This window comes from Bacillus sp. AFS037270 (assembly GCF_002585305.1).
Map to the genome: position 1 here is coordinate 115,343 of NZ_NUNF01000002.1, position 57,671 is coordinate 173,013.

Annotated in this window: 54 protein-coding genes (2 of these 54 running past the window's edge); 9 read left to right on the forward strand and 45 right to left on the reverse strand. The window is 40.4% G+C overall.

Translation table 11 applies throughout. The features are described 5' to 3' along the window. The 4 genes in view from dltA to dltD are tightly spaced (at most 5 nt apart) and all read left to right on the forward strand, a layout consistent with a single transcriptional unit that may run on beyond the window. Window positions 1–64: the 3' end of a D-alanine--poly(phosphoribitol) ligase subunit DltA gene (gene dltA / locus COD92_RS00935; protein WP_098531157.1), read on the forward strand. 1,439 nt of this gene lie to the left of the window's left edge; the window shows 64 of its 1,503 coding nt (coding positions 1,440–1,503); its start codon lies off the left edge, out of view; it ends in the stop codon at window positions 62–64. Beyond that, window positions 61–1,227 (forward strand): D-alanyl-lipoteichoic acid biosynthesis protein DltB, encoded by a 1,167-nt coding sequence (gene dltB, locus COD92_RS00940; protein WP_098531158.1) that lies wholly within the window; start codon window positions 61–63, stop codon window positions 1,225–1,227. The genes dltA and dltB overlap by 4 nt, the downstream gene beginning before the upstream one ends. Before the next feature lie 5 nt (window positions 1,228–1,232). Then, window positions 1,233–1,469 (forward strand): D-alanine--poly(phosphoribitol) ligase subunit 2, encoded by a 237-nt coding sequence (gene dltC / locus COD92_RS00945; RefSeq protein ID WP_098531159.1) that lies wholly within the window; start codon window positions 1,233–1,235, stop codon window positions 1,467–1,469. After that, the gene (gene dltD / locus COD92_RS00950; protein ID WP_098531160.1) at window positions 1,466–2,665 is read left to right on the forward strand and encodes a D-alanyl-lipoteichoic acid biosynthesis protein DltD; all 1,200 of its coding nucleotides are present in this window, start codon (window positions 1,466–1,468) and stop codon (window positions 2,663–2,665) included. The genes dltC and dltD overlap by 4 nt, the downstream gene beginning before the upstream one ends. Before the next feature lie 81 nt (window positions 2,666–2,746). Here the strand turns inward: dltD and COD92_RS00955 are convergent, their stop codons facing one another. From COD92_RS00955 to garR, 4 genes are all read right to left on the reverse strand, one after another. Continuing rightward, window positions 2,747–3,190: a magnetosome magnetite crystal formation protein family gene (locus tag COD92_RS00955; protein WP_098531161.1), complete on the reverse strand. Its 444-nt coding sequence runs from the start codon at window positions 3,188–3,190 to the stop codon at window positions 2,747–2,749. Between the two features lie 379 nt (window positions 3,191–3,569). After that, window positions 3,570–4,892, reverse strand: a complete 1,323-nt coding sequence (locus COD92_RS00960; RefSeq protein ID WP_098531162.1) for a gluconate:H+ symporter — start codon at window positions 4,890–4,892, stop codon at window positions 3,570–3,572. A gap of 70 nt (window positions 4,893–4,962) precedes the next feature. Further along, complete coding sequence (locus tag COD92_RS00965) at window positions 4,963–6,399, reverse strand: four-carbon acid sugar kinase family protein (RefSeq protein ID WP_098531163.1); 1,437 nt, start codon at window positions 6,397–6,399, stop codon at window positions 4,963–4,965. A gap of 3 nt (window positions 6,400–6,402) precedes the next feature. Further along, complete coding sequence (gene garR, locus COD92_RS00970; protein WP_098531164.1) at window positions 6,403–7,296, reverse strand: 2-hydroxy-3-oxopropionate reductase; 894 nt, start codon at window positions 7,294–7,296, stop codon at window positions 6,403–6,405. Window positions 7,297–7,560: 264 nt separating this feature from the next. On the opposite strand from garR, the gene COD92_RS00975 reads away from it, so the two are divergent. Continuing rightward, complete coding sequence (locus COD92_RS00975; RefSeq protein WP_098531165.1) at window positions 7,561–8,181, forward strand: GntR family transcriptional regulator; 621 nt, start codon at window positions 7,561–7,563, stop codon at window positions 8,179–8,181. 127 nt (window positions 8,182–8,308) lie between these two features. On the opposite strand, the gene COD92_RS00980 is transcribed toward COD92_RS00975, so the two are convergent. From COD92_RS00980 to COD92_RS01065, 17 genes are all read right to left on the reverse strand, one after another. Continuing rightward, window positions 8,309–9,016, reverse strand: a complete 708-nt coding sequence (locus COD92_RS00980; RefSeq protein WP_098531166.1) for a M48 family metallopeptidase — start codon at window positions 9,014–9,016, stop codon at window positions 8,309–8,311. Window positions 9,017–9,034: 18 nt separating this feature from the next. Beyond that, complete coding sequence (locus COD92_RS00985) at window positions 9,035–9,529, reverse strand: YehS family protein (protein ID WP_098531167.1); 495 nt, start codon at window positions 9,527–9,529, stop codon at window positions 9,035–9,037. 429 nt (window positions 9,530–9,958) lie between these two features. Next, window positions 9,959–11,167 carry a macrolide family glycosyltransferase gene (locus COD92_RS00990; protein WP_098531168.1) on the reverse strand — a complete coding sequence of 403 codons (1,209 nt, stop codon included), beginning with the start codon at window positions 11,165–11,167 and terminating at the stop codon, window positions 9,959–9,961. A gap of 412 nt (window positions 11,168–11,579) precedes the next feature. After that, the gene (locus tag COD92_RS00995; protein WP_098530753.1) at window positions 11,580–12,146 is read right to left on the reverse strand and encodes a DUF4256 domain-containing protein; all 567 of its coding nucleotides are present in this window, start codon (window positions 12,144–12,146) and stop codon (window positions 11,580–11,582) included. A 141-nt stretch (window positions 12,147–12,287) separates the two neighbouring features. After that, window positions 12,288–13,250 carry a carbohydrate kinase family protein gene (locus tag COD92_RS01000; protein ID WP_098530754.1) on the reverse strand — a complete coding sequence of 321 codons (963 nt, stop codon included), beginning with the start codon at window positions 13,248–13,250 and terminating at the stop codon, window positions 12,288–12,290. A 76-nt stretch (window positions 13,251–13,326) separates the two neighbouring features. After that, window positions 13,327–14,304 carry an ABC transporter permease gene (locus COD92_RS01005; protein ID WP_098530755.1) on the reverse strand — a complete coding sequence of 326 codons (978 nt, stop codon included), beginning with the start codon at window positions 14,302–14,304 and terminating at the stop codon, window positions 13,327–13,329. Further along, window positions 14,301–15,863 (reverse strand): sugar ABC transporter ATP-binding protein, encoded by a 1,563-nt coding sequence (locus COD92_RS01010; protein WP_098530756.1) that lies wholly within the window; start codon window positions 15,861–15,863, stop codon window positions 14,301–14,303. Before COD92_RS01010 ends, COD92_RS01005 begins: the two co-directional genes overlap by 4 nt. A gap of 103 nt (window positions 15,864–15,966) precedes the next feature. After that, window positions 15,967–16,935: an ABC transporter substrate-binding protein gene (locus COD92_RS01015; protein ID WP_098530757.1), complete on the reverse strand. Its 969-nt coding sequence runs from the start codon at window positions 16,933–16,935 to the stop codon at window positions 15,967–15,969. A 389-nt stretch (window positions 16,936–17,324) separates the two neighbouring features. After that, window positions 17,325–18,086, reverse strand: a complete 762-nt coding sequence (locus tag COD92_RS01020; RefSeq protein WP_176550382.1) for a DeoR/GlpR family DNA-binding transcription regulator — start codon at window positions 18,084–18,086, stop codon at window positions 17,325–17,327. 419 nt (window positions 18,087–18,505) lie between these two features. Continuing rightward, window positions 18,506–19,894: a 23S rRNA (uracil(1939)-C(5))-methyltransferase RlmD gene (gene rlmD / locus COD92_RS01025; RefSeq protein WP_098530759.1), complete on the reverse strand. Its 1,389-nt coding sequence runs from the start codon at window positions 19,892–19,894 to the stop codon at window positions 18,506–18,508. Window positions 19,895–20,149: 255 nt separating this feature from the next. Then, the gene (locus COD92_RS01035; protein WP_098530761.1) at window positions 20,150–21,625 is read right to left on the reverse strand and encodes a nicotinate phosphoribosyltransferase; all 1,476 of its coding nucleotides are present in this window, start codon (window positions 21,623–21,625) and stop codon (window positions 20,150–20,152) included. A 63-nt stretch (window positions 21,626–21,688) separates the two neighbouring features. Continuing rightward, window positions 21,689–22,234: a cysteine hydrolase family protein gene (locus tag COD92_RS01040; protein ID WP_098995843.1), complete on the reverse strand. Its 546-nt coding sequence runs from the start codon at window positions 22,232–22,234 to the stop codon at window positions 21,689–21,691. Window positions 22,235–22,438: 204 nt separating this feature from the next. Next, on the reverse strand, window positions 22,439–23,380 hold the full coding sequence (locus COD92_RS01045) for a diacylglycerol kinase (protein ID WP_098530763.1): 942 nt from the start codon (window positions 23,378–23,380) through the stop codon (window positions 22,439–22,441). A 94-nt stretch (window positions 23,381–23,474) separates the two neighbouring features. Further along, window positions 23,475–24,392 carry a hypothetical protein gene (locus COD92_RS01050; protein ID WP_098995844.1) on the reverse strand — a complete coding sequence of 306 codons (918 nt, stop codon included), beginning with the start codon at window positions 24,390–24,392 and terminating at the stop codon, window positions 23,475–23,477. An 84-nt stretch (window positions 24,393–24,476) separates the two neighbouring features. After that, window positions 24,477–25,562: a hypothetical protein gene (locus COD92_RS01055; RefSeq protein WP_098995845.1), complete on the reverse strand. Its 1,086-nt coding sequence runs from the start codon at window positions 25,560–25,562 to the stop codon at window positions 24,477–24,479. Then, window positions 25,559–26,095: an anti-sigma factor family protein gene (locus tag COD92_RS01060; protein WP_098995846.1), complete on the reverse strand. Its 537-nt coding sequence runs from the start codon at window positions 26,093–26,095 to the stop codon at window positions 25,559–25,561. The genes COD92_RS01055 and COD92_RS01060 overlap by 4 nt, the downstream gene beginning before the upstream one ends. Next, window positions 26,092–26,637, reverse strand: coding sequence for an RNA polymerase sigma factor (locus COD92_RS01065; protein ID WP_098530767.1), 546 nt, complete (start codon window positions 26,635–26,637; stop codon window positions 26,092–26,094). Before COD92_RS01065 ends, COD92_RS01060 begins: the two co-directional genes overlap by 4 nt. A gap of 525 nt (window positions 26,638–27,162) precedes the next feature. On the opposite strand from COD92_RS01065, the gene plsY reads away from it, so the two are divergent. Further along, a complete protein-coding gene (gene plsY / locus COD92_RS01070) occupies window positions 27,163–27,792 on the forward strand; it encodes a glycerol-3-phosphate 1-O-acyltransferase PlsY (RefSeq protein WP_098530768.1) in 630 nt (209 codons plus the stop codon). A gap of 42 nt (window positions 27,793–27,834) precedes the next feature. On the opposite strand, the gene COD92_RS01075 is transcribed toward plsY, so the two are convergent. Next, entirely contained in the window at window positions 27,835–28,386 is a 552-nt protein-coding gene (locus tag COD92_RS01075) for a thioredoxin family protein (protein WP_098530769.1), read from the reverse strand. Window positions 28,387–28,404: 18 nt separating this feature from the next. Continuing rightward, window positions 28,405–28,941: a DUF1697 domain-containing protein gene (locus COD92_RS01080; protein WP_098530770.1), complete on the reverse strand. Its 537-nt coding sequence runs from the start codon at window positions 28,939–28,941 to the stop codon at window positions 28,405–28,407. Between the two features lie 208 nt (window positions 28,942–29,149). Between COD92_RS01080 and COD92_RS01085 the strand changes: the two genes are divergently transcribed. Beyond that, a complete protein-coding gene (locus COD92_RS01085; protein ID WP_098530771.1) occupies window positions 29,150–29,581 on the forward strand; it encodes a VOC family protein in 432 nt (143 codons plus the stop codon). A gap of 605 nt (window positions 29,582–30,186) precedes the next feature. Here COD92_RS01085 and COD92_RS01090 read toward each other — a convergent pair. The 4 genes from COD92_RS01090 to gatC form a co-directional block, all read right to left on the reverse strand. Further along, on the reverse strand, window positions 30,187–30,885 hold the full coding sequence (locus COD92_RS01090) for a VIT1/CCC1 transporter family protein (RefSeq protein WP_098995847.1): 699 nt from the start codon (window positions 30,883–30,885) through the stop codon (window positions 30,187–30,189). 431 nt (window positions 30,886–31,316) lie between these two features. Continuing rightward, a complete protein-coding gene (gatB, locus tag COD92_RS01095) occupies window positions 31,317–32,744 on the reverse strand; it encodes an Asp-tRNA(Asn)/Glu-tRNA(Gln) amidotransferase subunit GatB (protein ID WP_098530773.1) in 1,428 nt (475 codons plus the stop codon). A 12-nt stretch (window positions 32,745–32,756) separates the two neighbouring features. Then, the gene (gene gatA, locus COD92_RS01100) at window positions 32,757–34,214 is read right to left on the reverse strand and encodes an Asp-tRNA(Asn)/Glu-tRNA(Gln) amidotransferase subunit GatA (protein ID WP_098530810.1); all 1,458 of its coding nucleotides are present in this window, start codon (window positions 34,212–34,214) and stop codon (window positions 32,757–32,759) included. A gap of 12 nt (window positions 34,215–34,226) precedes the next feature. Then, window positions 34,227–34,520: an Asp-tRNA(Asn)/Glu-tRNA(Gln) amidotransferase subunit GatC gene (gene gatC / locus COD92_RS01105; protein WP_098530774.1), complete on the reverse strand. Its 294-nt coding sequence runs from the start codon at window positions 34,518–34,520 to the stop codon at window positions 34,227–34,229. Window positions 34,521–34,725: 205 nt separating this feature from the next. On the opposite strand from gatC, the gene COD92_RS01110 reads away from it, so the two are divergent. Next, window positions 34,726–35,385, forward strand: a complete 660-nt coding sequence (locus COD92_RS01110) for a lysozyme family protein (RefSeq protein WP_098995848.1) — start codon at window positions 34,726–34,728, stop codon at window positions 35,383–35,385. A gap of 7 nt (window positions 35,386–35,392) precedes the next feature. Here COD92_RS01110 and COD92_RS01115 read toward each other — a convergent pair whose 3' ends face one another. After that, window positions 35,393–35,878, reverse strand: coding sequence for a VanZ family protein (locus COD92_RS01115; protein ID WP_098995849.1), 486 nt, complete (start codon window positions 35,876–35,878; stop codon window positions 35,393–35,395). A 90-nt stretch (window positions 35,879–35,968) separates the two neighbouring features. Here COD92_RS01115 and COD92_RS01120 point away from each other — a divergent pair, with 90 nt between their 5' ends. Further along, entirely contained in the window at window positions 35,969–36,421 is a 453-nt protein-coding gene (locus COD92_RS01120) for an OsmC family protein (protein WP_098530777.1), read from the forward strand. A 27-nt stretch (window positions 36,422–36,448) separates the two neighbouring features. On the opposite strand, the gene fosM is transcribed toward COD92_RS01120, so the two are convergent. The 17 genes from fosM to COD92_RS01205 form a co-directional block, all read right to left on the reverse strand. Continuing rightward, window positions 36,449–36,868, reverse strand: coding sequence for a FosM family fosfomycin resistance protein (gene fosM / locus COD92_RS01125; RefSeq protein WP_098995850.1), 420 nt, complete (start codon window positions 36,866–36,868; stop codon window positions 36,449–36,451). A gap of 84 nt (window positions 36,869–36,952) precedes the next feature. After that, entirely contained in the window at window positions 36,953–37,384 is a 432-nt protein-coding gene (locus COD92_RS01130; RefSeq protein WP_255286664.1) for a YueI family protein, read from the reverse strand. Between the two features lie 472 nt (window positions 37,385–37,856). After that, the gene (gene aceA, locus COD92_RS01135; RefSeq protein WP_098530780.1) at window positions 37,857–39,140 is read right to left on the reverse strand and encodes an isocitrate lyase; all 1,284 of its coding nucleotides are present in this window, start codon (window positions 39,138–39,140) and stop codon (window positions 37,857–37,859) included. A 51-nt stretch (window positions 39,141–39,191) separates the two neighbouring features. Beyond that, entirely contained in the window at window positions 39,192–40,784 is a 1,593-nt protein-coding gene (gene aceB / locus COD92_RS01140; RefSeq protein WP_098530781.1) for a malate synthase A, read from the reverse strand. Window positions 40,785–41,025: 241 nt separating this feature from the next. Next, window positions 41,026–41,643 (reverse strand): precorrin-2 dehydrogenase/sirohydrochlorin ferrochelatase family protein, encoded by a 618-nt coding sequence (locus COD92_RS01145; protein ID WP_098530782.1) that lies wholly within the window; start codon window positions 41,641–41,643, stop codon window positions 41,026–41,028. Further along, window positions 41,640–43,094, reverse strand: a complete 1,455-nt coding sequence (gene cobA / locus COD92_RS01150) for a uroporphyrinogen-III C-methyltransferase (protein WP_098995851.1) — start codon at window positions 43,092–43,094, stop codon at window positions 41,640–41,642. The genes COD92_RS01145 and cobA overlap by 4 nt, the downstream gene beginning before the upstream one ends. A gap of 132 nt (window positions 43,095–43,226) precedes the next feature. Next, window positions 43,227–43,547, reverse strand: a complete 321-nt coding sequence (gene nirD, locus COD92_RS01155; protein WP_098995852.1) for a nitrite reductase small subunit NirD — start codon at window positions 43,545–43,547, stop codon at window positions 43,227–43,229. Next, on the reverse strand, window positions 43,544–45,967 hold the full coding sequence (gene nirB / locus COD92_RS01160) for a nitrite reductase large subunit NirB (protein WP_098995853.1): 2,424 nt from the start codon (window positions 45,965–45,967) through the stop codon (window positions 43,544–43,546). Before nirB ends, nirD begins: the two co-directional genes overlap by 4 nt. A gap of 237 nt (window positions 45,968–46,204) precedes the next feature. After that, window positions 46,205–47,230, reverse strand: coding sequence for a hypothetical protein (locus tag COD92_RS01165; RefSeq protein ID WP_098995854.1), 1,026 nt, complete (start codon window positions 47,228–47,230; stop codon window positions 46,205–46,207). A 53-nt stretch (window positions 47,231–47,283) separates the two neighbouring features. Beyond that, window positions 47,284–47,511: a hypothetical protein gene (locus tag COD92_RS01170; RefSeq protein ID WP_098995855.1), complete on the reverse strand. Its 228-nt coding sequence runs from the start codon at window positions 47,509–47,511 to the stop codon at window positions 47,284–47,286. Between the two features lie 321 nt (window positions 47,512–47,832). Continuing rightward, on the reverse strand, window positions 47,833–49,380 hold the full coding sequence (pruA, locus tag COD92_RS01175; protein ID WP_098995856.1) for an L-glutamate gamma-semialdehyde dehydrogenase: 1,548 nt from the start codon (window positions 49,378–49,380) through the stop codon (window positions 47,833–47,835). A gap of 303 nt (window positions 49,381–49,683) precedes the next feature. Continuing rightward, window positions 49,684–50,844 (reverse strand): CamS family sex pheromone protein, encoded by a 1,161-nt coding sequence (locus COD92_RS01180; protein WP_098995857.1) that lies wholly within the window; start codon window positions 50,842–50,844, stop codon window positions 49,684–49,686. A 13-nt stretch (window positions 50,845–50,857) separates the two neighbouring features. Then, window positions 50,858–52,864 carry an NAD-dependent DNA ligase LigA gene (gene ligA / locus COD92_RS01185; RefSeq protein WP_098530790.1) on the reverse strand — a complete coding sequence of 669 codons (2,007 nt, stop codon included), beginning with the start codon at window positions 52,862–52,864 and terminating at the stop codon, window positions 50,858–50,860. A 47-nt stretch (window positions 52,865–52,911) separates the two neighbouring features. Next, window positions 52,912–55,212 (reverse strand): DNA helicase PcrA, encoded by a 2,301-nt coding sequence (gene pcrA, locus COD92_RS01190; RefSeq protein ID WP_098995858.1) that lies wholly within the window; start codon window positions 55,210–55,212, stop codon window positions 52,912–52,914. Between the two features lie 71 nt (window positions 55,213–55,283). Then, window positions 55,284–55,967 carry a heptaprenylglyceryl phosphate synthase gene (pcrB, locus tag COD92_RS01195; protein ID WP_098995859.1) on the reverse strand — a complete coding sequence of 228 codons (684 nt, stop codon included), beginning with the start codon at window positions 55,965–55,967 and terminating at the stop codon, window positions 55,284–55,286. Between the two features lie 421 nt (window positions 55,968–56,388). After that, window positions 56,389–56,700: a YerC/YecD family TrpR-related protein gene (locus COD92_RS01200; protein ID WP_098530793.1), complete on the reverse strand. Its 312-nt coding sequence runs from the start codon at window positions 56,698–56,700 to the stop codon at window positions 56,389–56,391. A gap of 25 nt (window positions 56,701–56,725) precedes the next feature. Beyond that, a protein-coding gene (locus COD92_RS01205) for a DUF3048 domain-containing protein (protein ID WP_098995860.1) crosses the window boundary here: on the reverse strand, window positions 56,726–57,671 show its 3' portion. The gene runs 107 nt beyond the window's last position; the window shows 946 of its 1,053 coding nt (coding positions 108–1,053); its start codon lies beyond the right edge, outside the window — the gene reads right to left on this strand; it ends in the stop codon at window positions 56,726–56,728.

Here is a 57,671-nt window from a genome sequence, read left to right on the forward strand (position 1 = left end):
TTTGCCAATCACTCCGAATGGAAAAGTGGACCGAAAACAAATTCGAGATAAGGTATTGCTATGATTCCTTACAGTTCTTTTACCTTCTTTTTCATCCTAGTGATTCTTTTAGCACCAACCATAATCCTTGGTTTACAAGGGAAGAGATTTCAATCATATAACATGGTTGTAACGGTTATCGTTTTAGCCATTATTTTTTCATCTAAGCCAGCTAGTGCGCTTGCCCTAGTCCTTTTTACATCCTGGCAGGTTCTCTTAATTGAAGGCTATATAGCTTATCGAAAAAAAGCAAACAACGGCTGGATTTTTTCCTTTGCCGTAATTGCTTCAATTCTTCCATTAACGATTTATAAATTGCTTCCTTACTTTTCAGATACTAACTGGATGTCCTTTTTGGGGATTTCCTACTTAACTTTTAAAGGAACACAATTGATTATGGAAACAAGGGACGGGTTAATAAAACAGAGACTCCCCCTTGCTAGTTTGCTATATTTCATTTTATTCTTCCCGACTATTTCATCCGGCCCAATTGACCGGTACCGTCGGTTTGACAAAGATTTAAAAGCAGAGGTAACAGCTGAGCAGTATAAACAGCTTTTATATGATGGCATTAACAAAATATTCTTGGGCTTTTTATATAAATATATCATTGGCTATTCTATTAATCATTTTTTCATTCCAAACTTAAGATTTATTGCGACAAGTCATTTTCAAAGCCAGCTCTTTTATATGTATGGGTATAGTTTTTATTTATTTTTCGACTTTGCAGGTTACAGTGCATTTGCCATTGGCGTCAGCTATATTATGGGGATCAAATCGCCGGAAAACTTCAATCTGCCATTTATCAGCAGGAATATAAAAGATTTTTGGAATCGCTGGCATATGAGCCTTTCCTTCTGGTTTAGAGATTATGTTTACATGCGGTTTGTTTTTTGGATGACGAAAAAGAAGTGGATTAAAAACCGTAACATTACCTCTAACCTCGGATATATTTTGTTATTTCTGTTAATGGGTTTCTGGCATGGGCTTGAGATTCAATATATTCTCTATGGAGTCTATCATGCCTTATTGATGGTCGGATACAATACGTTCGAGCAGTTTAATAAAAAGCATAAATGGTGGCCGCAGACTAGATTCACTCGGGTCGTTAGTATTTTGATTACCTTCCACTTTATTTGCTTTGGATTTTATATATTTTCGGGACATTTTATTCAAAGAGGAGCATGATTTCGATGGAATTTAAAGAACAAGTAATTGAGTTAATAGCAGAAATTTGTCAAGACGAGGTAGTAAAGGAAAATCCGGATATTAATTTATTTGATTCCTCATTATTAGACTCATTCGGAACAGTGGAGTTACTAGTTTTAGTAGAAGAGCGCTTTGGCATTACTGTCCCAATTACTGAATTTGACCGGGATACTTGGAACACTCCGAATAATATCGCCAATCAGTTGGCTGATTTTAAATGAGAAAGCCTGTATTTATACCGCTTTTTCTAGCTTTCTTTGTTTTATCTATCCTTGTGATCATTCCAGATCGGTGGATTGAGAGCCTGATTCCGAAAAACCGAATCAGCCAAGCAGCAACTGAATTAAATCCTTTCATGTTTCAAGGGAAGTATATACAGCAAAAAATGCTTACGGATAGCCGATATTTGCCTATCTATGGTTCATCAGAACTGGCTAGGCTGGATCGTTTTCATCCGTCTAACTATTTTCAAGAGGTCCATGAAGACTTCACACCTTTCCTAGTAGGCCGTGGCGGAACCGAATCACTGATTCATTTTTTAAATTTTTCCGAACATATTAATCAGCTAAAGGATAAGAAAATCGTGTTTGTGTTGTCTCCACAATGGTTTAATCCACTAGGAGCAGATGAATCGCATTTTGTACCTAATTATTCTTCCCTGCAAGGATATGATTTTGCTTTTAATAACCAAATTGATTCAGAGGTGAAGAAAAAGGCCATTAAGCGCCTCTTAACCTATTCATCTGTTAAAAACGATCCTATTCTCTCTACTCTCTACAAAGCTGAGATCACGAATGATCCATGGACAAAGCGGGAAGCCAGTGTTCTTCGCCCTGTTGCTGTTGTCTATCGGCACTTGCTAGAGAAAAAAGATTTATATTACTCATTGGCCGGCGGTTTTTCTCGTCATCGGGACCTTACCCCGAAAGTCAGAAATAAATCGTGGAACGAGTTAGCGCAGGAAGCGGATCAATTTGGTGCCAAGCGGGCAACGAACAATCATTTTTATATCGTAAACTCACAATATAATAAAATTAAAGGTTTCTTGCCGTCTTTTAAAAATAAAGACATTAATCGTTCCTATGGAAAGTCGAAAGAATACGGAGACTTCCAGCTTGTCCTAGATGTATTAAAACAATCCGGAGCAAAGCCTCTGTTTATCTCTGTCCCGGTCAATGGGCATTATTATGATTATACTGGGTTTCCTAAACAAGGACGTACTGCTTATTATGAACGGATTAAACAGCAAATAGCGGCTGAAGGGTTCCAAGTTGCCGATTTCTCAGCCCACGAATATGATCCATATTTCATGAAGGATACTATTCACATTGGCTGGAAGGGCTGGGTTTACACAGACCAGGCCATTAAGCAATTTTATGAGGGGAACGAAAAAAAGGTTGTTATGGTGAATCTTTAAGGTATAACTGATAATTTAAAAGAAAGAAGGCAACTAGTGAGGGTTGCCTTCTTTCTTTTTTAAGGATGCTTCTAATTTCATTCATTTTAGTATTTTCATATTTCCGATTATAGGAAGCGGCTTTTTCTCGCCCTTACTCGCATTTACCATCCCAATAATCATAAAGACTACTAAAGCAATACCAAATGCAGTATTAATTAATGACATTAACCACCATAGTCTCCACAAAATTGCTGATAATATAGACAGGACAATTTCCCCGCCTATTCCTGCTAATAATAAGACGAGCCCTTGATTTGCATGGAAACGGCCGGTTTTCGAGTTAGGACAGACTAAAAGAGGCAAAAAACATAATATACCTAAATAGGAGAGAACAAAAATGATCTTATTATCTTGGTCCTCTTTAACGATTCCAGCGTCATCTACTGAAGAACGTTCTAAACCTTCTGAGGATATTGCGCTTCCACAACTGCCACAATATTTAGCGTTAACCGCCACCTGATTTCCACATTGTTTACAGATCATAAAAAGCACCTCTCTTTTTATTTTTAGGCTCTGTTATAATTGGCTGTTAATTTCCGCTCCAATCAACAGAATATAAAAAAACAACAATGTCGTTTTAACAGAGCCTATTTTAAAAAATAATAATGAGTCCATTTACTTAATTAGTCCGCGGCAGCTTTTTATATTTGCTCTCTCCTTTACTGATTTTTAAATCCCTTCATTATATAGTTCTAAGTATTTATTTATGCCAGTCCGCATCCAAACAGAAAATCTTTTTTTAGAACATTAGTCTTATAAAAAAGATGGGGCAGGTAGATAAAAAAAAGTAACCATTCCTTCCTCCTAAGGAGAAAGGTAATAGGTTACTCTTCAAGTTTTTTTTATGGATAATTTCAATTGATTACTTAATAAATAGATTGATGATTAACACCCCTGCCAGCCCGACAAGAGACGCAATCGTAACCATAACAGACCATGTTTTAATGGTTTTACCAATCGAAAGATTAAAGAATTCTTTGTAAATCCAAAAGCCAGCATCATTTACGTGGGAGAACGTCATACTTCCCGCACCAGTAGCTAAAACCATAAGCTCTGGACTTACATGTGTTGCTGCAACCAGTGGTGCCGCAATCCCAGCAGCAGTCATACCTGCGACAGTAGCAGAGCCTAAAACGACACGTAATATTGCGGCAATTAACCATGCTAGGATTAATGGAGAAATCGATGATCCTTCCATTAGATGGGCAACGTATTTATCTACATGGCTATCAATCAATACTTGTTTGAATGCACCGCCGCCGCCGATAATCAATAAAATTACTGCAATACTACTAATCGATGCTGTAAGTGAATTCATCAGTTCCGGCATTTTTCTACCGCGGTTAAGACCAAATGTGAAAATGGCAACGATTACAGAAATTAACAACGCAACACCAGGATTACCTAAAAATTGAGCAGCAGGTAAAAGACCTGATTTTGGTGCTACAATTTCTACAATAGCCTGGAAGGCAATAAGAATAACTGGAATAAGAGCAGTAAACATACTAATACCAAATCCAGGCATTTCCTCTTCTTTAAAGTGTTTAGGTGTAAAGAGACCTTTTGGAATCTCTACTTCTAAATCTTCCTTTTTAAATAACTTCGTATATAATGGTCCGCTAATAATAACAGCTGGAATAGCGATGATAATCCCATATAATAATGTCTTACCAAGGTTTGCTTGATAGATGCCCGCAACCGCTGTTGGCCCTGGATGCGGCGGCACAAAGCCGTGCATAGTAATTAACGCTGCGATAACCGGCATTCCAATGTATAGGATGGGAACACCCGCTTCTGCGGCAATCGTGAATACTAATGGGATTAAAACAACAACGCCTGTTTCAAAAAATAAAGCGATTCCAACAACAAATGCAGTAAGAACAGCTGCTAACTGCACTCGCTTCTTGCCAAATGCACGGATTAAAGTAACAGAGATTCGCTGGGCACCCCCGGAATCAGCCATCAGTTTCCCAATCATACCCCCAAATACAATTACTAAAGCTAGATTTCCCAAGGTGCCGCCCAAACCGGTTGTAATAGATGTCATCGCTTCGACTGGTGACATTCCTTCCATTATACCTACGAGCAATCCGACTACAATCAACGAGATGAATGCGTTTAACTTAAAGACCACCATCAATAATAGTAATAATGCTACCCCTATGCAGATATATACTATTGGCATTTTCTCCATCTTCTCCTTTGTTTAAGGGGATGCCAATCCTATGCTTATTGGCACCCTTTTAAAATAAAATCTATCGACCGCTTAATATTTCAGCAACCTCTTTTAAATCGGTTTTGGATCCTACGTTCCCTGGGAAAATGACATAAGCCATACCAGGATACTTGCTTTCAGCCCCTGTTCTCCACACCGGGATACCAGGGCGAATCTGACCAGCGACTGTTGCTCTCTTCACCTTCAAGCCTTTTGTCCCAACATCACTTGAGGTAATCCCGCCTTTTGCAATAAGAAAGTTCGGTCTAACTTGTAATCTAGTGACGATACTTGTGACCGCATCTGAAATCGAAACGGAGAGTTTTAATTCTTCTTCCTTTTTGCCTTCCCCAAGGTCAAGACGCTCTCTGCTAGTATAAACAGCAACGGTTTTACCGGAACTAATAAGAGCTTCAGTTGTTTCAATTACTCGGTCACATTCTTTCTGAAATGCTTCAGGCTGTAAAACTAAATGGCTATTAAACTCAATAAATTCAATGGCACTTAACTTTTTAAGCTCTTCTAGCTGTTCGGTCGTTTTTTTCACATGGGAACCAATAATAATTAATCCGCCATTCCCTGTTTCTTCTCCCACTAATTCTGCTCTAGTAAGCAGCGGTTTATTGCTCACTCCTCCGATAACCTTTGGAAGAGCGGCTGCACTCCTAAATAAGAAGTTCTTGCCGCCGTTGATAGCCTGTACTAAAGCAATGGTAAAGATTTTTACATCCGCCTCATCAACAGCATTAACTACTACTTTATTAAAATTGTCCACTTGAAGAAGCTGTTCAGTTATTTTTCCAATCTGCATAGTACGCAGCTCTTCAAGTGAAATATATAATGTATTTTCAGCAGTAAATTCTCCATTAGACTTCTCTTCAATCCATTCGCCTAAATCAGATTTTGTGTACCCAAAGGTGCGATCCTTGGCAAATTCTGTTTCGCCGGCAGGTACAAGCTCCTCACCGTACTGAACATAGTGAATGTTATTGATGGTAAGGCGCCCTCCCTCTTTGAAGAAAGGCAGGATTACTTCGCCATCAATTTTAAAATCAGAAGCAGTCTCAATCGTTTCCTTTAAAACGTTTGTTTCTAAAGGATAGTGGCCTCTTAAAGTTGAATCTCCACGGCTGATAATCATGAATTCCCGGTTTAATTTCGAAGCCGCCGTTAGAATATTTTCCGCCATTTCACGGTGGGCCTTCTCAGTTTCTTCTGCTGTAAACCCTCTTGAATTGGTCAAGATAAAGAACATGGACTGTTCTTCATTAAATCCCTGTTCAATGCTTTCTAGCGACCAATCTGTAAAAACCGAAATGTCATGGACTGTTTGTACACCTGTTGGGTCATCATCCAGGACAATAATTTTTTTATTCAAAGTCTTTAGTGCTTCCGCAAGCAAATGATCAACTTGCGCACGGTTTACTTCAGGAAGAGTTTCAAGAATTTCTACGGATACGCTCTTTGTCTCATTCATGTTTTAAACCCTCTTTACTTCAACATTTGCAAGTTTTTCATAATATCTAACAATGCTGCCATGATCGTCTTTTATTTTTCCATCCACCTTTAACGCATGGAAAATCTCTAATAATTGACTTGATAGCGGTAATGGAACACCGATTTCATGGGCTGTATCCATTACATTGGTTATGTCTTTCATATTAATAGCAATGCTTCCGCCTGCAACAAAGTTTCGGTCTAAAATCATTGGTACCTTTGCATCGAGCACTGCACTTCCAGCAAGTCCACTTCTGATGGCCTGGTACATTTTTTCAACATTAATACCTGCCTTTGCTGCTAACACAAGTGCCTCAGACATAGCTGCAATGTTAAGGTTTACAATAATCTGATTAGCAAGTTTTGCCGTTACACCACAGCCATTATCACCTACTAAGGTTACATCCTTTCCCATGCCGTAAAGAACAGATTGAACGCTTTCAAAAACATCTTCCTTACCGCCAACCATGATGGCTAACGTACCGTCAATGGCTTTTGGTTCCCCGCCGCTAACAGGTGCATCAAGCATTCCTACACCTTTTTTTGCCGCTTCATCTGCAAGTTCTCTTGATACTTCAGGAGTAATAGAACTCATATCAATGATGACGGAACCATCTTTTGCTCCTTCTAAAATGCCATTTTCACCTGTAACAACTTGTTTCACGTGTTGAGAAGCTGGCAGCATGGTAATAATGACATCACTTTTTTCTGCCACTTCTTTAGGTGATGCTGCTGCAGCCGCTCCAGCCTCTACTAAACTATTTACCGCCTCTTGATTAAGATCAAAAACAGTCAGTGTGTGCCCTGCCTTCATAAGGTTTAATGACATAGGTTTTCCCATGATTCCAAGTCCAATAAAGCCAACTTTTCGTTCCATCTTTATTCCTCCTTGATTTCTTTTCATTTAATATACAATAAGCTAATTGCGTCTCTCCGAACCATCGCAACCGCTTTCAATTAGTGATTACATTTGTCATTGTATACTAACTTTTTTATTTTGTATACAATTTTATTTATTTTTGTATACAAAATTTTATTTAGTGTATACTAGATTATGGATATAAGATGAATTTGGTATTTTTTTGTCTTTAAATTTGGTAAGATAATTTTAATTAGTGAAATCATATTTGAGGTGAAATCTTTGTTAGGAAGTGATCGTTCTCGTCCTGCTTTCCATCAATCCTATGAAATTATTCGTGATAAGATTTTAAATGGAGAGCTTCCCGGAGGGACCAAGATCGTTGAAGAAAAGGTTGCTGCTGAATTAGGTGTGAGCAGAACCCCTATACGTGAGTCCATTCGTAAATTAGAACAAGAAGGGCTTATTGTGAATAAGAGGGTGGTTAAGCCGACCGAAAAGGATTTGAGAAATATGTTTCAAGTCCGCATTCTATTGGAGGGCTTTTCAGCAAAATGTGCAGCATCCTATCTGAAGGAAGACGAACTGGAATCTCTATATAACTGTGTTGAGATTGGAAGGAAAGGTACAGTCGAAGAGATCATGCGTGCTAATGAACGCTTTCATGAAATTATTGTTAACGCCAGCAATAATCCAGTTATGATTGATATTATTGACCGGATGCAATCTACGATTTATCTTTTCCGTAAAACCGTTGTATTTTACAACCGTCCCCATCTCATTGATGAACACGAAGAAATCTATGAAGCCATTAAGGCAAGAGACGGTGAAAAAGCCGAAATGCTAATGAAAAGTCATTTACAGGCCGATTTAGACTTTTGTCTGCATCTTATTGGTAATTAGGTTGAAACAAATGACACATCTTTCTGGAATTTGGGGAGATGTGTTTTTATGTTAAAAAGCACCTGCATAATGCAGATGCTTTATTTGATATTGGAGTGCTGGTGAAAACTTAACAAGAAAATTACTTTTATACAGTCATTTTCCAATTTGATAATGCCAGCCAGTTTTCCTTTTCCTTATAATCGGGCATTATTTTTCCAACAAGCCGCCAAAAAGAGCGGTCGTGATTCAGATGGACCATATGGCACATTTCATGAACGACTACATAGTCAACGACTTCACGTGGTGCCATTGCCAGCCTCCAATTAAATGTTAACTGCTGTCTTGAATCACAGGTTCCCCATGTAGTTTTGCTATCCGTGATCCGTATAGAACGTGGTTTTGTTTTAAAGTGGCTTTGATAGGAGCTGATACTCTTCTCAACTAGTGCTTTACACTGCTGATAATAGAAGCGCTTTAGAGCTTGTTTTATGATCTCATCCTCTAGCTGCTTCACATAGATGTGTAACGTTTCTCCTTCAAACACCACATAGTCCTGCTTAATATTTTTGTTTTCACAAAATTGTATAGGATAAGTGTTTCCTAAATAGAGAAAACTCTCACCAGGCTCATAGTGCTTTTTCTGGGGTCCATGAAGCCTATCCTGCATCTCATTTAACTTTTGCTGAATATGCTCCCAGTTTTGCTCTAATAACTGAAGCACTCTCTCATCAGAAGTCCCTTTCGGAGCCTGGACTTCTAGATTTCCATAGCTATCGATTGTCATTCCTATGGAGGTCCGGTTTTTGTACTTTATTTCAAAACGAATAGTCTTACCTCTGTACGTATGTATCATCTTATCACCTTTGGTGCATTATCCCCTGTATTTAATCGCTAGCCCTTTTAAGAAATTACGAGCAAATTTATCTCCGCATTCTTTATAATTCTTATGCCCTTCTTTTCTTAACAAAGCACTGAGTTCTCCTTTTGATACCCTGATTCCAGCCAATTCGAATATTTCCAACATATCCTCGGTCGTTAATGATAGGGCAATTTTTACTTTCTTTAACAGGAGATTATTAACGTTAGCGCTTTTTGGTGAAACCGGCTCCGGTGTAGTAGACTGTCCCGGTTTTGGCTCTTGTATGCCTCTTTTAAAAATAATAAATCCATTTAAAAATGAATCGAACATACTGTTATTACACTTTATTTGATAGTCATCTTCATAATCGTCATCTGATTTTGTCAGGATTTGTATTACTTCCGGTACGGTTACTTCCACACCGCCAAGTTTAAAAATCTCTGCCATTTCTTTATTTTTTATTTCCAGCGCATATCGCAACCGAATTAATATATCATTATTGTCCATCGATGGACCTCCCAATTTTTCCTCATTTTTTTAATTCAAACTTTGCAACAGCCTCAAAATTGTGTGGGGTGTATGTGCAACACATGGGGGCTGGTGAGTTAGACTCGTTTTTATAAAGCTTTAGTACTTTCACGATATCTCATTCTAATATTAAAAAATTCACCTAACCCATAAAAAAACGAATGTCGTTAGGTTTAATAACATTATTTTGTATGATTTATTCCTTATAATACCTTGATAACTCTTAAATAAAAAGGATGATGCCTGTTAAGACATCACCAATTAGGAAATAGACCTAAATAACTAGAAAATCAAAATGGACATGTTCATTTAGTTTTTCATTCTGTATCATTAAATATCCAACTTAAATTAAAAAAGGAATTACCGTAACCACTAAGAAAAAGCCACCATTATAGCAGTTGTGAATTTTTATATTTGGATATCATATTTACTTTTAAATTCAAAAATCTCATCAATAGCATGGTGATATCCACCCGATTTTTGAAACGATTCCCTGATATTTGAAACAGCCTTATGAATAGATGGGCTGTTTAACACATGATCTGTGGCTTCACGTAGTTGATTTGCAGTCAAGCCTTGCATTTGTAATTTAATACCGGCACCCATATTGGCAACTTGCCCGGCAATGATCGGCTGATCTGCGCTTTGTGGGATTACAATGAGCGGAACCCCGTAATAGAGACCTTCATGGGTACTGTTCATTCCACCATGTGTGATAAATAATTTAGTGTACTTCAGTACCTCAGTTTGTGGAACATAATTTTTTACAATGAAGTTCTTTGGGATCTCCCCTAAATCAGATATTTGAGCTTTTTCCCCAATCGACATGACAACGGTATGATCAGTGTTCCCAAATGCCCTAAAACAAAGCTTATAAAAATCAATGGCCTGGTTAAAGACAGTACCCAGTGAAATATAAATCGGACTTTTTCCTTTGATAGCCGCAAGGTCAAAGTTTTCCTGCTTTAATCGTGAAGAGATGGATGGACCGATAAATTTGTAAGTTTGGTCGAATGCTTCTCCAAAAGGTTGAAACTCCCTAGTTGTATAAACGATTGTAAGTGGTGCAGGATTGCAAAAAACTTCATAAGGAGAAGCGATCTCGACCTCATATTTTTCCTTCACCATTGCCGTCAGGCTTTGATATTCATCGTTTATTTCTTTAACCACTTCTGTCGGAATGTTTTTAGAAAGCTTTTCCAACATTTTATTGAATGATTCCTTTGTCTGTGCAAAGGAAGTACAAGAATTGATTGCCGGAAGCTTAAGGATTTGGGCAAGTAAACGTCCACAACCAAACATGGAATCATGAATGATGTAATCAAAATGTTCTCCTTCAATCTGTTCAAGCACGCTAGGTATGACAATATCTGCCGTAAGTAAAAGACCGTTAATTCTTTCAAGTAAATAATTTCTTCCACCCGAGATAAAGGCTGTTATAAATTTTTGACCGTCCAACGTTCGTACAGTGGCTCCGGTCTTCTCAATTCGCTCTCGAAAAGCTTCTATTGTAAAGTACACTACCTCTTCGCCGCGGGAAATAAGCTCTTGTACAACTCCAATAGTTGGATTGATATGTCCTTCTGAACCGGCATTAATAAATAAAACACGTGCCATTTTCATCACTCCTTAGCTATAATGTTTTCTAGTTTGTGTATGGAGTAAGGAGTCACTCCCCCATGCCATTGCCATGATAATCCGTTACAGGAAAGAACAAAAGCGCAAGCGCCTTGAACAGCCCCGACAAGCATAAGACGCTCAGGGAAAGAAGGCGTTCTTTGCCTTCATTCCCTGAGTGGCTTATAACCTCGAGGGCTAGGCGCTGGAGATGGACGTTGACAGTCCTTTTATTAGCAGTTATCCACAAGCGAAAATTTTATAATTTCCTAAACGACGAAGAAAGGCAACACCCAAATGGGTCAGTTGCCTTTCTTAAAATCAGTTGTGATACACACTCGGGCGTGCGATATCTATCCCTTGGGGTATAAGCCACCTACTCCCTTCACCGGAAAGCGTTTCACACCATAATTTAGACCCTTAGCGAGCCACGGAAACCCCTGGCAGCATAGTAGGATTCTGCTCCATTGTGGTACACAAAGACAGTGTCGTAGCGACGATCACAAAAGATGGCCCCACCGAGTTTTCTAATATTAGCAGGTGTTTTCACCCAGCTAGATGTTTTAGTATCAAAATTTCCATGTTTCTGCAGCTCCCGGTATTGCTCTTCCGATAAAATCTCAATTCCCATGTCAGCAGCCATATCTATAGCGTTGTTTTGTGGTTTGTGTTGTTTCCTTGACTCGAGCGCTTCACAGTCGTAACAAACACTTCTGCGGCCTTTAGGACTTTCCGATGAACAATCATAAAAAATGTATTCGCCCGCCTCTTTATCATGAACAATAACATCCGGCTCACCGCCAGTTCTTTCCATTTCATTAAGCGACCACAGTTTTTCAGTATTAGATTCTAGACTTGCTTGTACTTTAGCCCATTCTAGTCCTTTATGGCGGTTCATGTTTTTTTCAAAACGAGCCTTCAATGTTCTGAGTATTTCTTCATGTTGTTCTGGTGACAACTGCTTTTTTTCATTTGTCATACTAAAACCTCATCATCTATTATGTTTAGAACTAGTTTTTTTAAAATTGCTTCCTTCATCTTTTAATATCATTAATATACTAGACTCAGCGCCTTCTTTTCAATCAAAGAGTTGGATAAAAGGTAGCATGTAAAACAGTTACTAATTTTGTTTATCCATTAGTTTCTTAACTTCTTCCATGCAAGGCATGCTTAATATTGCACCTTTCCTTGTTGTGACAATTGCCCCAACCGCATTTCCAAATATAGTAATTTCCTCCATATCATCGATGTTTAAATCAGCAATAGGTTTATTTTTTTCTAAGTATTTATACAAAACGCCACTAAAGAAGCCATCTCCCGCACCTGTTGTATCAACTGGAATCACTTTGAAGGATTTAAATTTCCCTATGTTCTCCCCTTTTCGATAAAAACAGCCTTCTGCTCCTAAAGTGACAAATATAAGTTCTGTGTTATACTGTTCAACGAGTTGTCTTGTTCCTTTTTCTAAATCTGCCTTTCCAGTAATGAATTCCAACTCTTCCTCCGAAAGCTTTACGATGTTTGCATATTTCAATCCCTCTTTAATCATTTTCTTTGCATGCTCTAGATTATTCCAAAGCAAAGCCCTTAAATTAGGATCATAGGAAACAACTTTCCCTTGTTCTTTTGCTAATTGGACTGTCTTTAGAGTGGTAGTGGCAGCTGGTTCATTAGTGAGGGAAAGAGATCCAAAATGGAAAATTTTGGTTTGAGCTACGATATTTTCATTAATGTCATCCTCTGTTAACTTGGTATCCGCACCGGGATTTCGATAAAAGCTGAATGAACGGTCACCATATTCATCTAAATGAACAAATGCCAGAGTAGTATTTGCTTTTTGGGTAAAGGATAATCCCTCGCAGCATATGTTTGTATCTAATAGAACTTGCTTTAAATAATGTCCAAATTGATCATCTCCTACCTTACCAATAAAACAAGTCTTCTTGCCTAATTTGGTTAAGCCCGCTAATACATTGGCCGGGGCACCACCAGGATTTCTTTCAAAGACAACTTTGCCAGGCTGAGAAGAGTTATAAGGAGTTAAATCAATTAATAACTCTCCAAGAGCTGTTACATCATACATTTGAACCTCTCCTAAATTTTAGAATATATTAAGCCAGAAGACTACTCTTCTGGCTTTTTATTTGAATTGGAACTATTTAAGTTCTGCTTCGTAATCTATCAAGAAGCACGGCAATAACAATAACTATCCCTTTTACAACTTGTTGCCAGTAATAATCCACGTTAAGCAAAGTCATTCCATTCGTTAACACAGCCACAATCAAAACCCCAATGATAGTTCCTTGTATACGGCCACGTCCCCCTACAAAACTAGTACCACCTAGTACGACAGCTGCTATCGCATCTAGCTCAAATGCTATTCCTACCATTGGCTGCCCTGAGAACAAACGTCCTGCCATCACAACGCCACTAACACCGGCGAGTAAGCCACTGATGGAATATACATTAATCAGGGTGCGATTAACTTTAATCCCTGTAAGATGTGCAGCTTCTTCATTACCGCCAATAGCATAAACATGGCGCCCGAACATCGTATACTTTAAAACGATTAACATGATGATATAAACAATTGCCATCACATAAATTGGAGTAGGAATCCCCAGAATTTCACCTGCTCCAATGAACTTGAACTGCTTTGATGCCAATACTACAGGATATCCGCCGGTTATAACATAAGCCAATCCCCTCAGATAGGTCATACTTCCAAGCGTCACGATAAAGGCAGGCAATTTAGGTACAGCTGTTAAAAATCCATTAATAGCCCCAGCAACATATCCTACAGCAACTCCTACTAACATAGCGATAACTGGAGGAATTCCGGCATTTGATAGTAATACAGATATAACACCGCTCAATGCAAGGGTTGAGCCTACCGATAAATCAATTCCTCCTGTTAATATAACTACAGTCATCCCAGCTGCCAGAATGGCAGTGATTGAACTCTGCTTTAGTACGTTTAAGATATTACTTGAGTCTGTGAAATTCGGTGCAAAAATAATCATAACTATGATTAATAAGGCAAGAATTATTACCATGCCCAGCTGATTAAAAATCTGTTTTGACCGTGCCTTGAATGAAACTACGGATGGACTTGACATTTGTAAGTTTGTATTCATTGTTTAACCTCTCCTGTAGCATAGTACATAATTTTTTCTTGTGTAGCTTCATCACGAGATAGTTCAGCTCTTAGTTTCCCCTCATGAATCACTAAAATCCGATCACTAACTCCTAATACTTCTGGTAATTCAGAAGAAATCATCAATACAGCAAGCCCTTGTTCTGCTAATTTACTTATGATTTTATGAATCTCAGTCTTTGCACCTATGTCTACACCACGGGTCGGTTCGTCAAGCAGCAGTATTTTAGGACTAATAGATAACCATTTAGCAATAACAACCTTTTGTTGATTTCCCCCGCTAAGGCCCATAACATTTTGTTCCTTTGATGCCGTTCTTACTCCAAGTTCTTTGATGTATCGATCCGCATCACGATTCATTTGCTTATACTGCAATAGTTTAAATTTACGATAGGTTGGCAATTGTGCCATCAGTATATTTTCTTTTACAGATAAATTTGGTAATAACCCCTGTTCCTTCCTGCTTTCAGGAACATGAGCAATGCCAAGTTTTATTGCGTCAATAGGACTTTTTATATGAACCTGCTGGCCATCCAAAATTATTTGACCCTCTGACAGTTCGGATAGTCCAAAGATTGTTCTTACCAGCTCAGTCCGTCCCGCACCGACAAGTCCTGCTAAGCCCACAATTTCACCAGGGTAGATTTTCAGCGATATCCCCTTTACAATCTTCTTGTCAGAAACATTTTTTAACTCAAGGACTGGTTTTTGTTCAGACCTAACAATGCTTTCGATTCTGTCTCTTACAAATAGCTCATTTAACTCTCTTCCTACCATAAGTTTTACTAGATTCTCGGGATTTGTATCCGAAATTGGTCCACTTGTAACCCAATGACCGTCTCTAAGCACTGTAAAGCGATTTGAAATTTTAAAAATCTCATCCATTCGATGAGAAATATAAACAATAGCTACGCCTTTTCTTCTTAATTCTTCAATGATGCCAAAAAGCTTTTCTATTTCTTTATCTGTCAGAGATGCCGTCGGTTCATCCATAATTAAAATCTCAGAATTAAGTGATAAAGCTCGAGCAATTTCTACCATTTGTTGTTGGGCCACACTTAAGGTGGAAACATCCGCTCGAGGATCTAGGGAAGATCCTATGGACTTTAAAACTTGGGCAGCATTTTCATAAATATTATTCCAATTTATTAGGCCCAGCCTATTTTTCTTAAATGCTGTCCCCATCATAATATTCTCACCAATGGACAAATTAGGTGAAAGGCTTATTTCTTGGTGAATAACACTAATCCCTTTATTTCTTGCCTCCATTGGATTATTCCAATGTACTTCTTGACTTTTATATTCAATCGTTCCTCCATCAGGCTGATACACTCCAGCCATGATCTTCATTAAAGTGGATTTTCCTGCACCATTCTCCCCCATCAAGGCATGAACTTCCCCTTTATAGAGTTCGATATTAACGTTTTGCAACACCTTGACACCGGAAAATTTCTTCGTAACCGCCTTCATCCTAAGGATGGGTAACTGACTCTCTGGTAGACTACGATTTATTTGTTCTTGAACCTGAAATACTGCCATTAGTGCCACTCCCTAAGTCTCTTTTTAAGCCCTATTTTACTAGGATATAAATATAGTGCTCCTGATAGAGCACCATATTTTACCTCCACTAGAGGGAAATCAATTACCAGCCACTATAGGAATCAACATTATCTTTAGTGATAAATTTAGTTGGAATAAGAACTTTTGAGTCAACTTTCTTTCCATCAATGACTTTTAATGCTAAGGCAACACCATCAATAACCATTTGATTCGGGAATTGTGCTGAAGTACCAGCAAAGCTTCCGCCTTTTTTCAACGCATCAACCGCAGAAGGCGCACCGTCAACACTTACGACAAAGAATTCATTTTGTCTACTAGCTTGTTCTTGAGCAATTTGTACTCCAACAGCCTCTTCATCATTTATTGTAAATACTGCATCGATTTTTTTGTTTGCTGTTAGTGTACCTTCCATTACGGTAAGAGCCTTTTCACGATTACCCTCACCATTTTGTTTAGCAACAACCTTGATATCTGGATATTTTTTAATTACTTCGTTAAAACCTTTAATTCGGTCTGTCACTGCTGAAACAGGTGGTCCATCAATAATAACAATATTACCTTTTCCATTAAGTTGTTTTACAAGGTACTCCGCAGCTAATTTACCTGCTTGAACGTTATCAGACATAACCACTGAGTCAATGCCGCCTTCTGCAAATCCATCAAGAGCAACAACCGGAATACCTGCTGCTTTTGCCTCACTAACTGCACCAGCAATACCAGCAGAATCAAATGGGCTTAATAATATTAAATCAACTTTTTTTGTGATAAAGTCTTCAATTTGTGCAGTTTGTTTAGCAAGATCTTGATCCGCACTTACAGTCGTTACTTCAGCATTATACTTAGAAGCAACTTCTTTAGCCCCTTTAGACATCGCTACAAAGAATGGATTACTTAAATTTGGAACTGTTAAACCAATCTTTAGCTTTTTTTCAGTATTAGACTTGTCATCTGTTTTACCTCTATTAGAAGCGCTCTCATTATTGCTGCATGCACCTAAAAAGCATAAAGTTAAAATTAATATTACTATATTAAAAATTTTAAAGTTTTTCATGATTTGTAATTCCTCCTAAATATAGTTTTGTAAAGTAATAGATACTTATAGCAAAACACAATCCTTGTAATAAAATCTGTAATACCGTAGTATAAAAAATGAGTGCTAAAATTAGTATTAATTTTAGATTTACTCAGGCTGGGTTATGATTTTGGGCTTTTTTCCATTTGGTCGTGGTTGCCCTAAATCGTAACCTTTTTTGTGATTCTTTCATTTTTCTCCCCCAAAAAACAAGTTAATTAAAACGTTTAAAATCTCTTCTATTATTTTCACAACTCTATAAGCATCACCTCCTAAAAATAGTGTGGATATTTTTTAAAAACGCTTTCATTAAACGCCTTCATTTTTTGCTTTTATCTGATAGTAGATCCTTACCTATGGGGGAAAAGTCAGACTACTCGAACAGAAATTCCTGATTCCTCAATGCGGTTAAGTACGGTCTTTTGTGCAGCACTATCGGTTATTAAATAATTTATCTCATGAATATCCGCAAACTTCGCAAAACTTACTTGACCTATTTTAGTATGATCAGTAATGAGAATAACCTTTTCCGCACAATCAATCATTTTCTTTTTCGTTGATGCCTCAATTAAATTTGGGGTTGTTAAGCCATTTTCTACATCAACGCCATTCGTAGCAATAAACGATTTGTCTACACAAATTTGATTAAAGCTGTTTTCAGCCAATGGACCAACCAACGCTAGTGTTTCTGAACGCAAAGAACCACCACATAATAAGACTTCAATTCCAGATACATCCTTTAATTCGTTGGCACATAATATTGAATTGGTAACCACCTGTAAGCTCGAAAATTTTCTTAGTTCTTGAGCAAGATAATAGGTTGTCGTACCCGAATCGAGCAAGATACTTTCACCGTTCTCAATAAGCTTAGCCGCTTCCTTTGCAATAGCCCTTTTCTCTTTTTGAAACTGCACTTCTTTCTCAATGTAAGTCGGTTCGAAGGTCACACTTTTGAACAAGACAGCCCCACCATGCGTTCTTTTTAACAATTGTGCTTCCTCTAGTTCCTTTAAGTCCCTACGAATGGTTGACTCAGACAAGTCGAAGTGTTGACTTAATTCTTGTACATCAACTCTAGCATTCTTGTTTAGTAACTCTAATATGGCCGACTTTCTTTCTATACCGTACACAGAATCGTTTCCTCTCCAATTCATTTGAAATGCGACGTTTGACCGCTTAAGCTCATTTTTGAATGAATTTGGTTTTTTATGCTCATTTTTGATTATATGTGCTATTTTACCAATTTACAATATGAATTTCGGAATAATTGTGAAAATTTTAAAATTAATAAAATAAAAAAACTATTGTTTTTCGACGATTAGAATACGTTAGACTATACTTATTATTTATTAGGGGAACACTCTGACTAAGTAAAACTTAGACGTAAACACAAGTAAGGGCTTCGATTTGAGAGAAATGAAAGTAGTTTTGAAAAAGAAAAATTGAAGTATAAATTCTAAAATAGAACTAAATGGGAAAAAGGAGGTTCTCCATTTAGGGAGTAACTCCTCGTTTGTGGTCCCAAAATTGAATAGAAGCAGGAAATCCCTTACTGGGTTCCTGCTTCTTCTTTTAAAATCATAGCCGAGACGCATTCGACGTGTGTAGTCATTGGGAACATATCAACCGGCTGCACCTCAACCGTTTTGTAGCCGCCATCCTCAAGGATTCGTAAATCCCTGGCGAGCGTCGCAGGATTACAGGATACATAGACCACTTTCTTAGGCTTCATATCAATAATTGTCTGCAGCAACGCCTCATCACAGCCTTTACGAGGCGGGTCAACCACGAGCACATCCGCAGTATTACCTTCCTTGTACCACTTTGGAATCACAACCTCTGCTTCTCCGGCAGCAAACTCGGCATTGGCTAGTCCATTCAACTCCGCATTTCGCTTGGCATCTTCAATCGCTTCTGGCACCACTTCTACTCCGAAAACTTTTTTAGCCTTTTGTGCTAAAAATAAAGAAATCGTCCCGATTCCGCAATAAGCATCAATTACGGTTTCTTCACCGCTCAAATCAGCATACTCCAGGGCCATGTCATAAAGTACCTTTGTCTGAACCGGGTTAACTTGGTAAAACGACAAAGCGGAGATGGCAAATTTCACTTCGCCAATATAATCGTAAATGATCTCACTTCCCCATAAAACCTTCGTCTTTTCACCCAATATAACATTAGTACGTTTAGAGTTTACATTGTGAACAATTGATTTCACCTTTGGCAGCCGTGCTATGATTTCTTCAACCAACTTATCTTTTTGTGGTAATTCTGCGGTTCTCGTAATCAGCACAACCATAAGCTCGCCCGTCTGCTTTCCGAAGCGTGCCATAATATGACGGAGGACTCCTTTATGTGATTCCTCCTGATAAGCAGGGATAGCAAGCCTGCTGCAGATCTCTTTGATTGTCTGAACGGCCTCATTAATTTCCGGCAACTGGATTAGGCTTTCATCGGTATCGACAATTTCATGACTCCTTGGTTTAAAAAAACCAGCAATCAGTTGGCCGTCTTTTTCGCCAACAGGCACCTGTGCTTTATTTCGATAATGCCAAGGATTTTCCATACCTAGGATCGGATGAACGATGACATCTTCGAGTTTGCCGATTCTAGTTAGCACTTCACGGACTTGATTTTCTTTATATTTTAGCTGGCCTTCATAGCTGATATGCTCGAGCTGGCAGCCGCCGTATTTATGACGTTCACTGCTCGGAATTTCAACCCGGTACGGGCTTTTTTCATAAAGCTCGATTAATCTTCCAAAACCATAGCTTTTACCGGTTTTAATTACCTTCACTTTAGCCTTTTCATCGGGTAAACCGTTTGGGACAAATAATGGATACCCATCTACCTTTGCTACTCCTGCCCCGTCATGGGTTAAATCCTCAAACACTACATCTATAAATTCATTTTTAGTTACTGGGATCGTTTTGTTCATTTATTTCTTCCTTTTCTCCGAATTGACTAGAAAGATTGTAACATACATTGGGTTGGAACACGAAATGATGCTTATGAGGTGACGTGATTCCGCGTGTTCCTGTGATAATTCCACGTCAATCCTTATTAATTCCGTCGATTTTACCTTTATTCCGCCTAAAATTCTAATTTTCCCGTCGAATCTGAACATAATTCCGCGGAGTTGTGTATTTTCAGCCATTAAGAAGGACGCCCCAATTTCAGGACGTCCTAAACATTATTCCTCTGCTTTCATCGCAGCCACTTTTTCTTTTACCTCTTCAATATTTCTCATCTTGTTATCCCAACACTTTTGACTCAAGTCAACGGGATACTCTTCCGGATTCATCGTACGCTTATATTCATCCCAAAGACTATCAAGGTTTTGCTTTAAATAGTCACGAGACTCTTCTAAACAAGGGACCTCATATACTAGCTCTCCGTTAGTAAATATGTTCACATGGAGTTCCTTTGCCGTAAAGTTCGTTACCACTTTATTTATAAACGTATGAGTTGGATGGAACATGCGCAGCCGTTTTTCTGGCAGAACTTCATCTTCCATCGCAATATAATCCCCTTCGGCATGGTTATTGGTATTATTAATAATCCGGTAAATTTTTTTCATCCCCGGAGTCGTTACCTTCACCGGATTAGAGGAAATTTTAATGGTATCCTCTAATTCACCATGACCATTTCCATCTTCAATTGCAACAATTTTATAAACTGCACCAAGTGCTGCCTGGTCATAGGCCGTGATCAACTTGGTCCCAATTCCCCAGCTGTCAATTCTTGCCCCTTGCCCTTTCAAACTCATAATCGTATACTCATCAAGGTCACTTGATGCTACAATTTTCGCGTCTGGAAAACCAGCTTCATCCAGCATTTTACGAGCCTCTTTGGATAGATAAGCAAGGTCACCGCTATCAAGGCGAATGCCGATGAAATTAATCTTGTCGCCCAACTCTCTCGCCACCTTGATGGCATTTGGCACTCCAAGGCGAAGGGTATCATATGTATCCACTAAAAAGACACAATCTTTATGTGTTTCCGCATATTTGTGAAAAGCTGTATATTCATCCTTATAGGCTTGGACCATTGCATGCGCATGTGTACCAGAAACCGGAACGCCGAATAGTTTTCCTGCACGCACGTTACTGGTCGAGTCAAAGCCTGCCAGATAGGCTGCTCTCGTTCCCCAAATGGCTGCATCCATCTCCTGTGCCCGTCTTGTTCCAAATTCCATCGCCACCGCATCACCAACAACCTGCTTCATTCTAGATGCCTTGGTCGCAATTAATGTTTGATAGTTCACAATGTTAAGTAACGCTGTTTCAATGATTTGCGCCTCGCCTAGCGGTGCATCCACCCGTAAGATAGGTTCATTACCAAAGACTAGCTCGCCTTCTTGCATAGAACGAATCGTCCCGGTGAAACGCATATTTTTTAAATAGTCGAGGAAATCATCCTTGTAACCCACTTCATTTTTCAAATACTCAAGGTCTTCTTCACTAAAACGAAACCCTTGGATAAATTGAATCACTTTTTCTAGGCCAGCGAAAACAGCATAGCCATTTCCAAATGGCAGCTTGCGGAAAAACAGCTCAAATACCGCACGTTTATTATGTATGCCATCTCTCCAATACGTCTCTGCCATATTAATCTGATACAAATCGGTATGCAGAGATAAACTATCATCATGATAAATGTGTTTCATCATAAAACCTCCGGAATACTATTACAGCTTAATAAAATATAACTTATCATAACATTTAAAAATCTATTTCACCATAGCAGCGAGGGATTGTGCGAAGTGTTCGAGCGCCCATTCATGACCCGCTTGATTAAAAGATGCAACAGCATCCTTATAGACAACAATATTGAATCCCTTATTATAGGCATCGACCGCGGTATGAAGCACACAGATATCTGTACAAACGCCCACAAGATGCACCTCAGTGATTCCACGCTCACGCAGTTTAATTTCAAGGTCTGTTCCCGCAAAGGCGGAATAACGGGTTTTATCCATATAGGCCACATTCTCAAGCTGTTTATTATCATCGTACACCCCCTGAAGAGCGCCGAACAAATCACGGCCAGCCGTTCCTCTCAGATTATGGGGCGGAAATAATTTCGTTTCCGGGTGGTATTGATCGCCCTTGTCATGAACATCAATGGCAAATACCACATAATCGCCATTTTCAATAAATTCCTTGGTGAGCTCGACAATTTCACCTTCAATCTGCTGCCCTGGTACCCCGCAGGTTAATGCTCCGGCATCTGCAACAAAATCATATGTATAATCAATATTAATTAAGGCTCTCATTTCTGGATTCCTCCTTAAAAAAGTCTTTCACTCATTATACACAGAATGTGGAAAAAAGTCCGCTCCACGAGGAACGGACTTTTCTTATAAGATAAGAAAGTATAAAAGTTTTTGACTTTGAAAATTGTCTAGCTCCAGCGCCTAGCCCNNTTCGGCCGGATTGGCTTATGCTTGTCGGGGCTAATCAAGGCGCTTGCGCTTTTCTTAACTATATCTTTGACCTGTAACCCAATCTGTCGGACGGTCATTCGGACGGATATCATCTAGAGGCACAAACACTTCTAAATGACGGTATAGATTTTCAAACTCTGCCGGAAGCAGACCGCCAAATTCACCGTCTAAATTTAATTGGACCTTTTCGCTGGAATAAACCTTAATTCGATTAGCCTGTGTATAAATCACATTTGGATCGTTTACATGTTCACCGCGAACTGCTAGTGACGAAATCCGGATAAACTCAGCCAGATTTACCTTTTTCAAAATTAACAAAGAGAATAAACCATCATTAATCGAAGCGTCCGGTGCCAGCTTTTCAAATCCACCGATTGAGTTGGTCAGCCCGACAAGGAACATCATGGCTTCCCCCTCAAACAGCTTTCCATCATATTCAATCCGAAGATCTGACGCTTTAATGGACGGTAGCATTTCCATTCCTTTTAAATAGTAGGCAAGCTGCCCGAGCATGGTCTTTAGTTTGCTTGGCACTTCATATGTAATCTCGGTTATCCGGCCGCCGCCAGCAATATTAATAAAATAACGATCATTAATCCGGCCAATGTCTACGGGAATTAGTTCCCCTTTTGTAATGATATCCACTGCCATTCCGATATCTCTTGGAATTTGGAGGGCTCGGGCAAAATCATTGGTTGTTCCTGCTGGAATAATTCCTAATTTTGGTCGATATTCTTGTTCAGCGAGGCCGTTTACTACTTCATGTATGGTTCCATCGCCACCTGCAGCAATGACTACATCGTACTGACGTTCCACTGCCAGCCGTGCCGCCTGCGTTGCATCTCCTGCACCTGTTGTAGCATGGCAGGATGCCTCATAGCCGGCGATTTCTAGTTTTTCAAGGATTTCCGGTAAATTCTTCTTCAGAATTTCCCGTCCTGAAGTAGGATTATATATCAGTCGTGCTCTTTTCATTAATCATCATCCTATTTATTAAATAACAATTGGCGTTGTCAGTTCTATATTCTACCAATTATTATTCAAGCTTACAAATATATTGGTAAACTGATTATTGATTTATGTTCAGCTTAACCTCATACGCATTGCTAATATGAATCAGGTATTTTCTCTCACCAGATTGATATACCGCGCTTTTTGGCCCAGCAGCATCATGCTCTTCGCCCTTCGGTTCCTCTGTGATTTTCCACTCTTTCCCACTCAGTTGGTCAACACCAACGGTCTCTACCGTCATATTACTATTTTTCATCACATTCACCGTTACAGCTGATGAACTTTCAATATTCCAGTCGTTCACAAGAGTGCGAGGTTTAAGACTAAGTGAATTATTATTTCCTACCACTTCTAGTTTTACATTGTTAGGAACCAGAATAGTTGCTGCCACGATTCCCTGTGAATTAAACGGACCCATTTCGTCAGGCAGCATTTTAAAATTCAGATAGAGCGTGTCCCCCTTCTGATTGGCCATAACAATATCGTCCGCATTCTTTAGCAAAGCTGTTTTTTTCGCCGTTTCTACTCTGTATGTGCCAAACATCGAGACCGCTTTGTCTTCTGTTGCCTCAACCGTCATATCATACCCAACAGATCTGACTACTACACGTTTTATACTGTCATCCGTTTTATACGAAAAAGCCGGGAGATCATAGGAACGGACTTCTTTTGCCATCACCTCTTCTACCTTGCCCATCACACCTGCTGAGCTAAGAACCGCAAAGATAATACCTGCAGTACCAATTAATCCGACAAAGAAGATACTTAGAAAATCATATTTTAATATGGGCTGTTCCTGTCTTGAAAGAAATAAATAGACTAAAATTTCAACCCCCAAAACCACTAGTAATACCGGCCACCAAGCCATCAGCACCTCCGCTAAGTTTAAACCGAGGAACTTTGAAAAGAAAAGGAAGAGGCCTAGGAAAATAAGGGAGGCCCCCATTGAAAACGTTCCAACGCGCCAAGTCCTCATTCTTTATGCTCCCCCTTTCTTTTTCTAAAAAGAAACCCAATTCCGGCTCCAATCAGTACTACACCAGCCATCCTGCTTCCCCACTTACTCATGGCTTTTTGCCTCCCTCTTTTGTTTACTGCCAGATAAAAGCTTGATTCCGCCACCAATTAACAACACACAGACAAGAGCGGTTTGGAAATAGCCTTGAATCCAATACATGATATCTACATTGATTAATCGATTGATAAACGGTGAGAAGGCGGGCAGCAGGATGTTCATCAATAAATAATAAACCCCTAACAAGACAAGCCCGATTCCAACCCACTTTTGATGGTTAAGGAAGTAAGCGATAATTGGTTCATCTTCGACCTTTTCTACCCCAAACCTTGAAACCTTCTGCATGGCATCAAAGAAGCTATAGAACCAAATGATCGGGATTAAGAACAAGAAGATTCCCAGTCTTAATACGTCTAAGATATAAATCGAGAACAAGAATGCAGCCATTAACTGGATTCCGCGGCGCTGCAAGCCTAAATATAGGTGTCCCGCTCCCGGGAAAATCGAGAGAAAGGTTGCAATCGATTTACTCTTTTTTCCGTCCTCCCGGCGCATTTCAAAGTCCTCAAAGATTGTTCGGTCAATCAGCTCTTCTCCACGCTGCTTTTTATTTACTTGCTGAACGGCATCAAAAAATCCATATACCCAGATAATCGGCAGTCCTGCCAAGAAAACCATAAACTCGCTGCGGTTGGACATGGATGTTACAAAGATGACCATGACAGCCAGTCCTAGAAACGCTCCTAGCAGCGTTAATCCTCTATTCATAAGGCCAATTTGGAAGTGTCCTAGTCCTGGGATAAAGGAGAGGACAATCGTATAAAAGCGCTCTGAGTCTTGGGCAGCCTTGTTAGGATTCTGAGGGTCAGTGTCCCCTTCAGCGAGACGTGCCTTCTTTTGTTTTGAGACCTGTACGCCCATATCGATAAAACTGATCAAATAAATAAAGATTCCCGCCATGAATGCTAAGATGGCAACCTCTGGGGTGTTATTCATTAAGGCTATTACGGTAACGAATGCCAGGCCAACAACCGAAAGTAAATACAGAACCCCGCGCACCATATTACCGAAATAAATATGTCCGAGGCCAGGAAAAAGGGATAGTGTTAATGCCTTGGTTGAACTTTTCATTTCTTATTTGCCTCCTTTTTTTCTAGTGAATCCATCCATGCAAATGTTTTATTAATAACTCCTTCCGTCACAGAAGGCTTAGGTTTCCTTTTCTGAATCATCGGTTTCTCTAAAGAACCAGCATACGTTGCAAGCGATTGAAACGCCCCCGAAAACATTAGAAGCAAAGTCGCAGCCGCTGCCAGCAAATAATGAAAACCTGCCCTCTGATACAACGGCTTCCTTTCGGTGCCAGGCACCGAATTCACCATTTCCACACCCTTAAAAGTACTATGGGTGACAGGCACCGAGAAAACTATTTCCACATTGTTAATGTTCTTATTTGTGAAAGGTCCCATTTCCATTACACGGTCGGTGAAATTTGGTTCGTCTGGAAGGGCTGGCAGGGAGGTTTCATTTGCTGTTACAGCTTGTAAGTAAACTTCTAGACACTGATCACATGTATAGAGATGACTTTCCAAATCTTCGCGGCGGTCTTCACTAAGTTCGTCCTTCACATAATGCTGCCATTCTTCGTAACTGTAATGCTTCATGAAAAATCGTCCTCCTTCCAATTCTTTTTTATCCAGTTTCTCGCTCGGTACAACTTGGTCTCAATCGTTTTCACCTGAACATTTTGTTCCTCGGCCATTTGCTGATAGCTTTTTTCAGCTATGTAAAAACCGTAAATCACATCCCGGTAATTCTCCGGAACTTCATTCAGCTTTTTTTGAACAAGGCGGCGCTGGTCCTGGGCGATAACTTCTTTTTCCACACTATCCTTTGGCGTCCCCAGCACCTGCTGTTCGAGTGCCTCCACAACATCCTCTCTTCGTCTTGCCTGTTTTCGTTTAACATCTATTGCATGGTTAACGGCAATCCGCGTCATCCACGTTTTAAACCCTTGATTTCCATACTGGGGGAGAGAGGAGTAAATTTTCATAAATACTTCCTGGGCAGCGTCTTCTGCTTCCTTTTGATCGCGAAGAACCGCAAAGACAGTCCGGAACACATCATTGCGATACTTCTCGACCAATAGACGAAAGGCATGATCATTGCCCTCGAGTACTTTTTCAATTAAGACTGTGTCACTAATCGTTCTCCCCCCCTTTCTTTTTTTCTTTCACAACAATAGACGAAACTTATCTGAATTAACCCTACACATATTTTAAAAAATTTATAAGATTTTTTTCATCATAACATGACTAATGTAAAAGTCTGGATCCCCCCATTAATTAACCCAAATAAAAAAACGTGGAGGAATATCCTCACACGTCTCAAACGTTTCTATTGTGATAATCGTAAAATACAAACTACACTCATGCGGTATCTTGAACGGCTCCCTCTCAGAAATGGAGCTAAACAATTCCTTGAGAGCTTCATTTCGAGCTGGTTCATCCAGATTCCCCATCCAAGAAACCGATTCTACAACTGGAGACTACCATTAATTTCACAGGTATATCTTCTCATGAACGCGCATAGCTATTAGCAACTTGGCCAAAATCTGTCGGCTTCATATAGAGAACTCCCTTTTCTTCCTAATTGTGATAATTTACCAAAATAATACCATTCTAGTATGTTAGAATTCTATTAGAAAATATATTGTGAGGGAATGATGTAAATGTTTTGGTCGCTGCTTTTAGCTTCCTACTTAATTGGAAGCATTCCCACCGCACTAATTGTAGGCAAGCTATTCTTCGGGGTCGATATCCGCGAGCTCGGAAGTAAAAACCCCGGCGCCACCAACACCCTTAGAGTCCTCGGTAAGAAATGGGCCGTGGTTGTGCTCCTCATTGATCTGGCAAAAGGCTCATTAGCTGCTTATCTGCCAATCTACTTTCAGCTTGATGCAGAGCCGCTATACTTCGGCCTATCAGCAGTCATTGGTCATTGTTTTCCCATTTTCGCAGGTTTTCGAGGCGGCAAAGCGATTGCAACTACAGCTGGTGCTCTGTTGATTTCGAATATCCCTTTACTGGTCATCGCCTATGTATGCTTTTTCTTAGTAATCTTTCTAACAAAATATGTATTTATTGGCTCCATCTCAGTTGGCCTTAGCATGTTTGCTTATGCCCTTATCTCTCCTAAACTGGAATTAGAACTTATCTTCTTAGTGTTTTCACTTTTTTTACTGTATCTTCACCGCTCCAACATACGTAATTTCATCCTTGGCATTGAACCGAAGATTAATGATAAAAAACTGATAAACGATCGCATTCCACCAAAGAACGGCGGCGGCTATAAGATGTAACCAAAAAGGGGGGCCTTCTAATTGAAGTCCCCCCCTTCTTTTTTATAAAAGTTTAGCTATGATGCTATCAGCAACCGTTTGCCATATTCCAGCGTCGGTTAGGTATGAATCTCTTAGCTGCTTATACATCGCCATTTGCTTCTCTTGGAAATCTGGTGCGTCCTTGTCTGGAAGTCCTGCACGCCTTTCCATCACAAGCGCCTGCATCTCTGCTGCCCTCGGCCCCCAAACCGCCACTTCTTCACCTTTCTTATTTATAAAAACATAAATAGGAATCGCTCGGGATGTGCCGTTGGTTAAGTATTGGTCCATTAATTCTAGGTTTTGATCACGGAGGACAAAACGAAGTTCCATCCCCGCTGCCTCGGCAATCTTCATCAAAACAGGGTTATTGAGCAGCGCATCACCGCACCAATCCTCTGACAGTGCAATAACCCTTAATTGTTGCTCCTTTAAAGCTCCCAGCCTGCCTTGATCCTCGGCCGTTAAGTTAAACTTCTCATAAATAGTCAGCATTTCTTCTTTATTTTGCTTCATTGAGTGGATGTACTCGTCAGAACTCAACCCTTTTTGATACCATTCATTTAAATTCATGTTCGTATGCACCTCTTTTTAAAATGATTTTGAGAGATCCTCTAGCTTCACAACCGTCTTCCAATTACGTACAGTTGCCGGTACGCGAAGTTTGGGAAGCTGTGTTGCCAGCTTAGAATCCCTGATACTCTTACGGAAGTAGAAGTAAACTTCTTTCCCCTTAATTTTACACTCTTCTAAATCATTGTTATAGCTGTACATGTGGTTGATACCCTCTCTAGAAGGTTCTCCTCCCAAAAAGGCAACTTGGACACTTTCCCCTTCACTTAACATATCCGTTGAATATGGGCAATCCTGGATAATCTGTTGTAGTTCCTCCGCGGTTCTTATAACGACCGGCACTGGAAAACCAAAGGTATTATTTAGTTCTTCCTCAATTTTCTTACTAAGTTGTTCTGCTTCCTCTACTGATTCAAATAAAACATTACCACTTTGAATATATGTCTTCACTTTTTGTAAGCCCAGCGATTCTAATAGGTTTTTTAAGTCTGCCATCTTAATTTTGTGATGCCCGCCAACATTAATACCCCGTAACAGCCCAATATAAATAGTCATTCCTCAGCCTCGCATCCTTATGATATCCCTTACCTAAATCTTACCATTTAGAATAAAGAATAAACTATCGAAAAGACTTATACTCTAAAATCTTACTGTTTTCGTTTTTGGGAGGTTTCCCTATGAAAATAAATAGGAAAATAAAGAGGGAGACAATCCGCATATGAAGAACAATAATAATAACAATAATAAAATGGAGGAATAAACGATGGTCCCACAAAGAATTAACTTATTAACGATCGGTGCATATGACTTACCGGTTCTTCGAGCTTTTTACAAATCCCTGGGCTGGGAGGAAACGGAGACCAGCTCTGATACATATGCTGTCTTTAAAACTGCCGGCGTCCTGCTTACACTTTTTCCAATAGCAGAGCTGGCAAAAGATGCTGGCGTTGAATTGCCAAAATCTCCTGAAACTTTTCACCCCGTGACATTTGCTATAAATGTAGAGCAGCCAGGAAAAGTAGATTCAACTATCGAACTAATCCGTAAAGCTGGCGGGGTCATTCTAAGAGAACCAAGTGACGCCTTCTGGGGTGGGCGTACTGCCTACTTTGCAGACCCTGAAAAAAACCTTTGGGAAGTCGCATGGAATCCGAGTGCTGTTTTTGATGAACGGGGAGCCATGATTGCCTTTTAAAAACGAGGATACATAGCTATCCTCGTTTTCTTTGTCATAAATATTTCATACTAAACAAACGTTTGATTAATTTTACTTAGAAACTAAACAAACGTTTAATTAAATTCCATTAAAACCCTGGTACATATAGATTTTTCGTACCAAAACCAGAAGAATTTTGTAGAAATATAGGAACTAAACAAACGTTTAATTAAATTGGTTTTAAGCCTTACAAGACTTGAATTCAAATGCCTTTTAGTAAAATGATGCCAGCAATAACTAACAAGAATACTGCCGAGATTAGTCATCAACGACACCCATCGACACCCTCCCCCAATATCCCCTACCAACTAAACGTTTGATTAGAAATCCATTAAACCCTTACAATCAAAGGATTCCTTCTCCATTTCCCGGGAAAATACTGTCGAGACATGTTTCGACACTTCCCCGTAATAAAAAAGCTGAAAGAATAAATCTAAAGGGTTCCGTTTTCGGGTGCTTCCTTAATAAATGGCACAAGAAATGACGTATGAATTGGCATACGTTATTCATCTACACAAATTGCCCCCCACCATAAGGCAGGGGATGCATGCATTTATCGATTACTACTTACGCAATTCCAACCGTCAGGTGAGAATTCTCGCTAGACCAAACGCGACTGCTGCTGCAAGTCCTCCAGTGATCATCGTTTGAAAAGCACTCTTAATTGGTGATGTTCCCGTGAACCTTCCTTTTATATATCCAAAAATCAACAAAGCAATCAGCGTGACAATTACAGAAACCATTAATGCGGTTGCAGGATGCTTGAAGATAAAATAAGGAAACAAAGGGATTATCCCGCCGATAATATAAGAAAACGCAATGGTAATTGCGCTGTTTCTCGCCCTTGTCGGTTCAGGCTTCTCCAGCCCCAATTCGAATTTCATCATAAAATCCACCCATTTTTCAGGGTTCTTTTTCATGGTTTCGGTAATCGATTTTATTTGAGCTTCTTCGAGTCCATATTCCCGAAAAATTTCAGCTACTTCCTCTTCTTCGCGCTCTGGAAGTTCGATAACCTCGCGTTTTTCACGGGCAAGTTCAGAATCGTAATGTTCCGCATCCGTCTCCCCTGCCAAGTATCCGCCGAGTCCCATCGCAATAGACCCTGCTGCAATTTCAGCGCTTCCGGCAGTAAGGATCAAAGTTGTTGTATCAACTGCACCGGACAATCCAGCAGCTAATGCAAACGGTACGGTTAATCCGTCTGACATACCAATGACAACATCTCGAATAAAGTCAGATCCAGTAAAGTGTTGTTCTACGTGATGTAGGTGTTGATCCATTTTTTCACCTCCTAATTAGATGATGTGACATTAATAGATAAAATATAATTAGCATTACAATTCTTGTAATTAAATCAATTATCCCATGAGTTCATTGAATTCTCTATTAAGTTTTTGATTCATCTTTGAAAAGCTGTAAAATGTTCTATTGGAATGAAAAATAGGGAATTAATCCAGGCGCTATTTGAACCATGAATTTAACAAAGGATCCCAATTTAAACACCTATTAAACTAATCCGTTTCATATCAATTTTGTGAAGGATTACACTTAAAGTAAGAAGTTTCGGATTCAATAACAAAGAAAACTCGCCAATACTATGGCGAGTTTTGCTTTTTTTATATGCCAATTACAATGTCAAAACGACTGTCAATTCGGGCAGAGTAAGCACCTCAACAGGGAACCCTTTAGAATAAATCTGCCAGCTTCCAATTTATCGTTTTTGCAATTCCTGCTGCAACAATTTATTGACCAGTTGTGGATTAGCCTGTCCCTTAGTAGCTTTCATCAGCTGACCAACAAGGAATCCAACGGCCTTATTTTTTCCATCCTTGAAATCTTCTACTGATTTCGGATTGGCATCAAGTACCTCTGCAATAATCTTAAGAAGTGTGCCTTCATCAGAAATTTGTACAAGTCCTTTTTCCTTAACGATTTTTTCCGCATCGCCGCCATTTTCAATTAACTCTTTAAAAACAGTTTTGGCAATCTTAGAAGAAATCGTTCCATTTTCAATCAACTTAATCATGCCTGCTAACCCTTCCGGAGTTAACGCCACCTGATCAAGTTCCTTGCCCTCAGCATTTAGGTATGCAGACACATCACCCATAACCCAGTTCGAAGCAAGCTTCGCATCAGCACCGCCGCTAACCGTTGCCTCAAAGAAATCAGCCATTTCTTTCGTTACCGTCAATACTTTGGCATCATAAACAGGCAAGCCAAGTTCTTCAATATAACGCTTTTGGCGCTGGTCCGGAAGCTCAGGGATTTCAGCACGAATCCGTGCTTTCCAATCCTCATCTATATATAAATCAAGTAAATCTGGCTCTGGGAAGTAACGATAGTCATCAGAACCTTCTTTAACCCTCATTAAAATTGTTGTCCCTGTAGCTTCATCAAAACGGCGTGTTTCCTGATCAATCGTCCCGCCTGAAGATACTACTTCCCGCTGGCGTTTTTCTTCATACTCAAGACCTTTACGGACAAAGTTGAATGAGTTCAAGTTCTTTAATTCGGTTTTCGTTCCGAACTCTTCTTGTCCGACTGGACGGATGGAAATATTGGCATCACAGCGAAGCGAGCCCTCTTCCATTTTACAATCGGAAACACCTGTATATTGAATAATTGATTTTAATTTTTCAAGATAAGCATAGGCTTCATCCGGAGTACGGATATCCGGCTCAGAAACGATTTCGACTAGCGGCGTTCCTTGGCGGTTGTAATCACACAAAGAATATCCTTTTTCGTGGTTCAGCTTGCCGGCATCTTCTTCTAGATGAATCCTTGTAATCCCGATCCTTTTCGTATAGCCGTTTACTTCAATCTCAATCCAGCCATGCTCACCAATCGGCTGGTCAAATTGCGAGATTTGATAGGCTTTCGGGTTGTCTGGATAAAAATAGTTCTTACGGTCAAATTTTGTATGTGTGGCAACCTGACAATTTAAAGCCATCGCTGCCTTCATTCCGAACTCAACTGCCTTTTTGTTAAGGACAGGCAGTACACCCGGATATCCAAGGTCAATTACACTTGTATTGGTATTCGGCTCAGCCCCAAAGTGGTTCGGGCTTGCTGAGAAGATCTTCGATTCTGTTTTTAACTCAACATGGACCTCAAGTCCAATTACTGTTTCAAATTCCATCGTTTCCACCCCCTACAATTCTGGCTTCTGTTTATGAAAGTCTGTTGCCTGCTCAAACGCATGGGCAACACGATAAATGGTTGCTTCATCAAAATGCTTGCCAATGATTTGTAATCCAAGCGGAAGACCTGCATCAAAGCCGCATGGAATGGAGATTCCAGGTACGCCGGCAAGGTTAACTGGGATTGTTAAAATATCATTGATATACATGGTTAACGGATCATCGATTTTTTCGCCAATTTTAAACGCAGGTGTTGGTGTTGTTGGTCCAACAATTACGTCATATTTTTCAAAAACATCTTCAAAATCCTTCTTAATCAACGTCCGGGCCTGCTGTGCTTTTTTATAATAAGCATCATAGTAACCGGAGCTAAGTGCAAACGTACCAAGCATGATCCGGCGTTTTACTTCATCACCGAAGCCTTCTGCACGTGTCTTTTTATATAATTCAATTAAACTTTCTGCATCTTGAGTTCGATAGCCATAACGCACCCCGTCAAAACGAGCAAGGTTTGCTGATGCTTCTGATGAGGACAGCAAATAATAAGTTGCTAAGGCATACTTGGAATGCGGTAGAGAAACTTCTTCCCATTCAGCGCCAAGACTCTCAAGGACCTTTAATGAATCCATTACAGATTGGCGGACTGCATCTGTCACACCTTCGCCTAAATATTCTTTTGGCACGGCGATTTTTAGACCCTTAATGTCGCCTGTTAGAGCAGAAGCAAAATTTGGAACATCAACATTCGCAGAAGTTGAGTCCATTGGATCTAAACCAGAGATAGCTTGTAATAGATAAGCATTGTCCTCAACCGTTCTTGTAATTGGACCGATTTGATCAAGCGATGAAGCAAAGGCGACGAGACCAAAACGAGATACACGGCCGTAAGTTGGTTTCATTCCAACGACGCCACAAAAAGACGCAGGCTGTCGGATGGAACCGCCGGTATCAGACCCTAAGGAGAAAAGCACTTCTCCTGATGCGACAGATGCTGCAGAACCGCCTGAAGAACCGCCAGGCACCCTTTCAAGATTCCATGGATTACGTGTTTTTTGGTAGTGGGAGTTTTCATTTGAGGATCCCATTGCAAACTCGTCCATATTTAGTTTACCGATTGTAACGGTTTCTGCTTGCTGCAGTTTTTGAACAACCGTTGCATCATAAATCGGGTCAAAATTTTCTAGAATTTTACTCGCACAAGTAGTACGCAAACCCTTGGTAACGATGTTATCCTTCACGCCAATCGGCATGCCAAAAAGCAAACCTCTGGAATCTTCAGAATTCAACTTTTCATCTTGTGATTTTGCAGTTGCCCGGGCTCTTTCTTCATCTAGGGTTAAAAAGGCCTTGACCTTGTCTTCAACCTGGCCAATACGTTTATATGACTCTTCTACGAGATCGGATACGGTTAATTCCTTCTTATGTATTAACTCATGAAGGTCCGAAACTTTATAATCAAATAGACTCAATTTTTTCACTCCCTACTCTCCCAATATCGATGGTACCTTAATTTGACCGTCCTGATGCTCAGGTGCATTTTTCAGCACCTCTTCACGCGGCAGCCCTTTTTGTGAAACGTCCTCGCGCAATACATTTTTCATATCAAGGACATGGTATGTAGGCTTCACATTCTCCGTATCCAATTCATTTAACTGTTCTGCAAAAGTAATAATCTTATCCAACTGTTTTGTAAATTTTTCGACTTCTTCTTCCGTAACGGCTAATCGCGCCAAGTTGGCAACGTGTTTTACTTCTTCCGTTGAAATTCGTGACATGCTTTTAACCCCCTATCTCAATATTATTTTATAATTGATAATACCAAACTTTTTCGCTTTACCGCAATGATTCCTTCTTCATTATTAACAAACAAAGAGAGTTTTAGATTATCATTTAACATTTTAACAAAAATGAAACCTGACAGCGTGAAGAGACGTCATTTATAATATTCAAATAAGCTAAGAATTTGGGAGAGTAATTGTAATGAAAAAGAAACGAAAACGGAAGAAATGGAAAACCTTTTTCGTGTTGTTTTTGCTTTTTTGCGGATTGGCTTGGGTTCAAATTCACTTTCAAAAACAAATTTCCCCTCCGTTCGTGAAAACTGATACTTTTGCAGCGGTAAAAAAATATACGCCTTTTATCCATGACGAATTAGCAAAATATCAGCTCGAGGAGCACACCCCTGTACTTGTTGCCCTGATGCAGCAGGAAAGTCACGGCCTTGGCGGAGATCCGATGCAGGCCTCTGAATCGGCCGGTTTGGCTAAAAATACGATTACTGACCCTAAACAGAGTATCCAGGTCGGAGTAAAGCATTTTCAACGCGTCCTGGCTTATGGAACTCAAAAAAAGGTAGATTTCCCAACGATTATACAGGCATATAACATGGGGGCTGGCTATATTGACTATGTAGCGCAGCATGGCGGGAAACATAGTGAGGAACTGGCAAAGGATTTTTCCCTTCTACAGGTAAAACAAAAACCAGCCCTATATAATTGCGGCGGAGACAAGGATAATTTCCGCTATCCATATTGCTATGGTGATTTTACCTACAGCACCAAGGTGAATAAGAATATTCAATTGTTAGTGGATAGTGTTCCTGTGACAAACAGCGAAAAAACACCTAGTGGATCTTTTTAAAGAATCATTAGGTGTTTTTGTTTTGTATACTTTTCACAGTTGTCACTTGAAGGATTTTGAACGGGATATAACCTAATATCCCACCTAGGGTATTTAAAATAAGGTCATCGACATCAAAGCTGCCAAATTCAAATACTAGTTGAATGGTTTCAAACGTTAAACTCAAGATAAAGGTGGTAATGGTAACCGTGCTAAGTTTCTGGAACCCTTTTGAGAGCAATGGTAAAATAAATCCAAATGGGGCAAATCCGATGATATTCCCTACTAAATTCTCAATTCGGATAGTTAAATTAATATCAGCTAAATACATGTAGAAATAAATGGTTTTGAAGGGAACGAAGTTATTGTCACGCCAGTGGTAACCATCGTATGTAAAGTTAAAATGTTCAATAATTTGCGATAACGGGATATATTTAAAAAGGATTAATTTTGAAAGAATAGCAATATAAACACAAAGGATAAGTGTCAGGATTAGTTTAAAAATCAGCTTCATTATCACTGCTCCATTTTTAAAGTGTCAAACTCTACCATACCATAGTTTTAAGCTAATGTGATGAAAAATAATTAATTGGAGGAAATTAGTATGGCCGAACATCACTTCCACTTAAAAGCCAACTGGCCTGGCTTGCGTAATGATATTGGCGAAATTGAGGCTGGAAATTTAAAAACAAAGGTATCCATTCCGCCCGAAATGGACGGGCCCGGTGTTGGTACAAATCCGGATGAAATGCTGCTTGGAGCAGCAGCAACCTGTTATATTATTACGCTTGCTGCGATGCTGGAGCGTTCTGGTCTGGAAAAGGAATCATTAACGATGGATTCAGAGGCTATTGTCGATGTGACGGGCGGCGTTTTTACCTATAAAAAAATTATTCATCGCCCACGTGTAGTTTTGAAAAGCAATGCTGGCGCAAAAGATTTGTCATTGGCTAAGAAGCTGGCGCAAAAAGCCGAAACTTCTTGTATGATTAGTCGCGCGATTCAAGGGAATGTGGAGATGGAGCTTGAGGCATTGGTTGAAGTTGCAATTGAATAGGTGCTCCTGAGCCGAGCACCCTTTTTTCTAGTAAAATTCCATATGTCCTTTTTCCTGTTGGTAGTAATCCAATCTATCTTGAAGCGTACCAGTATGAAATTCAAATTTATGCCCATCTGGGTCGGTGAAATAAATAGATTTCTTATCCCTTTCATCCCGCTGCCGGCCATGCAAAATATTCACGTTTAGCTTCTCAAGTTTATTGCACATTTTTGAGAAATCCGCCTCATCTATTGAAAATGCAATATGGGTATAAGATTGGTTGAACTCATTACGGGGGATGCCCTTTTCAACCTTAAGGGCAAGCCATAGACCATTTAAATCAAAGTAAGCTGTGTTGCTTCCTTTTACTAATAGTTTGGCCTCAAGTACATTTTGATAAAATTTAATTGATTTATCTAAATCAGACACCGAGAAAAGTAAGTGATTTATTCCTTTAATTGTCATACATTCACCTTTTTAAATTTAATTTTATTGCCTATTTAAAAAAAATAAAAGTGTGTGATCCATATTTGAACCACACACTTAGTTTCACCGCTTGAACAACTTAGCAAATAGACTTTTTTTCTCTGGCAGCTTTTCAGGTATTTGGACTTTTTGGCTAATAAATATATCTTCCTTGTCGATCGCAACGCTCATGGCTAATACTAAACCGATGTCTGTATCATGCTCTTTGTTGGTCACAATCTTATGTTCCATTTTATTTTTTGAGGCTAGTTTTACATATTTAGATAACTCTTCATATGCCATGTTTCCATTTAGTAAAAGATGTGCCTTTGGATATTCCTTCATGAATTGCTCTACTTGTGGATATATTTTGGTTTCCGCTACCTGGCTTTTGGTTAGTGCGACTATGATTCGTTCACGTAAGGTTCCTAGGTATTTCCGCCGCTCTTCTGGTTTTGTTTCTAAAGGTCCATAGATGCCTTGCTGCAGGACATCCTCTACAGTTTTCCTTTCCAAGCATATCAACTCCATCTAAAAGGCTATTATTATGTATGATAATACCTTAAAAAACGTGCTGTTCCAAAATTCAAGGAAATTGGTTTTGCCTTATCCGCAAGTTGGCTGCCCTTATCCGCGAGTTAGCCCCCTATCCGTAAGTTGGCTACCCTTATCCGCGAGTTAGCCCCCTATCCGCAAGTTGGCTACCCTTATCCGCGAGTTGGCTACCCTTGTCCGCGAGTTGGCTACCCTTATCCGCAAGTTAGCCCCCTATCCGCAAGTTGGCTACCCTTATCCGCGAGTTGGCTACCCTTATCCGCAAGTTAGCCCCCTATCCGCAAGTTGACTCCTCTTTTCCGCTAGTTAGCTACCCTTATCCGCAAGTTAGCTACCCCTATCCGCAAGTTGACTCCTCTCATCCGTAAGTTAACCTCCAACCAACAAAAAAGGATCCTCCCCTCCAAACGGAAAGCAGGATCCACTCACAACTTTATTTATTACTACTAAACTGCTCTACCTCCGTTGACCCCTTCAATGCCGTAGTCGAAGACGTACCACCTGTAATAACCATCGATACCTGATCAAAGTAACCCGTACCAACCTCACGCTGATGCCGTGTCGCAGTGTAGCCGTATTGCTCGCTGCTAAACTCAGCTTCCTGCAACTCCGAGTAAGCAGCCATACCGCGCTCCTTATAGCCGCGGGCAAGCTCGAACATGCTGTGATTCAAGGCATGGAAGCCGGCAAGCGTAACGAACTGGAACTTGTAGCCCATTTCGCCAAGCTCCTTTTGGAACTTTGCAATCGTTTCTTGATTCAGCTTCTTCTTCCAGTTAAAGGATGGTGAACAGTTATAGGCTAATAGTTTGCCAGGGAACTTCTCATGAATCGCTTCTGCAAACCTCCTAGCTTCCTCAATATTCGGCTCAGAAGTTTCACACCAAATTAAGTCAGCATATGGAGCATAAGCTAAACCGCGGGCAATCGCCTGATCAATTCCTGCACTAGTACGGAAGAAGCCTTCCGGGGTCCGTTCACCTGTAATAAACGGAGCATCATTCATATCGATATCACTCGTAATCAAATCCGCCGCATTCGCATCCGTCCGGGCAACTAGTACAGTTGGAACCCCCATTACGTCTGCAGCCAAACGCGCCGCAATCAAGTTGCGAACCGCCGTTTGTGTTGGCAGCAGCACTTTTCCGCCCAAGTGTCCGCATTTTTTTTCGGAAGACAACTGGTCTTCAAAGTGAACACCTGAAGCACCTGCTTCAATCATCCCTTTCATCAATTCGAAACAGTTTAACTGTCCGCCAAAACCAGCTTCAGCATCAGCCACAATCGGTGCAAACCAGTCAATTGAATTATCGCCTTCCGAATGATGGATTTGGTCTGCACGCTGCAGGGCTTGATTAATCCTCTTTACCACACTTGGTACACTGTTTGCTGGATACAAGCTTTGATCCGGATACATATGTCCTGATAGGTTTGCATCGGCTGCCACTTGCCAGCCGCTTAAGTAAATAGCTTTTAATCCTGCCTTTACTTGTTGGACAGCCTGATTTCCTGTCAACGCTCCAAGGGCATTAACATAATCTTCTTCATTTAATAGCTTCCAAAGCTTTTCAGCACCCCTGTGGGCTAAAGTATGCTCAATATCAATCGAACCGCGGAGTTTGATCACATCTTCTGCCGTGTACGGTCTAGTAATTCCTTTCCAACGGCTATCCATTTCCCAGCTTTCTTGTAATTGAGCAGCTCTTGAATCTGTCATTTTAAAATTCCTCCTATTAATCTATTTAGATATTTTTATAAAAAGAATCCCCTATAACTGCTGATACCCTGGCAGTGTTAAGAAGTCGATAAATTCATCATTCAAGATCAAACGGTCAAATAGTTGAACAGCTTCGGTGAATCTGCCCTTTTCAAAGTTTTCAGCGCCGACTTCCAGCTTAATCTTCTCCAACTCTTCTTGCTTTAATTGCTCATACATTTCGGCAGTCACTTTTCTGCCGTCGTCTAAGATACCTTTTGGATGGCGGATCCATTGCCACAGCTGTGCACGTGAAATTTCAGCCGTTGCTGCGTCCTCCATCAAATTATGGATTGGGGCGGCACCTCTGCCATTTAACCAGGATGCCACATATTGAATGCCAACATTGATGTTTGTACGGACTCCTGCTTCCGTAATTGTGCCGTTTGGTACTTCTAGTAAATCCTGTGCTGTAATTGTTACCTTCTGCTGTTTAGCAGTATGGATTTGGTTCGGCGTTGGCATTTCACGGTTGAATACTTCCATCGCCACCGGCACTAGTCCTGGATGTGCAACCCATGTTCCATCATGACCATCACGGGCCTCTCGTTCCTTATCGGCACGAACACTAGCAAACGCTTCCTCATTGGCCTGCGGATTATTTTTTATCGGTATTTGCGCGGCCATCCCACCCATTGCTGGTGCCTTGCGGCGATGACAAGTTTGAATTGTTAATAGTGAATAGGAACGCATAAACGGTGAAGTCATCGTTACTTGCGAGCGATCCGGTAATATAACTTCCTTTTGATGGCGAAGCTTTTTAATATAGCTGAAGATATAATCCCAGCGTCCGCAGTTTAATCCTGCGGAGTGTTCCTTTAACTCATAAAGAATTTCATCCATTTCAAACGCAGCTAAAATAGTTTCTATCAATACCGTTGCTTTGATGGTTCCTTGAGGAATCCCCAGCTTCTCCTGTGTATACACAAATACGTCGTTCCAAAGCCGTGCTTCTAAGTGACTCTCAAGCTTTGGCAGATAAAAGTAGGGGCCTGAACCGTTTGCAAGCAATGTTTTTACATTATGGAAAAAGTAGATTCCAAAATCGAAAAAGCTTCCAGAGATGGGCTTGCCATCTAAGAGCACATGTTTTTCTTCGAGATGCAGTCCGCGTGGTCTAACGATGAGAACCGCTGTTTCTTCCTTAAGCTCATATGTTTTTCCATTTGGATTTTCAAACGATATTGTGCGGTTTATCGCATCTCTTAAGTTGATCTGTCCTTCAATGATACTTTCCCATGTCGGTGATGTGGCATCCTCAAAATCAGCCATAAACAATTTTGCACCTGAGTTTAACGCATTGATGACCATTTTGCGGTCAGTCGGCCCGGTTATTTCTACCCGGCGATCTTGGAGATCCTTTGGCAGCGGCGCCACTGTCCAATCACTGTTCCGGATATGCTTGGTTTCAGGAAGAAAATCAGGAAGCTTACCTTTATTCATTTCCTCTTGGCGTTTATCCCTGTACTGCAACAGTTCGATTCTGCGGTGACCAAATTTACGCTCTAACTCTTCGATTAAGTTTAATGCCCCGGGTGTCAAAATCTCATCATACTGGGCTTTCAAAGCCCCAACTACTTCAATACCTGTAGTTTGCGTCGACATGTACTCGTTCACCTCTTTGTTATAATACAGTACTTACCTTCGTTTTGTATTATATAACAGTATTTTGGAAAAGGGAACCATTTTTTCTGAAAATTTTTAAAAATAGGTAATTATCCCCTGCACTTATAGGGGTAACTTTTATAGAACGGAGCAAAACCTTGATATCTATACGTTTATTCAATAGGTATATTTTCCTGCCCACGACAAAAAAACGAGTGCCTTTAAAAAAAGGTACCCGCTTTTACTTTAATTCCTCATATAAACGCTGGAAATCCTCCGCGCGATTTTGACTGTTTAAAAAATCCTCGCTAACCATTGCTGTTAGTAATTTTCTTTTTAAAGCTGGATCTTTCACTTCCTTGAGAATCCATTGCCGCGTGGTAAAAAGAAATTCAAGGTATTCTTCATATCGTTCATCAAATAGCTGTTCTAACTCCGCGCGTAATTTCTTGGCAAGTATTGGACTTGCCCCTCCAGTCGATACCGCTATACTTAACCGACCCCGCTGCACATGTGCTGGCAGATGAAAATCGGAAATGTCCGGGTCATCGGCAACCGTCACCAGCTGATGCTTCTCGGCCAAGGATTTTACGGATTGATTAATGTCCTTATCGTCAGTTGCTGCAAAGATAAGAGCCGCACCCCGAAGGTCTTCCGCTAAAAAGAACTTTTTTTCCCATACAATTTTTCCATCTAGAAAAAGGGTTTGGATTTCGCCTGTAGCTTCCGGGCTGATCACCACCACCTGAGCCCCCGTGCCAAGCAGACCTCGAACCTTTCGCTCGGCCACCCTGCCGCCGCCGATCACTACTACTTTTTTTCCATCAAGTTGTAACATAATCGGATAGTTTGTCCTCATTTCTCTACTCCCTGTAATGGATGCTCTACCAAATAGTTTACTAACGCTTCCTTCGAAGGGCTGACTGGCACCTCGGGAGAACCAAGTCCAGCATTTATCGCAGCGGCTTGCGTTAATTCTCCCATAGCGATTACCTGCTTACCATTCAACAGCTGCCATGCATTTATATCACATTCTGCTAGTGCTGTCATAAACGGTTTAACGGAGGCACTGCTTGGGAAAATCATCGTATTGATCTGTGCTTCCTTAAGCATTCGTTGAAAAATCGGCAAGAATTGGCGATCCAACTCCTTGTTGCTTGTTACCATAACCTCTGCTTTATGAAAGTTTGTCTGTAATAATTGATTATCACCGACAATCAGCATTTTTTCTGAGTCGACAATCTCCGAAGCCAGTTTCCCGATCAATCCTCGCTCACGTAATGCCTTTAACGTTTTGCTAGACAACGCAAAGAGTTCCGCACGTATGTTGCGAACATCAATTTTCTGTTCAATAACAGCCGCAAAAAATTCTGCCGCATTTTCAGGTGATGTAAATAATATTTTTTCAAAGCTAGTAACCCTTCGGAGATCAAGCGGTATCCTTGTTACTTTCCACTTTGGAAACTCAATTACATCTGCCCCTTGTACAAGTAATTCTTTTGCTAATTCACTTGGGCTTGAACTTGTCCGTGCTAACAAAATTTGCCGGCCATACAAAGGCTTTTTCTCAAACCAGCTTATTTTTTCACGGAGAGAGATAACGTCTCCGACCAAAATAATCGATGGATTGCTGAACTTTGCCTTTAGCACTTTCTCGGAAATATTAGCTAATGTTCCTTGCAACGTTTTTTGCCGGCCAAAGGTACCCCAGTGAATCAATATCACCGGTGTAGACGAAGGCTTTCCATATTTGATAAGATTTTCGCAAATAAACGGTAAATTCCCAACCCCCATGTAAAAAGCAATCGTGTCCACACCTCTGGAAAGTCCTTCCCAATCAAGGAGCGGCTTTCCATCCTGAGATTTGTCATGGGCGGTAACAACCGCGAAGGATTCCGCATGCTCACGATGGGTGACAGGAATTCCTGCATAAAGGGGGGCTGCAATCCCCGATGAAATGCCAGGAACGATTTCAAAAGGAATTTGGTATTCAGCCAGGGCTGTTGCTTCCTCACCTACTCTGCCAAATACGCCCGGATCGCCGCCTTTTAACCGCACCACGATTTTTCCTGCTAATGCCTTTTTCACTAGGAAATCATTAATGCTCTCTTGGCGCAAGGTATGACGGTCAGGCAGCTTTCCGCAATAGATGAACTCACAATCACTGCCGGCGTATTCTAATAGCTTGGGATTGGCAAGCCGGTCATAAAGTATGACCTCGGCTTGCTTAATCGCCTCTAATCCTTTTATTGTGATTAAACCCACATCTCCTGGTCCTGCTCCTACTAAAAATACTTTTCCTGTTTTCATCCTGCTGCAGCCTTCCTTCCCCTTTTATAAGGCTAATTTCACATAGATTTTTGTTTTTCGCATAAGTTCATCAACCCGTATAACTAAATGCTTCATGGCATTATTTTGTAAAAACATTTGCGAAAAGAGCCTTTATAAAACAATAAAGATAATATCTTCTTTGACTTCTACCTTAAAGGTTCTCACCTGACCTTCATCAGGAGCCTGAACCTTTCCATCTACTAATGAGATTTTCCAATCATAGACCGGACAATACACATATTCGCCGCTGATCAGACCTTCAGAGAGGACCCCTCCCTTTGGATGGGGGCTGCGGTTTTCTAATGCATAAACCTGACCAGTTGTTGTTTTAAATAGAGCTACTTCTGTCGTGTCAACTTTGATAGAATACCCAGCTCTTGCTTTTACATTTTTATAATGTGCTACTGGAATTCGAGTGATAGTTTCGATCATTTGGATTCACTCCCGACTGAAATGTTATATCTAGTATAATATTTATCCTTTATTTCTTCATTTTGAATTGCTTCATTCCATGGCTCAATATATTTTTTCAAGGTTTGATCCATTCTTTCGTTTAAGGCTTTACGTGTTTCTTCGTCTGCCAATACTTCCTTGACATGATCCAGTCCCATCCGCTCAACCCATTTAGAGGTCCGCTCCAAATAGTTAGCTGTTTCGCGGTAATACTGGAGGTAAGCACTTGTCATTTCCATTACTTCTTCTTCTGTTTTCACGGTACATAGCAGATCGCCGGCCCGAAGGTCAACACCGCCGTTACCAGCGACATAGATTTCCCAGCCTCCATCAATTCCGACGAAGCCGATATCCTTGATACCTGCCTCTGAACAGTTTCTTGGACATGCAGATACGCCCATTTTCACTTTATGTGGTGTATCCAGACGTTCAAATTTCTTTTCCAGCTTGATGCCAAGTGCCATTGAATCTTGTGTACCGTAGCGGCAGAATTGTGCTCCAACGCAAGTCTTAACCGTTCTTAGTGTTTTTCCGTAAGCATAACCAGATGGCATATCAAGCTCTTCCCACATCGCCGGAAGGTCTTCTTTTTTCACACCGAACAAACCGATTCGTTGTCCACCTGTTAATTTTACTAAAGGAACGTTATACTTTTCAGCAACTTCAGCTATTTTTTTCAAATCTGCTGCGGTTGTGACACCACCATACATTCTTGGAACAACAGAATACGTTCCATCTTTCTGGATATTAGCATGCATCTTCTCATTCACGAGACGGGAATCACGGTCATCCTTATATTCATCCATATGAATCATGCCAAGATAGTAGTTGATTGCCGGACGGCATTTCGTACAACCTTCCGTATTATTCCAATCAAGTACGTTCATGACCTCTTTTACACTCGTTAGTCCTTTTTCCTTGATTTCAGCTACCAATTCCTCACGGCTTACTGTAGTACACCCGCAAATGCTTGTTTTCTGAGCTGCAGCCGCATCAAACTGATCACCTAATGTATGGGCAAGAATTTGGCTGACCATTGGTTTACAGCGTCCGCAAGAACGGCCCGCGTTAGTGCAATGGCTTACTTGGTCTAGTGTTGTTAGGCCTTGTGTTTGGATTGCTTCGACAATCGCGCCCTTTGTGACCCCGTTACAGCCGCAGACTAACTCATCATTTGGCATAGATGCAATATCGTCCGTGCCGCCTTCTCCAGTACATTCTGTATGGAAAATAGAAACACCGCTGATATCTTCTTTTTTGGTCAGCATTCTATATAATCTAGTACTATCTTTTGTATCACCATAAAGGACAATTCCTACTATTGTGTTGTTTCTAGTTAGTACTCGTTTATAGAGTCCCTCGTACTCATTGTAAACCATAATAGATTTAGTAGTGCCATCTTCAAAAATTTCACCCGCAGAAAATAAATCGACACCCGCAACTTTTAGCTGTGTCCCAGTTACAGAACCTTCATATGGGTTCGATTCGATTCCGCAAATATGACTGGCAAGGATTTTTCCTTGCTCATATAATGGGGCAACTAGGCCATAAACAATTTCTCTGTGTTCCGCACATTCGCCGACTGCGTATACATGAGGGACACTTGTTTCCATATAGTCATTCACAACAATACCGCGGTTCACATAGATGCCGCTGTCCTTTGCAACTTGTATGTTCGACTTAATTCCAATCGCCATAACAACCAGATCTGCTTCAACTTCTGTACCATCTTTAAAACGAAGTCCTGTTACACGCTCATCGCCTAAAATTTCAACGGTTTGTTTCTCCATTAAGAAGTTCATGCCTTGTGATTCTAGCTCTGTTTTAAGTAAAGAAGAGGCGATTGGGTCAAGCTGGCGTTCCATTAGATGAGGCATGAGGTGGACAACATCGACTTTCATGCCAAGGTTTAGGAGCCCTCTTGCTGCTTCAAGTCCAAGCAGCCCGCCGCCAATGACAACAGCTTTTTGGTATTGGTTCGCTGATTTGATCATCATTTCACAATCTTTGATATCGCGAAAACCCGTTACACCGATTTTGTCTGCACCGGGAATAGGCAAAATAAATGAGTTAGATCCTGTTGCAATGATTAGTTCATCATACTCTATTTCTCGACCTTGATTACTGATGACACGCTTACTTTCTACATCGATGTTTACAACGGCTTCTCCTGTGTACAGCTCGATATTATTTTCTTTATACCATTCAAGTGGGTTGATAATAATATCATCAAAGTTTGTATCACCCTGTAGGATATTTGATAGTTTAATCCGATTGTAGTTTGGATGCGGTTCTTCCCCAAAGATGGTAATCTCAAATTGCTCGGTATTCAGTTTAAGAATTTCCTCAATGGTCCTTACTCCAGCCATTCCGTTACCAATCATTACTAGTTTCTTCATATCTGGTTGGCTCCTTTATATTTAATAAATGTTTAATTTTAACTTAAAAGGTTTTCTCTATATTTGTATTGTAAAAGATCTATTTCAGAAATATTGTGAAGTTCATCACATTTCAACAGCTAATTGTGAACATTTCTAGTAAATGTTAATGCCAAATTGCGAGAGACAACCATATCTACCATACCCACCCTAATAAAACGGCCAAAATAAAAAAGGGTGACAGGCACCCTTTTTACGTTATGCAGGTTGTTTATTTTTTCTTAGTGCGAGATGGGGGTTGATGGCATTGATGACGGGTATTAATATGCCGATTAGGACCACAGGGGCTAGCTCCCATAATTCCAACGGTGGTGTGATAAGGATTCCAGACTTGTGAATGGCATAAAGGCTGAGAAAATAGGCTAAACTGCCAATGAGTCCAGCGAGCCAGTTGGTTCTTCTAAACAAAAGAAAGGCCAGTGGGATTAGGATGATTGTCATCGGTACGTACGAGGTAGGATATTCTACTGCTGCAAAGATAGCTCTGCCAATAAATCTTAAACTAATGTATAGTAGGGCTCCCATAAATGGAATAGTAAAATCACGTAATATACGAATCGTCACAACCGTTAATAGCCCTACCATTAAGACAGAATAAATCGGATACACATATACTGGGATTCCACCAAAGATTTGTGATGCGGGGTCAGAGATTAACTCAAGAATTTCCTTCGAAGCAATCGATTTTCCATGAATGTATTGGTCATAAGAGATCGCTCCATTTTCCTGTTGCATATTCGGAAACAACAAGCATTCCAGCAAGAACATCATAAACCACGTATGCATTGACTTCCATGTCGGTACTGTATGCCATGTATACAAATTAAATCCACGCCATACTCCAAATATCATGATGTCTGTGGCAATATAGTAAATAAAATGAGTTGGACTCCAGGTCGTTAAATCGATCCCATAGGCAATATGGTAGGTAAAATCAAGGGGAATACCGATAAGAAACAGCCCATATCCGATCGTAATGAGATTCCTTGAAAAAACGTCCATGTAAGTAGAGCGTCTCCACTCCTTAAATAACAGGATGCCTCCTAAGGCAAAACCCATGGTATTAACAATATGGGGAATAGAGTATTCTTCAAATAAATATTTAAAATGATAAGATGCATCCCAAGCCGACCCAATAAATTTTAATAAAAAAGCAAGGACCCATAAACGGTAATATTTCAATATTTCATCCCCTCTCAAGCTTTTATCTGTGTTTTGTTCCATTAATCAGGCACCTAGTGAAGTTTGCATTCAGATACAACTTCGGTCCATTCAGATTATCCCAACAGGTCAAAAGGGTCTCCAATTATGGCTATTAAGATATAATTTATCGCTAATGCCATTCCAAAAAGAATACCAGCTATCTTTACCTTTTTTTTCGTAAACAGCTTATACATAAAGACAATACCAGAGATGACGACAAATGCATTACATGTTAAAAAGGTCCAAAGCAAGCTCTCACTATGAGGTACTGCTGTAACATGAAACAAATATAATGGGATCAAAGGTCCAAAACCTCCAAGAAGACGATATACTAACTAGGTCTTTTTAGTGATGATTTTTTTTAACTATACTCTTTATTAATGACGTATTTCTTTTTAAAAATGTTTCCTTTTCATCTTGTTTTCTTAATATTATCATAGCGGGTATAAAGTTTTACATAAAATTCTTCCGTTGGATTTATTAGGTATTTTCTATTAGTTATAGATAACACTTTTAAAATGTCTTATAAAACATATTGTTATCGCTATCCATTTATTTATGACATTTCAAGAAAAAAAACCCTCCTCGCTTAGAGAAGGGGTTCGCTCATTCTTTTGTATGAATTAATACATTTCTGAAGTTGTTTTCGCTTGCATATGAAGAAGCAAGTAATCTGGTCCACCTGCTTTCGAGTCAGTACCAGACATATTGAAACCGCCGAATGGCTGGTAGCCAACAATGGCACCTGTACATGAACGGTTGAAATAAAGGTTACCAACATGAAAGTCTTCACGAGCCTGTTCTAAGTGGGCACGGTTATTGGTAATAACGGCCCCAGTTAAGCCATATTCCGTATTGTTGGCAATATCAATTGCTTCCGTGAAATCCTTTGCTTTAGTAAACCCAACCACTGGGCCAAAGATTTCTTCCTGCATAATTCGGGATGCAGGGGAAAGTTCTGCAAAAACAGTTGGCTTAATGAAATATCCTTTTGAATTATCACCTTCGCCGCCAGTCAGCAACTTACCTTCTTCTTTGCCAATTTCAATATACTCAAGGATTTTTTTATAAGCATTGATGTCAATAACAGGCCCCATGAAATTGCCTTGCTCAGCAGGATTTCCTACTGTTAATTGATTGGTTAACTCGACAACACGATTTAATACTTGTTCATATACATCCTCTACGACTACCGCACGAGAACAAGCAGAACATTTTTGGCCAGAGAAGCCGAATGCCCCAGCAACGATGGATTGGGCTGCGAGCTCAAGGTCCGCCTCTTTATCGACTACAATGGTATCTTTTCCACCCATTTCTGCAATTAAGCGTTTCATCCAAATTTGACCCGGGCTTAATTTAGATGAACGTTCGAAGATACGAAGACCCACATCACGAGAGCCGGTAAAGCTGATGAATCGTGTATCTTTATGATCTACTAAATAATCGCCTACTTCAGCTCCACTGCCTGGAACAAAGTTTAAAACTCCTTTTGGCAGGCCGGCTTCCTCCATTACTTCAACAAATTTGGCTGCGATAATTGGAGTGGTAGATGCTGGCTTTAATAAAACGGTATTGCCTGAGACAATGGCTGCAACAGTTGTTCCTGCCATAATGGCAAATGGAAAGTTCCATGGTGAAATAATAATGCCGACACCAAGTGGAATATAATCATAGCGATTGAATTCATTCGCTCGGCTTTGTACAGGAACCCCATCTTTTAAAGACAGCATTTGCCGTCCGTAATACTCAAGGAAGTCAATTCCTTCAGCCGTATCTGCATCGGCTTCTTTCCATGGCTTACCTGCTTCTTTTGTCATTAAAGCTGAAAATTCGTGTTTACGGCGGCGAATAATTGATGCCGCCTTAAAGAGGACATCAGCGCGCACTTCAGGTTTTGTTTTTTTCCAAGTTTTAAATGCTACTACCGCCGCTTGCATGGCTTTTTCCGCAAGCTCTTGGTTAGCCTTTGAAACCTGGCCAATTACTTCTTCTTTTTTTGCTGGATTATAGGAAATGATTTTCTCTTCTGTTGTGATTTTCTCTCCGCCAATGACCAGAGGATAATCTTGCCCCAAATAACCTTCTACTGTTTTTAATGCTTGTAGATAGGCCTGACGGTTATCTTCCACTGAAAAATCAGTAAACGGTTCATGCTTGTATGGCTGTATCATTTCTAACCCCTCCTATGTATTAAAACGGTTACATACAGATTCATTCTAACATGATTAAGAATGATTAGGAACTACAATGAACGTAGACTTAGATGGTCTTATCTTTTTAAAAATTGGCTGTGTTAAATTTGGCTGTTGATTTCCGCTCCAGGCGCTCGCTTTCCGCGGGCGTGCCGGAGATCTCCTCGGCCCCGTACTCCCACAGGAGTCGAGCGCCTTCCGCTCCAATCAACAGAGTATAAAAACAACAATCTTGTTTAACAGAGCCTAAAAATTGAAAAAGACCCAGCAAAAAGCTAGGTCTTATTGATAGATATAGACAAATGGTTCCGTTGCATCAGCCTTTTTGACAATGAGTGCCTCAGGACCATCCACGGACGTTACACTAACCGAAACAGAAAGATATTTAGGGAAATGCTCCATCACAAGCCCCGTCACATATTGGGTAAAACCAATCCCCTCTGTCTTTCCATAAAATTGAATTGGAATGGTGATACTCAAGTCCTGCAGTTGGTCACCTACATAAAAGGCCTTGCCAATCACGCCATTATAATTAGGGAAGTATTCCTCTACATCTTGTTTAAAGTTAAGGAAGGCAATCGTATCATCACGATGGTCATTTTCAGCGTCGGTAGAAGGGAACAAGTAGTATTTTTCATCAACCTTTTCCCAGCTATTAAGATCGGAGCTTCCTTGATCCACCGTTGAATACGTGAAAAAGTTGCCTGGTACGACTGACGTTTTACTTTGCTGCTCAAATAAAGCAATTGTGATTGGGATATTACCTAAATTCTTCATGGACCGAATACGTTTTACTACTTCTGCGGCCATTTTCTTGCCTTCCTGTTCCATTTCTGCAAACGGAATTTTTTTCTCTAGGGTATCGCCGTCTGATTGTAATTTATAATAGTAAATCGAGTTTAATGCCAAACCAATCGTGATTCCTGCCAGAGACACATTACCCTTATCGTCTTTTGTTAGATAATCATGTTCTAAGATATGAGCAAGATAAATCGGGCTTGAAGGCGTACTTCCAGCCGGACTGGTATTGACTGGATTTAAACCAATATTGTCCGCTGCTTTCATATTATTTCCCTTAAGCTGTGCAGCCGTATACTGACGGCTTAACCACTGTTTTATGGTCGCTGCCTTAATTTGCTGGCCCTCTTGAAAATAATACTTATCCGTGTCAAAACTGTTCTGGGCGATTCTCATCAAGCCCATTTCAAATTCATTTAAGTCATATCTTGTATTAATATTGTTAACAACTAATCCGCGCGCTTCCCCCGGTTCAAATGGCAGGATCGTCCGGTAATAATTATTCGAGATATTATATTTAGGAATAATCGCTTTCCCCGTTGTCTTCTCCTTTGTTTGAACTGTTTCATTTTGCTTTTGGAAGTTAGGTGCACAAGCACTAAGCAAAAAGACCATGGAGAGAGCGAGCAATGAGATTTTTCTCACGTCGATCCACCTCTTATTTATTTAATTCTACTAAAAGCCTCTCCTCGTCCCACACTTCGATACCCAGTTCTTGTGCTTTCGTTAACTTAGAACCCGCATCTTCACCCGCGATGACAAGATGTGTTTTTTTACTAACACTCCCAGCGACATTACCGCCAAGGGCTTCAATTTTTTCCTTCGCTTCATTTCGGGATAACTGCTCCAGTTTCCCTGTAAGGACAACCGTTTTCCCAGCAAACACACTGTCTGATTCTTCTACAGAAATAGGTCTTGCCCCTTTATATTCCATATTAACGCCAGCTGCCGTTAACTCGTTTATAAGCTCCATTGCTTCCTCTTGTTCAAAAAATGACACAATCGAGTCAGCCATCTTATCCCCGATTTCGTTGATACTGATTAACCCCATTTTGTCGGCCTGGGCTAATTTTTCCATGGTCATAAATTGTTGGGCGAGTGTTTTTGCAGCTTTCGCTCCAACATGGCGGATACCTAGTCCAAATAACAGCTTTTCAAGAGAATTAGCTTTGGAGGCTTCAATCGCTTTTAGCAAATTGGTGACAGACTTTTCACCCATTCTTTCCAAGGCTAACAGCTGTTCACGTGTTAGTTTATAAATATCCGCAACATCACCAATTAATTTTTCAGCAAAAAGCTGACTGATCACCTTTTCTCCAAGACCCTCAATGTTCATGGCATCACGGGAAACAAAATGAATCAATCCTTCGCGTATTTGTGCAGGACATTTCGGGTTAATACACCTGAGGGCTACTTCCCCTTCTAGACGAACAAGTTCACTTTCACACTCTGGACAATGTGTTGGCATGTGAAAATCCACTTCATCACCTGTTCGCTGGTCGGCCAGAACATTAACCACTTCCGGAATGATATCGCCTGCTTTTTTTACAACAACTTTATCACCGATTTTAATATCCTTTTCACGGATTAAATCCTCATTATGCAAGGAAGCCCTCTGTACGGTTGTTCCTGCTACTTTAACAGGCTCGAGAATAGCTGTCGGCGTAATGACACCGGTTCTCCCCACACTTAACTCAATCTCTAAAAGAGTCGTCACCACTTCTTCAGCTGGAAACTTAAAAGCGATGGCCCAGCGCGGACTTTTGGCCGTGGTACCAAGCTCGGCCTGCTGTTCTAGAGAATCTACCTTAATAACAATTCCATCAATTTCATATGGAAGGTGCGGACGCTTATCAACCCAGCTGTTAACAAACTCAATAACATCTTCAATCGATGCACATTTTCTGCGCTCTTTATTGGTTTTAAAGCCAAGATGATCTAAATAATCAAGCCCTTCACTATGGGTTACCACCCCGGTTTGACCGGTATTGCCAATCCCATATAAAAAAACATCGAGTTTTCTTGATGCCGCTATTTTCGGATCGAGCTGACGAAGGGATCCAGCTGCCGCATTTCTTGGGTTGGCAAACAGCTCCTCTCCGCGTTCTTCCCGCAGTTGATTCAATGCTTCAAACGAACGCTTTGGCATGTAAGCCTCACCGCGCACCTCAAGCGAAACATTTTCCCGCAGACGAAGCGGGATGGATTTTATTGTTTTTAGATTTGCCGTTATATCTTCCCCAATGGTACCGTCGCCGCGGGTTGCCCCTTGAACAAATAAACCATTTTCATAACGCAATGAAACAGCAAGTCCATCAATTTTCAATTCAGCAACATAAGAAATATTGCCGCCTACAGCTTGACGGACTCTGCGGTCAAAATCCCTTAGGTCTTCCTCGTTGAAGGCATTGCCCAAACTTAACATCGGTGAACGATGCTCCACCTTTTCAAATAGATCAAGGACCGGACCGCCGACACGGACCGACGGAGAATCAGGTGTTTTTAGCTCTGGGTACTTTTCCTCCAGCTCTAACAGCTCCTGCATGAGCTTGTCGTATTCGGCATCAGGTACCGAAGGATTGTCCAACACATAATATTCATAACCATATTGATTTAAGAGGCCTCTTATTTCCTCGATTTTTTTCGCAGCGGTTTGAAGATCCATATATTCAGCCCTTTCACAAAGGTAATCTCAAATTGTCCAAGCAAGCCTTACGCCTTAGTAATTGGCGCAAATTTAGCTAATAGACGCTTAATCCCCACAGGACTTGGAAAAGCAATATCCAGCTCTATTCCCTCACCCTGTCCTTTTACACTAACAACTGTCCCAGTCCCCCACTTACCGTGTTCAGCTTTATCGCCAACCTTCCAGCCGATATCCTCTCCGCCAGATACTGTTGAAACAGGACGCATGACAGGTTTTCTTGGTGTAGTTGGTGTGGTAAACGTACTCCTTGGCGAACCAAATGAAGTACCTGAGGAGCCAAACGAGGTTCCTGAAGATCCAAATGATCTTCCGCCTGATGATCTTCCGCCGGAGCCAAAAGAACTGCCCGTCCGTTGTTCCGGTACTACGCCGTCAATTAAATCCTCGGGAATTTCCGAGATAAACCTAGAGGCAGGGTTCATACTTGTTCTACCATACAAAGTTCTCATTTGGGCATTGGTTAAAAATAAGGTCTGTTCTGCCCTTGTAATGCCTACGTAAGCAAGACGGCGTTCTTCCTCCATTTCGGCTTCTTCCATTAAGGAACGGCTATGCGGGAATACGCCTTCTTCCATTCCAATTAAGAAGACAACTGGGAATTCTAGCCCTTTTGCGGAGTGCAAAGTCATGAGGGTAATGGAGTCAACCTTTTCCCCATCCTCATCAAGTGAATCAATATCAGCAACGAGCGCCAAATCTGTTAAGAAGGCGACTAGAGTTTTATCATCACTTGCGTCCTCAAAATTTTTCGTTACCGATAATAATTCCTCAAGGTTTTCGAGTCGGCTTTGAGCCTCAATTGATTTTTCTGCCTTCAGCATTTCCCTGTATCCTGATTTATCGAGAACTTCTTCAACTAATTCTGTTACGGATAGGAATTCCTGCATATTCGTATAGTTACGAATTAAATCACGAAACTGAGCTGCGGCTTTTGTAATTTTGGGACTCAACCCAAGCAATTCGACTGACTCTAAAGCCTGATATAAAGAAATATCATGCATTGCTGCAAAGTCGGCAATTTTATCTACTGAGCTCGAACCAATCCCGCGTTTCGGAACATTAATCACACGCCGCAAGCTGATGTCATCGTCTGGATTAGAGATTAAACGTAAATAGGCAAGCATGTCTTTGATTTCTTTTCTGTCATAGAACTTGATTCCGCCGACAATAGAATAATCAATATTTGATTTTAAAAGTACTTCCTCCATTACACGGGACTGTGCGTTAGTCCGATAAAGAATCGCAATGTCGGATAGTTGATAGTTTTTATCGCGCGTTATTTCTTTAATTTTTCCAGCTACGAACTGTGCTTCGCCTTGCTCACTATCTGCACGGTAATAGACAAGCTTGTTTCCTTCCGGATTTTCCGTCCAAAGATTTTTCTTTTTACGGTTTAGGTTATTTTCAATTACCTTATTGGCCGCTAGAAGAATCCGTTTAGTTGAACGGTAGTTCTGTTCGAGAAGAATAACCGTTGCATTCGGATAGTCTTTTTCAAAGGATAAGATATTGGCAATATCGGCGCCGCGCCATCTATAGATGGACTGATCGGAATCACCGACAACACAAAGATTACGGAACCTGCTGGCAAGCATTTTTACCAGCATATACTGCGCCCGGTTTGTATCCTGATATTCATCGACGTGAATATATTGAAACTTGCGCTGATAATATTCAAGAACTTCCGGAACCCGCTGGAATAATTGAATCGTCATCATAATTAAGTCATCAAAATCGAGCGCTTGGTTTTTTCTAAGCTGCTTTTGATAGTCTTTATAAACTTCACTTACCGTTTGTTCAAAATAACCCCCGGCAGTTTTTTCATATTCTTCCGGACCAATGAGTTCGTTTTTGGCTGAACTGATGGATCCTAAGATTGCACGCGGATCATTTTTTTTCGGATCAAGATTTTTATTTTTGAGGATCCCTTTAATCACTGATTGTTGGTCAGTTGTATCTAGAATGGTAAAGTTTCGGTTAAAGCCCATTCGATCGATATCGCGCCGTAAAATCCTTACACACATCGAGTGGAAAGTGGATATCCATATTTCCTCAGCCGCTCCGCCCATCATTTTAGCAATACGTTCCTTCATTTCTCTTGCTGCTTTATTTGTGAAAGTGATTGCTAGAATGTTATAAGGGTTTACACGTTTTTCCACTATTAAATACGCAATTCGATGCGTTAATACTCTTGTTTTACCACTTCCGGCACCTGCCATTAGAAGAAGTGGACCGTCAGTTGCCTTAACAGCACTTTGCTGCTCCGGATTAAGTCCGTTTAGAAGCTTATCTGTTAAAAATTGCACTTATTCCACCACCATTACAAACATTTGTTCTTATTTTTATTTTAGCGTTTTTATCATTGTGAAGCAAATTTCTATCGAACTGCCTTTACGGTTTCAAGGGCCTTTTGGAAATCTTCATAAATCACGTTTCCGACGACAATCACATCGGCATACTTGGCCATTTCGGCTGCTTGTTCAAAGCTTGTGATGCCGCCCCCATAGAAAAGCGTTGTTTTCTCTAGCACCTTTTTCGCTGCAGATGCTACTGCCGGATCACCATATTTACCGCTATATTCTAAATAGAAGATTGGGAGATGGTACATTTTTTCAGCCATCATCGCATATGCCTTAACATCCTCGGCTGTTAAATCGGCATCCGCTTTAGTCAGCTTTGCCGCCTTACAATCCTCGTTTAAGATACAGTAGCCTTCCATAAAGAATTCATTCCAATCCATGACTTCTCCAAATTCCTTAACGGCTTGATGATGCAGACCTGTAATCCATTTAGGATCCCGGCTATTTAAAATGGTTGGGATAAAATAAAGATCAAATCCTGGTGTTACGCTCTCTATACTAGACACTTCAAGGACACATGGAACGGTATAACGGCGGATTCTTGCCATTAAATCGAGGACATTTTCGAGTGTCACTCCGTCTGTCCCGCCCACAATCACTGCATCTGTCCCTGATTCGCAGATTGTTTCTAATTGGTCATCTGTTATTTCTTTATTAGGATCGAGTTTAAAGACATGCCGCCACTCGCGAATATCATACATTGAAGGAATCCTCCATTCATCTTTCCATTACATCATTATAGCATTAGCCGTTTGTAATAAAAAAAGAAAACCATAAATCTATATATAGAAATCATATCCAATCAAAGCGGAAGCGCCTTGAACAGGGGCGCAAGACTACAGACGAGCCAGCGAGAAGGCTGTTCTTTAGCCTTTTTGACGGATTGACCTAAATGTGGAGGCGACTGTTTTGGGACTCTAGGCTAAGACGCACCCTGCAAGAAGGCGCTTTTTGCCTTCTTCATGGGGTGGCTTAGACTTGCGTCCCANNGCCGCAACTGGATAAGCTTAGACCTTAGAGCCTCTAGGCGCTGGAACTGGACGCATCTAAACGTAAAATAAGTATAACAAAGTACTAAAACTCGCAAAAAGAAAAACCGAAGATTTTTGTCTCCGGTCTGTTTTATTCTTTTTCAGCTTTACTTTCTTCCTTAATGCGTTCAAGTACCATTTCATAAGTATCATTGCCAAAATTTAAACAACGTTTTACCCTTGAGATGGTTGCTGTGCTTGCCCCTGTTTCAGTTTCAATTTTATGATAGGTGTTTCCTTCGCGCAGCATTCTTGCTACATCTAAACGCTGTGCTAACGATTGAATTTCATTAATCGTGCATAAATCATCAAAAAAGCGATAGCATTCTTCGAGATCTTGTAAGGAAAGTACAGCTTGAAATAATTGATCAAGCTCTTTTCCACGTAATTTATTAATTTGCATATTCTTTACTCCTTTATTGGAATGTTTATTGTGCATGAAGTGAAACACTTGTATGAAGTCCAGGGGTGGCCGGAACAACATTGACCCACGTATGCCCTTGTACAAATGGTATTTCTTCTCCATTTTTTATCGGAACAATTCTTCCATCCTTATTTGCCCATTCTACCTCGTTCACTTTGCCCATTTGGAGCAAATAGGCTTTCCCCCCCGACTCTAAGTCAATATCTCTTAGACCATACGAATCAATGAGCTTGTGCACCGCTTCTATTATGAAAACATTGTCAAGTAAAATCGGGTCACCTGTTTCCAAGTCTACGGTTTGCTCTCCGGCTGAGAAACGCTTATATTTACCGAGTGTTTGATCAAACTCAAATTTTGAATTAAAAGTTCCTGTCTTTGAATAAGTGATACTGACTGACTTTGCCGCTTGCCCCGTTACTTTTTTGCTTTCTTCCACTGAGTAAAAAGTGAAAGCAGGCGGACTGCTTTTCATCGTATATCCTTTTTGCGCAGCACCTTTTAAAATGTTGTCATAAGTGATATAGGAGTTATGAGGCGGTTTTCTCGAGCTAGATCGCTTAAATAATGTACCATCATATACCATCCCGTTTAAATTATCTACATAGTTACTTTCGAGTAATTGTTTGGCTTCTGGACTGTAGCCATGTGCAATGTAGAGAGCATTTAAACCTTTGGCCAGGTTAATATAATAATCCCGAGCACTTCTTACAGGACCAATAGTTGTAGGTCTCTCACTCTGAAAAACAGCCAGAAAACGGGTTATATCCCCCTCAGCCAGAATCTCGTAAACAATGTCAGCTTTGTTCAGTCCTGATTGGGGTCTTGCTTTTGGATGATTATTGACCATAACTGCAACAGCACGTTGATCTGGTTTGGTTTTAGTACCAATCCCTGTTAACGGATAAAAATAAGGGTCGGCTTTTGCCACATCTTCTGGTTTATTCTCATGT

Coding starts and splice junctions, on each gene's coding strand:
- dltB (WP_098531158.1), top strand. CDS start 61: ATGATTCCTTACAGTTCTTTTACCTTCTTTTTCATCCTAGTGATTCTT.
- dltC (WP_098531159.1), top strand. CDS start 1,233: ATGGAATTTAAAGAACAAGTAATTGAGTTAATAGCAGAAATTTGTCAA.
- dltD (WP_098531160.1), top strand. CDS start 1,466: ATGAGAAAGCCTGTATTTATACCGCTTTTTCTAGCTTTCTTTGTTTTA.
- COD92_RS00955 (WP_098531161.1), bottom strand. CDS start 3,190: ATGATCTGTAAACAATGTGGAAATCAGGTGGCGGTTAACGCTAAATAT.
- COD92_RS00960 (WP_098531162.1), bottom strand. CDS start 4,892: ATGCCAATAGTATATATCTGCATAGGGGTAGCATTATTACTATTATTG.
- COD92_RS00965 (WP_098531163.1), bottom strand. CDS start 6,399: ATGAATGAGACAAAGAGCGTATCCGTAGAAATTCTTGAAACTCTTCCT.
- garR (WP_098531164.1), bottom strand. CDS start 7,296: ATGGAACGAAAAGTTGGCTTTATTGGACTTGGAATCATGGGAAAACCT.
- COD92_RS00980 (WP_098531166.1), bottom strand. CDS start 9,016: ATGATACATACGTACAGAGGTAAGACTATTCGTTTTGAAATAAAGTAC.
- COD92_RS00985 (WP_098531167.1), bottom strand. CDS start 9,529: ATGGACAATAATGATATATTAATTCGGTTGCGATATGCGCTGGAAATA.
- COD92_RS00990 (WP_098531168.1), bottom strand. CDS start 11,167: ATGGCACGTGTTTTATTTATTAATGCCGGTTCAGAAGGACATATCAAT.
- COD92_RS00995 (WP_098530753.1), bottom strand. CDS start 12,146: ATGACAAATGAAAAAAAGCAGTTGTCACCAGAACAACATGAAGAAATA.
- COD92_RS01000 (WP_098530754.1), bottom strand. CDS start 13,250: ATGTATGATGTAACAGCTCTTGGAGAGTTATTAATTGATTTAACTCCT.
- COD92_RS01005 (WP_098530755.1), bottom strand. CDS start 14,304: ATGAATACAAACTTACAAATGTCAAGTCCATCCGTAGTTTCATTCAAG.
- COD92_RS01010 (WP_098530756.1), bottom strand. CDS start 15,863: ATGGCAGTATTTCAGGTTCAAGAACAAATAAATCGTAGTCTACCAGAG.
- COD92_RS01015 (WP_098530757.1), bottom strand. CDS start 16,935: ATGAAAAACTTTAAAATTTTTAATATAGTAATATTAATTTTAACTTTA.
- rlmD (WP_098530759.1), bottom strand. CDS start 19,894: ATGAACAAAACGATCCCAGTAACTAAAAATGAATTTATAGATGTAGTG.
- COD92_RS01035 (WP_098530761.1), bottom strand. CDS start 21,625: ATGAAACACATTTATCATGATGATAGTTTATCTCTGCATACCGATTTG.
- COD92_RS01040 (WP_098995843.1), bottom strand. CDS start 22,234: ATGAGAGCCTTAATTAATATTGATTATACATATGATTTTGTTGCAGAT.
- COD92_RS01045 (WP_098530763.1), bottom strand. CDS start 23,380: ATGAAAAGAGCACGACTGATATATAATCCTACTTCAGGACGGGAAATT.
- COD92_RS01050 (WP_098995844.1), bottom strand. CDS start 24,392: ATGAGGACTTGGCGCGTTGGAACGTTTTCAATGGGGGCCTCCCTTATT.
- COD92_RS01055 (WP_098995845.1), bottom strand. CDS start 25,562: ATGAAAAGTTCAACCAAGGCATTAACACTATCCCTTTTTCCTGGCCTC.
- COD92_RS01060 (WP_098995846.1), bottom strand. CDS start 26,095: ATGAAGCATTACAGTTACGAAGAATGGCAGCATTATGTGAAGGACGAA.
- plsY (WP_098530768.1), top strand. CDS start 27,163: ATGTTTTGGTCGCTGCTTTTAGCTTCCTACTTAATTGGAAGCATTCCC.
- COD92_RS01075 (WP_098530769.1), bottom strand. CDS start 28,386: ATGAATTTAAATGAATGGTATCAAAAAGGGTTGAGTTCTGACGAGTAC.
- COD92_RS01080 (WP_098530770.1), bottom strand. CDS start 28,941: ATGACTATTTATATTGGGCTGTTACGGGGTATTAATGTTGGCGGGCAT.
- COD92_RS01085 (WP_098530771.1), top strand. CDS start 29,150: ATGGTCCCACAAAGAATTAACTTATTAACGATCGGTGCATATGACTTA.
- COD92_RS01090 (WP_098995847.1), bottom strand. CDS start 30,885: ATGGATCAACACCTACATCACGTAGAACAACACTTTACTGGATCTGAC.
- gatB (WP_098530773.1), bottom strand. CDS start 32,744: ATGGAATTTGAAACAGTAATTGGACTTGAGGTCCATGTTGAGTTAAAA.
- gatC (WP_098530774.1), bottom strand. CDS start 34,520: ATGTCACGAATTTCAACGGAAGAAGTAAAACACGTTGCCAACTTGGCG.
- COD92_RS01110 (WP_098995848.1), top strand. CDS start 34,726: ATGAAAAAGAAACGAAAACGGAAGAAATGGAAAACCTTTTTCGTGTTG.
- COD92_RS01115 (WP_098995849.1), bottom strand. CDS start 35,878: ATGAAGCTGATTTTTAAACTAATCCTGACACTTATCCTTTGTGTTTAT.
- COD92_RS01120 (WP_098530777.1), top strand. CDS start 35,969: ATGGCCGAACATCACTTCCACTTAAAAGCCAACTGGCCTGGCTTGCGT.
- fosM (WP_098995850.1), bottom strand. CDS start 36,868: ATGACAATTAAAGGAATAAATCACTTACTTTTCTCGGTGTCTGATTTA.
- aceA (WP_098530780.1), bottom strand. CDS start 39,140: ATGACAGATTCAAGAGCTGCTCAATTACAAGAAAGCTGGGAAATGGAT.
- aceB (WP_098530781.1), bottom strand. CDS start 40,784: ATGTCGACGCAAACTACAGGTATTGAAGTAGTTGGGGCTTTGAAAGCC.
- COD92_RS01145 (WP_098530782.1), bottom strand. CDS start 41,643: ATGAGGACAAACTATCCGATTATGTTACAACTTGATGGAAAAAAAGTA.
- cobA (WP_098995851.1), bottom strand. CDS start 43,094: ATGAAAACAGGAAAAGTATTTTTAGTAGGAGCAGGACCAGGAGATGTG.
- nirD (WP_098995852.1), bottom strand. CDS start 43,547: ATGATCGAAACTATCACTCGAATTCCAGTAGCACATTATAAAAATGTA.
- nirB (WP_098995853.1), bottom strand. CDS start 45,967: ATGAAGAAACTAGTAATGATTGGTAACGGAATGGCTGGAGTAAGGACC.
- COD92_RS01165 (WP_098995854.1), bottom strand. CDS start 47,230: ATGGAACAAAACACAGATAAAAGCTTGAGAGGGGATGAAATATTGAAA.
- pruA (WP_098995856.1), bottom strand. CDS start 49,380: ATGATACAGCCATACAAGCATGAACCGTTTACTGATTTTTCAGTGGAA.
- ligA (WP_098530790.1), bottom strand. CDS start 52,864: ATGGATCTTCAAACCGCTGCGAAAAAAATCGAGGAAATAAGAGGCCTC.
- pcrB (WP_098995859.1), bottom strand. CDS start 55,967: ATGTATGATATTCGCGAGTGGCGGCATGTCTTTAAACTCGATCCTAAT.
- COD92_RS01200 (WP_098530793.1), bottom strand. CDS start 56,700: ATGCAAATTAATAAATTACGTGGAAAAGAGCTTGATCAATTATTTCAA.